General features: G+C 47.3%; 68 protein-coding genes and 2 other annotated features. All 68 genes read left to right on the forward strand.

Features of this window, described 5'->3' with window-relative positions; translation table 11 throughout:
• Positions 1-112 precede the first annotated feature (112 nt).
• On the forward strand, positions 113-589 hold the full coding sequence (locus PJK55_RS13875) for a CtsR family transcriptional regulator (RefSeq protein WP_214697106.1): 477 nt from the start codon (positions 113-115) through the stop codon (positions 587-589).
• 5 nt (positions 590-594) lie between these two features.
• Positions 595-1,029: a UvrB/UvrC motif-containing protein gene (locus PJK55_RS13880; RefSeq protein WP_271306192.1), complete on the forward strand. Its 435-nt coding sequence runs from the start codon at positions 595-597 to the stop codon at positions 1,027-1,029.
• Positions 1,029-2,072 (forward strand): protein arginine kinase, encoded by a 1,044-nt coding sequence (locus PJK55_RS13885; protein WP_271306193.1) that lies wholly within the window; start codon positions 1,029-1,031, stop codon positions 2,070-2,072. The genes PJK55_RS13880 and PJK55_RS13885 overlap by 1 nt, the downstream gene beginning before the upstream one ends.
• A gap of 24 nt (positions 2,073-2,096) precedes the next feature.
• Positions 2,097-4,532, forward strand: coding sequence for an ATP-dependent Clp protease ATP-binding subunit (locus PJK55_RS13890; protein WP_224863699.1), 2,436 nt, complete (start codon positions 2,097-2,099; stop codon positions 4,530-4,532).
• Positions 4,533-4,589: 57 nt separating this feature from the next.
• Positions 4,590-5,966, forward strand: coding sequence for a DNA repair protein RadA (radA, locus tag PJK55_RS13895; RefSeq protein ID WP_074032385.1), 1,377 nt, complete (start codon positions 4,590-4,592; stop codon positions 5,964-5,966).
• A 113-nt stretch (positions 5,967-6,079) separates the two neighbouring features.
• Positions 6,080-7,144, forward strand: coding sequence for a PIN/TRAM domain-containing protein (locus PJK55_RS13900; RefSeq protein WP_074032388.1), 1,065 nt, complete (start codon positions 6,080-6,082; stop codon positions 7,142-7,144).
• Positions 7,145-7,200: 56 nt separating this feature from the next.
• Entirely contained in the window at positions 7,201-7,881 is a 681-nt protein-coding gene (gene ispD, locus PJK55_RS13905) for a 2-C-methyl-D-erythritol 4-phosphate cytidylyltransferase (protein WP_271306198.1), read from the forward strand.
• Positions 7,878-8,351, forward strand: coding sequence for a 2-C-methyl-D-erythritol 2,4-cyclodiphosphate synthase (gene ispF / locus PJK55_RS13910; RefSeq protein ID WP_224863697.1), 474 nt, complete (start codon positions 7,878-7,880; stop codon positions 8,349-8,351). Before ispD ends, ispF begins: the two co-directional genes overlap by 4 nt.
• 45 nt (positions 8,352-8,396) lie before the next feature.
• On the forward strand, positions 8,397-9,854 hold the full coding sequence (gene gltX, locus PJK55_RS13915) for a glutamate--tRNA ligase (RefSeq protein ID WP_271306199.1): 1,458 nt from the start codon (positions 8,397-8,399) through the stop codon (positions 9,852-9,854).
• Positions 9,851-10,058, forward strand: a binding site (T-box leader). Its footprint overlaps the gene before it by 4 nt.
• 51 nt (positions 10,059-10,109) lie before the next feature.
• Positions 10,110-10,799 carry a serine O-acetyltransferase gene (gene cysE / locus PJK55_RS13920; protein WP_271306194.1) on the forward strand — a complete coding sequence of 230 codons (690 nt, stop codon included), beginning with the start codon at positions 10,110-10,112 and terminating at the stop codon, positions 10,797-10,799.
• Positions 10,768-12,165 (forward strand): cysteine--tRNA ligase, encoded by a 1,398-nt coding sequence (gene cysS / locus PJK55_RS13925; RefSeq protein WP_214786178.1) that lies wholly within the window; start codon positions 10,768-10,770, stop codon positions 12,163-12,165. Before cysE ends, cysS begins: the two co-directional genes overlap by 32 nt.
• The gene (locus PJK55_RS13930) at positions 12,162-12,566 is read left to right on the forward strand and encodes a Mini-ribonuclease 3 (RefSeq protein ID WP_074032405.1); all 405 of its coding nucleotides are present in this window, start codon (positions 12,162-12,164) and stop codon (positions 12,564-12,566) included. Before cysS ends, PJK55_RS13930 begins: the two co-directional genes overlap by 4 nt.
• Before the next feature lie 109 nt (positions 12,567-12,675).
• Positions 12,676-13,425: a 23S rRNA (guanosine(2251)-2'-O)-methyltransferase RlmB gene (gene rlmB / locus PJK55_RS13935; protein WP_074032495.1), complete on the forward strand. Its 750-nt coding sequence runs from the start codon at positions 12,676-12,678 to the stop codon at positions 13,423-13,425.
• On the forward strand, positions 13,422-13,961 hold the full coding sequence (locus PJK55_RS13940) for an NYN domain-containing protein (RefSeq protein ID WP_214761567.1): 540 nt from the start codon (positions 13,422-13,424) through the stop codon (positions 13,959-13,961). The genes rlmB and PJK55_RS13940 overlap by 4 nt, the downstream gene beginning before the upstream one ends.
• A gap of 210 nt (positions 13,962-14,171) precedes the next feature.
• Positions 14,172-14,813 (forward strand): RNA polymerase sporulation sigma factor SigH, encoded by a 642-nt coding sequence (sigH, locus tag PJK55_RS13945; RefSeq protein WP_031421852.1) that lies wholly within the window; start codon positions 14,172-14,174, stop codon positions 14,811-14,813.
• A gap of 128 nt (positions 14,814-14,941) precedes the next feature.
• Complete coding sequence (gene rpmG, locus PJK55_RS13950) at positions 14,942-15,088, forward strand: 50S ribosomal protein L33 (protein ID WP_026824819.1); 147 nt, start codon at positions 14,942-14,944, stop codon at positions 15,086-15,088.
• 34 nt (positions 15,089-15,122) lie between these two features.
• On the forward strand, positions 15,123-15,293 hold the full coding sequence (gene secE / locus PJK55_RS13955; RefSeq protein WP_074032412.1) for a preprotein translocase subunit SecE: 171 nt from the start codon (positions 15,123-15,125) through the stop codon (positions 15,291-15,293).
• A 16-nt stretch (positions 15,294-15,309) separates the two neighbouring features.
• Positions 15,310-15,861 (forward strand): transcription termination/antitermination protein NusG, encoded by a 552-nt coding sequence (gene nusG, locus PJK55_RS13960; protein WP_012727691.1) that lies wholly within the window; start codon positions 15,310-15,312, stop codon positions 15,859-15,861.
• Between the two features lie 147 nt (positions 15,862-16,008).
• Entirely contained in the window at positions 16,009-16,434 is a 426-nt protein-coding gene (gene rplK, locus PJK55_RS13965) for a 50S ribosomal protein L11 (RefSeq protein ID WP_012727690.1), read from the forward strand.
• Between the two features lie 94 nt (positions 16,435-16,528).
• Complete coding sequence (rplA, locus tag PJK55_RS13970) at positions 16,529-17,215, forward strand: 50S ribosomal protein L1 (protein WP_074032415.1); 687 nt, start codon at positions 16,529-16,531, stop codon at positions 17,213-17,215.
• 59 nt (positions 17,216-17,274) lie between these two features.
• Positions 17,275-17,428 (forward strand) — a sequence feature (ribosomal protein L10 leader region).
• A gap of 44 nt (positions 17,429-17,472) precedes the next feature.
• Positions 17,473-17,979 (forward strand): 50S ribosomal protein L10, encoded by a 507-nt coding sequence (rplJ, locus tag PJK55_RS13975; RefSeq protein ID WP_214697119.1) that lies wholly within the window; start codon positions 17,473-17,475, stop codon positions 17,977-17,979.
• Between the two features lie 60 nt (positions 17,980-18,039).
• Complete coding sequence (gene rplL, locus PJK55_RS13980) at positions 18,040-18,408, forward strand: 50S ribosomal protein L7/L12 (protein ID WP_074032420.1); 369 nt, start codon at positions 18,040-18,042, stop codon at positions 18,406-18,408.
• Between the two features lie 79 nt (positions 18,409-18,487).
• Positions 18,488-19,084: a class I SAM-dependent methyltransferase gene (locus tag PJK55_RS13985; protein ID WP_074032423.1), complete on the forward strand. Its 597-nt coding sequence runs from the start codon at positions 18,488-18,490 to the stop codon at positions 19,082-19,084.
• 193 nt (positions 19,085-19,277) lie between these two features.
• Positions 19,278-22,826, forward strand: a complete 3,549-nt coding sequence (rpoB, locus tag PJK55_RS13990; protein ID WP_214697140.1) for a DNA-directed RNA polymerase subunit beta — start codon at positions 19,278-19,280, stop codon at positions 22,824-22,826.
• A 22-nt stretch (positions 22,827-22,848) separates the two neighbouring features.
• The gene (gene rpoC / locus PJK55_RS13995; protein WP_271306195.1) at positions 22,849-26,448 is read left to right on the forward strand and encodes a DNA-directed RNA polymerase subunit beta'; all 3,600 of its coding nucleotides are present in this window, start codon (positions 22,849-22,851) and stop codon (positions 26,446-26,448) included.
• A 290-nt stretch (positions 26,449-26,738) separates the two neighbouring features.
• On the forward strand, positions 26,739-27,161 hold the full coding sequence (gene rpsL, locus PJK55_RS14000) for a 30S ribosomal protein S12 (protein WP_012727683.1): 423 nt from the start codon (positions 26,739-26,741) through the stop codon (positions 27,159-27,161).
• A 48-nt stretch (positions 27,162-27,209) separates the two neighbouring features.
• On the forward strand, positions 27,210-27,677 hold the full coding sequence (gene rpsG / locus PJK55_RS14005; protein ID WP_021066600.1) for a 30S ribosomal protein S7: 468 nt from the start codon (positions 27,210-27,212) through the stop codon (positions 27,675-27,677).
• 112 nt (positions 27,678-27,789) lie between these two features.
• Positions 27,790-29,868: an elongation factor G gene (gene fusA / locus PJK55_RS14010; protein ID WP_214697122.1), complete on the forward strand. Its 2,079-nt coding sequence runs from the start codon at positions 27,790-27,792 to the stop codon at positions 29,866-29,868.
• Between the two features lie 115 nt (positions 29,869-29,983).
• Positions 29,984-31,171, forward strand: a complete 1,188-nt coding sequence (gene tuf, locus PJK55_RS14015; protein WP_214697124.1) for an elongation factor Tu — start codon at positions 29,984-29,986, stop codon at positions 31,169-31,171.
• Positions 31,172-31,279: 108 nt separating this feature from the next.
• Positions 31,280-31,789 carry a hypothetical protein gene (locus PJK55_RS14020; RefSeq protein WP_214786176.1) on the forward strand — a complete coding sequence of 170 codons (510 nt, stop codon included), beginning with the start codon at positions 31,280-31,282 and terminating at the stop codon, positions 31,787-31,789.
• 377 nt (positions 31,790-32,166) lie between these two features.
• Positions 32,167-32,475, forward strand: coding sequence for a 30S ribosomal protein S10 (gene rpsJ / locus PJK55_RS14025; RefSeq protein WP_074032438.1), 309 nt, complete (start codon positions 32,167-32,169; stop codon positions 32,473-32,475).
• 62 nt (positions 32,476-32,537) lie between these two features.
• Positions 32,538-33,164: a 50S ribosomal protein L3 gene (gene rplC, locus PJK55_RS14030; RefSeq protein WP_026824832.1), complete on the forward strand. Its 627-nt coding sequence runs from the start codon at positions 32,538-32,540 to the stop codon at positions 33,162-33,164.
• Positions 33,165-33,192: 28 nt separating this feature from the next.
• Complete coding sequence (gene rplD / locus PJK55_RS14035; protein ID WP_012727676.1) at positions 33,193-33,816, forward strand: 50S ribosomal protein L4; 624 nt, start codon at positions 33,193-33,195, stop codon at positions 33,814-33,816.
• Positions 33,816-34,097 (forward strand): 50S ribosomal protein L23, encoded by a 282-nt coding sequence (gene rplW / locus PJK55_RS14040; protein ID WP_026824834.1) that lies wholly within the window; start codon positions 33,816-33,818, stop codon positions 34,095-34,097. The genes rplD and rplW overlap by 1 nt, the downstream gene beginning before the upstream one ends.
• A gap of 34 nt (positions 34,098-34,131) precedes the next feature.
• Positions 34,132-34,962 (forward strand): 50S ribosomal protein L2, encoded by an 831-nt coding sequence (gene rplB / locus PJK55_RS14045; protein ID WP_012727674.1) that lies wholly within the window; start codon positions 34,132-34,134, stop codon positions 34,960-34,962.
• Between the two features lie 66 nt (positions 34,963-35,028).
• Complete coding sequence (rpsS, locus tag PJK55_RS14050; RefSeq protein WP_012727673.1) at positions 35,029-35,304, forward strand: 30S ribosomal protein S19; 276 nt, start codon at positions 35,029-35,031, stop codon at positions 35,302-35,304.
• A 20-nt stretch (positions 35,305-35,324) separates the two neighbouring features.
• A complete protein-coding gene (rplV, locus tag PJK55_RS14055; RefSeq protein ID WP_012727672.1) occupies positions 35,325-35,657 on the forward strand; it encodes a 50S ribosomal protein L22 in 333 nt (110 codons plus the stop codon).
• A gap of 13 nt (positions 35,658-35,670) precedes the next feature.
• Positions 35,671-36,330, forward strand: a complete 660-nt coding sequence (gene rpsC, locus PJK55_RS14060; RefSeq protein WP_012727671.1) for a 30S ribosomal protein S3 — start codon at positions 35,671-35,673, stop codon at positions 36,328-36,330.
• A 32-nt stretch (positions 36,331-36,362) separates the two neighbouring features.
• Complete coding sequence (gene rplP / locus PJK55_RS14065; protein ID WP_012727670.1) at positions 36,363-36,800, forward strand: 50S ribosomal protein L16; 438 nt, start codon at positions 36,363-36,365, stop codon at positions 36,798-36,800.
• The gene (rpmC, locus tag PJK55_RS14070; protein ID WP_012727669.1) at positions 36,787-36,990 is read left to right on the forward strand and encodes a 50S ribosomal protein L29; all 204 of its coding nucleotides are present in this window, start codon (positions 36,787-36,789) and stop codon (positions 36,988-36,990) included. Before rplP ends, rpmC begins: the two co-directional genes overlap by 14 nt.
• A gap of 32 nt (positions 36,991-37,022) precedes the next feature.
• Positions 37,023-37,283: a 30S ribosomal protein S17 gene (gene rpsQ, locus PJK55_RS14075; protein WP_012727668.1), complete on the forward strand. Its 261-nt coding sequence runs from the start codon at positions 37,023-37,025 to the stop codon at positions 37,281-37,283.
• A 44-nt stretch (positions 37,284-37,327) separates the two neighbouring features.
• Positions 37,328-37,696, forward strand: coding sequence for a 50S ribosomal protein L14 (gene rplN / locus PJK55_RS14080; RefSeq protein ID WP_026824839.1), 369 nt, complete (start codon positions 37,328-37,330; stop codon positions 37,694-37,696).
• Between the two features lie 36 nt (positions 37,697-37,732).
• Positions 37,733-38,041 (forward strand): 50S ribosomal protein L24, encoded by a 309-nt coding sequence (gene rplX, locus PJK55_RS14085; RefSeq protein ID WP_074032448.1) that lies wholly within the window; start codon positions 37,733-37,735, stop codon positions 38,039-38,041.
• A gap of 32 nt (positions 38,042-38,073) precedes the next feature.
• Positions 38,074-38,613 carry a 50S ribosomal protein L5 gene (rplE, locus tag PJK55_RS14090; RefSeq protein WP_012727665.1) on the forward strand — a complete coding sequence of 180 codons (540 nt, stop codon included), beginning with the start codon at positions 38,074-38,076 and terminating at the stop codon, positions 38,611-38,613.
• A 20-nt stretch (positions 38,614-38,633) separates the two neighbouring features.
• Positions 38,634-38,903 carry a 30S ribosomal protein S14 gene (rpsN, locus tag PJK55_RS14095; protein ID WP_012727664.1) on the forward strand — a complete coding sequence of 90 codons (270 nt, stop codon included), beginning with the start codon at positions 38,634-38,636 and terminating at the stop codon, positions 38,901-38,903.
• A gap of 31 nt (positions 38,904-38,934) precedes the next feature.
• The gene (rpsH, locus tag PJK55_RS14100; protein ID WP_026824842.1) at positions 38,935-39,333 is read left to right on the forward strand and encodes a 30S ribosomal protein S8; all 399 of its coding nucleotides are present in this window, start codon (positions 38,935-38,937) and stop codon (positions 39,331-39,333) included.
• Positions 39,334-39,366: 33 nt separating this feature from the next.
• On the forward strand, positions 39,367-39,906 hold the full coding sequence (gene rplF, locus PJK55_RS14105) for a 50S ribosomal protein L6 (protein WP_012727662.1): 540 nt from the start codon (positions 39,367-39,369) through the stop codon (positions 39,904-39,906).
• A 34-nt stretch (positions 39,907-39,940) separates the two neighbouring features.
• Complete coding sequence (rplR, locus tag PJK55_RS14110) at positions 39,941-40,303, forward strand: 50S ribosomal protein L18 (RefSeq protein ID WP_214697128.1); 363 nt, start codon at positions 39,941-39,943, stop codon at positions 40,301-40,303.
• A gap of 20 nt (positions 40,304-40,323) precedes the next feature.
• A complete protein-coding gene (rpsE, locus tag PJK55_RS14115) occupies positions 40,324-40,824 on the forward strand; it encodes a 30S ribosomal protein S5 (RefSeq protein ID WP_012727660.1) in 501 nt (166 codons plus the stop codon).
• A 15-nt stretch (positions 40,825-40,839) separates the two neighbouring features.
• On the forward strand, positions 40,840-41,025 hold the full coding sequence (gene rpmD / locus PJK55_RS14120; RefSeq protein WP_012727659.1) for a 50S ribosomal protein L30: 186 nt from the start codon (positions 40,840-40,842) through the stop codon (positions 41,023-41,025).
• Positions 41,026-41,056: 31 nt separating this feature from the next.
• On the forward strand, positions 41,057-41,497 hold the full coding sequence (rplO, locus tag PJK55_RS14125; RefSeq protein ID WP_012727658.1) for a 50S ribosomal protein L15: 441 nt from the start codon (positions 41,057-41,059) through the stop codon (positions 41,495-41,497).
• Positions 41,497-42,786, forward strand: a complete 1,290-nt coding sequence (gene secY / locus PJK55_RS14130) for a preprotein translocase subunit SecY (RefSeq protein ID WP_214697130.1) — start codon at positions 41,497-41,499, stop codon at positions 42,784-42,786. The genes rplO and secY overlap by 1 nt, the downstream gene beginning before the upstream one ends.
• Positions 42,787-42,865: 79 nt before the next feature.
• Complete coding sequence (locus PJK55_RS14135) at positions 42,866-43,516, forward strand: adenylate kinase (RefSeq protein ID WP_012727656.1); 651 nt, start codon at positions 42,866-42,868, stop codon at positions 43,514-43,516.
• The gene (gene map / locus PJK55_RS14140) at positions 43,513-44,271 is read left to right on the forward strand and encodes a type I methionyl aminopeptidase (RefSeq protein WP_074032461.1); all 759 of its coding nucleotides are present in this window, start codon (positions 43,513-43,515) and stop codon (positions 44,269-44,271) included. Before PJK55_RS14135 ends, map begins: the two co-directional genes overlap by 4 nt.
• A 105-nt stretch (positions 44,272-44,376) precedes the next feature.
• On the forward strand, positions 44,377-44,595 hold the full coding sequence (infA, locus tag PJK55_RS14145) for a translation initiation factor IF-1 (protein ID WP_021066622.1): 219 nt from the start codon (positions 44,377-44,379) through the stop codon (positions 44,593-44,595).
• Between the two features lie 30 nt (positions 44,596-44,625).
• Positions 44,626-44,739 carry a 50S ribosomal protein L36 gene (gene rpmJ / locus PJK55_RS14150; protein ID WP_003156543.1) on the forward strand — a complete coding sequence of 38 codons (114 nt, stop codon included), beginning with the start codon at positions 44,626-44,628 and terminating at the stop codon, positions 44,737-44,739.
• A gap of 19 nt (positions 44,740-44,758) precedes the next feature.
• Positions 44,759-45,124 carry a 30S ribosomal protein S13 gene (gene rpsM / locus PJK55_RS14155; protein WP_012727653.1) on the forward strand — a complete coding sequence of 122 codons (366 nt, stop codon included), beginning with the start codon at positions 44,759-44,761 and terminating at the stop codon, positions 45,122-45,124.
• A gap of 16 nt (positions 45,125-45,140) precedes the next feature.
• Complete coding sequence (gene rpsK / locus PJK55_RS14160) at positions 45,141-45,536, forward strand: 30S ribosomal protein S11 (protein ID WP_012727652.1); 396 nt, start codon at positions 45,141-45,143, stop codon at positions 45,534-45,536.
• Between the two features lie 92 nt (positions 45,537-45,628).
• Entirely contained in the window at positions 45,629-46,573 is a 945-nt protein-coding gene (locus PJK55_RS14165; protein ID WP_012727651.1) for a DNA-directed RNA polymerase subunit alpha, read from the forward strand.
• A gap of 24 nt (positions 46,574-46,597) precedes the next feature.
• Complete coding sequence (gene rplQ, locus PJK55_RS14170) at positions 46,598-46,951, forward strand: 50S ribosomal protein L17 (protein ID WP_012727650.1); 354 nt, start codon at positions 46,598-46,600, stop codon at positions 46,949-46,951.
• A 69-nt stretch (positions 46,952-47,020) separates the two neighbouring features.
• A complete protein-coding gene (locus PJK55_RS14175) occupies positions 47,021-47,857 on the forward strand; it encodes an energy-coupling factor transporter ATPase (RefSeq protein ID WP_074032463.1) in 837 nt (278 codons plus the stop codon).
• Positions 47,833-48,711: an energy-coupling factor transporter ATPase gene (locus PJK55_RS14180; RefSeq protein WP_271306196.1), complete on the forward strand. Its 879-nt coding sequence runs from the start codon at positions 47,833-47,835 to the stop codon at positions 48,709-48,711. Before PJK55_RS14175 ends, PJK55_RS14180 begins: the two co-directional genes overlap by 25 nt.
• Positions 48,708-49,499, forward strand: a complete 792-nt coding sequence (locus PJK55_RS14185) for an energy-coupling factor transporter transmembrane component T family protein (RefSeq protein ID WP_214876983.1) — start codon at positions 48,708-48,710, stop codon at positions 49,497-49,499. Before PJK55_RS14180 ends, PJK55_RS14185 begins: the two co-directional genes overlap by 4 nt.
• Positions 49,496-50,236 (forward strand): tRNA pseudouridine(38-40) synthase TruA, encoded by a 741-nt coding sequence (gene truA / locus PJK55_RS14190; RefSeq protein WP_271306197.1) that lies wholly within the window; start codon positions 49,496-49,498, stop codon positions 50,234-50,236. Before PJK55_RS14185 ends, truA begins: the two co-directional genes overlap by 4 nt.
• Before the next feature lie 143 nt (positions 50,237-50,379).
• Positions 50,380-50,817 carry a 50S ribosomal protein L13 gene (gene rplM / locus PJK55_RS14195; RefSeq protein WP_026824852.1) on the forward strand — a complete coding sequence of 146 codons (438 nt, stop codon included), beginning with the start codon at positions 50,380-50,382 and terminating at the stop codon, positions 50,815-50,817.
• Positions 50,818-50,842: 25 nt separating this feature from the next.
• On the forward strand, positions 50,843-51,235 hold the full coding sequence (gene rpsI, locus PJK55_RS14200) for a 30S ribosomal protein S9 (protein ID WP_012727644.1): 393 nt from the start codon (positions 50,843-50,845) through the stop codon (positions 51,233-51,235).
• 134 nt (positions 51,236-51,369) lie between these two features.
• On the forward strand, positions 51,370-52,401 hold the full coding sequence (locus tag PJK55_RS14205; protein ID WP_074032486.1) for a P-loop NTPase: 1,032 nt from the start codon (positions 51,370-51,372) through the stop codon (positions 52,399-52,401).
• A gap of 11 nt (positions 52,402-52,412) precedes the next feature.
• Positions 52,413-53,057 carry a KinB-signaling pathway activation protein gene (locus PJK55_RS14210; RefSeq protein ID WP_214786164.1) on the forward strand — a complete coding sequence of 215 codons (645 nt, stop codon included), beginning with the start codon at positions 52,413-52,415 and terminating at the stop codon, positions 53,055-53,057.
• Positions 53,058-53,314: the final 257 nt, after the last annotated feature.

Genomic DNA, 53,314 nt, shown 5'->3' on the forward strand with positions numbered 1-53,314 from the left:
TTTTTTTATTGATTGGCGGTGCTCTCTATGAGAGCATCGCTTTTCGTTTGCCTTTTTTTAAATCAATGATAAAATATAGTCAAAAGTCAAAGATGGTCAGAGGGTGGTGGAGATGAGAAATATTTCGGATGTTATCGAACAGTATTTGAAGCAAGTATTGAAGGAAAGTCAGGCAAATGCAATCGAGATTAAACGCCAAGATATCGCGCAACGATTCGAATGTGTCCCATCCCAAATCAATTATGTCATCAACACACGTTTTACCGTCGAAAAAGGATATTTAGTAGAAAGTAAACGAGGTGGCGGTGGATATATTCGGATCCGACGCGTCATCTTACATGAAAAACAAGATGTGCTCTCTAGTTTGATGGATGTCATTCATGAGCATCCACGTCTGAATGAACAACTCGTTGAAAATGTGCTCGTGCGATTAGTGGAAGAACAAATGATGCACGAACAAGAAGCGCAATTGATTTACCATCTCTTATCAGATGAAGCATTAAACTTACAAGTTGATGATCGCTCTTTTATTCGACGTCAACAATTGCTGGCACTGATGAAAGTACTTCGTTATCGTAATGGGGGATAAGTCGTATGTTATGCGAACGTTGTAAACAACGACCTGCTGTCAATGAAGTCGTTGTGATGGAACAAGATGTACCCGTAAAAAAACGATTATGTCGACAATGTACGGTAGAACTGATGACAGGATATGTACCAGTCGTGAAGCGATGCCCGACTTGTCAGATGACACGCCAAGACCTATTGCGCGTACGAAAAGCAGGATGCACTACATGTTATACCGTATTTCGGGATGAATTGATTAAAATCACTCGTCAATATCAACAAGGACACGATCATCATATCGGTTCAATCCCTGACCAGTTACGCACGCCACATGAACGGATTGAAGAACGGCTCGAAAAGTTGGCAGGGGAGTTGAACCGCGCTGTCGAACAAGAAGATTATGAACGGGCAGCACGCATTCAAAAAGAAATGAAGCAATTAGAAGGGCAGGGAGATGTCTGATGGAAACTTTCCTAAAACATCCACTTGGTCCAAAAATGAAAGAACGTGCCAAGCTCGATGATTTGGTTGTTTCTACAAGAATTCGACTGGCACGTAATGTCAAAGACACGGTATTCTCTCCCGTACTTTCTAAAGAAGGAGAACGTCAGCTTTGTGATCGTCTAGAAGGGCGTCTACGTGGGTTGAAAGGATTCGAATATCTTCATATGCGTGATTATGATGAAGTGACACGACAGGCGTTGATGGAGAAACACCTCATTAGCCCAGCCGTTGCAACCAATGAAGAGAGTGCGGTCTTCTTAAGTGAAGATGAAACAATTAGTGTATTGATTAATGAGGAAGACCATTTACGCATTCAAACGCTACTTCCAGGATATCAAGTGAAAGAGGCGTTTGAATTAGCGAAACAAGTTGATGCGTTATGTGCAGAATCCCTATCGTATGCGTTTGATGAACAGTTAGGTTATTTGACGACATGTCCAAGCAATATCGGAACAGGACTTCGTGCCTCGGTCATGTTACACTTGCCGGGACTCACCTTAACGGGACGAATCAGTCCAATCTTGCGAGAACTTCGAAAACTTGGCTATACGATTCGAGGTCGTTATGGTGAAGGTAGTGATGCGGCGGGTCGCTTGTTCCAACTGTCGAATCAACGGACATTAGGGAGTCACGAGTCACAGTTACTGGCTGACTTTATGGAAGTCACAGAACAAGTGATTCAAGCAGAGCGTCATGCGCGTGAAGAACTCGTTGCGAATCGACAGGAAGAGTTGGAAGATCGATTTTATCGATCATATGGTATTTTGCGATATGCTAAATTACTATCTTCTACTGAAGCCATCGAACGATTATCTGATTTACATTTAGCGAGTGACCTAGGGATTTTGTCTGATTGGAGTCCACCAAAGTTTCATGAACTCATTGTTCGGCTACAATCAGGTTTTCTACAAAAACATTTCGGGAAAACATTATCTACGCAAGAACGGGATCGAGAACGAGCGACCCTCGTTCGTCGAACGTTAGATCAAGGCTTAGTTTGATCCAACTACAAGGAGGTTTTGTCAATGATGTTTGGACGATTTACAGAACGAGCACAGCGCGTATTAGCTTTAGCACAAGAGGAAGCAGTACGTCTTGGCCATCATAATATTGGGACAGAACATATTTTATTAGGATTGGTTCGTGAAGGAGAAGGGATTGCGGCAAAAGCGCTCTTCGCTCTCGGATTGACTTCTGAAAAAATTCAACAAGAAGTAGAATCATTGATTGGACGCGGTTCTGAGAATGGATCGACGATTCACTACACACCACGTGCGAAAAAGGTCATTGAACTCTCGATGGATGAGGCACGAAAACTAGGACATTCATATGTTGGAACGGAGCACATCCTTCTTGGATTGATTCGTGAAGGCGAAGGTGTCGCAGCACGTGTCCTCAATAACCTTGGAATCAGTTTGACGAAAGCGCGTCAACAAGTATTACAGCTTCTCGGTAACACGGAGTCTTCTTCAAATGCTTCGCAACCAGGCGCGAGCGCTGCAACCCCAACACTTGATGGATTGGCACGCGACTTGACGCAACAAGCACGTGAGTCACGTTTAGACCCGGTCATCGGCCGCGCAGGGGAGATTCAACGTGTCATTGAAGTCTTATCTCGTCGTACGAAAAACAACCCGGTTCTTATTGGAGAGCCAGGTGTCGGGAAAACGGCAGTAGTCGAAGGTCTCGCTCAACAAATCATTAACAACGAAGTACCTGAAACACTTCGCAATAAGCGAGTGATGGTACTCGACATGGGTACACTCGTAGCAGGTACGAAATATCGTGGTGAGTTCGAAGATCGATTGAAAAAAGTAATGGATGAAATTCGTCAGGCAGGAAACGTCATTCTCTTCATTGACGAGTTGCACACATTGATTGGTGCGGGTGGTGCAGAAGGTGCGATTGATGCGTCGAACATCCTCAAGCCGTCATTGGCTCGTGGTGAACTTCAATGTATCGGGGCGACTACACTTGATGAGTACCGGAAGTACATCGAAAAGGATGCAGCGCTTGAACGACGCTTCCAACCAATTCAAGTAAATGAACCGACAACAGAAGAAGCTGAACAAATCCTACTCGGGTTGCGCGATCGTTATGAAGCGCATCACCGCGTAACGATTACGGACACAGCGATTCACGAGGCGGTCGTTCTGTCTGACCGTTACATCTCGGATCGTTTCTTACCGGACAAAGCGATTGACCTCGTCGATGAGGCGGCATCAAAAGTACGACTTCGTTCGTTCACGGCACCACCGAACTTGAAAGAGTTGGAGTCACGCCTTGAATCGATTCGTAAAGAAAAAGACTCTGCTGTTCAAAGCCAAGAGTTTGAAAAAGCGGCTTCTCTCCGTGATACAGAACAAAAGTTACGCGATGAGTTAGAAGAGTTGAAAGCAGAATGGCAGAACAAGCAAGGAAACGAAAAACTTGAAGTGACGAAAGAAGATATCGCTCAAGTTGTCGCAAACTGGACAGGTGTGCCGGTCACGAAGATTGCCGAAGAAGAGACAGACCGTCTCCTCAAACTCGAATCAATTCTTCACAACCGTGTCATCGGTCAAGACGATGCGGTGAAATCGATTTCTCGCGCCATTCGTCGGGCTCGGGCTGGCTTGAAAGATCCAAAACGTCCAATCGGTTCATTCATCTTCCTTGGACCTACCGGAGTCGGGAAAACCGAACTCGCTCGCGCAGTTGCCGAAGCGATGTTTGGGGATGAGGATGCGATTATTCGAATCGACATGTCAGAGTACATGGAAAAACATGCGACGAGCCGTCTCGTTGGTTCGCCTCCTGGTTATGTTGGTTACGAAGAAGGCGGTCAATTGACAGAGAAAGTACGCCGGAAACCATATTCGGTCATCCTTCTCGATGAAATTGAAAAAGCGCACCCTGAAGTGTTCAACATCTTACTTCAAGTGCTTGACGACGGTCGCTTGACGGATTCAAAAGGTCGCACGGTCGACTTCCGAAACACGGTCATCATCATGACGTCAAACGTCGGAGCCGCAGCGCTTCAACGTAATAAATATGTTGGATTCACAGTCGAAGATGATGTGAAACGTGAATATACGGAAATGAAGGATAAAGTACTCGAGGAACTGAAAAAGGCGTTCCGACCTGAGTTCTTGAACCGGATTGACGAAATCACGGTCTTCCATTCACTTCAAAAAGAGCACATTCAAGAAATCATCAAACTTATGGCAGAGACACTCAAGAAACGTCTTGCCGAACAAGGAGTTGATTTCAGCTTGACGGATGCGGCGCTCGACAAGATTGCCGAAGTCGGCTACGATCCGGAATACGGGGCTCGCCCTCTCCGTCGTGCCCTTCAACGAGAAGTGGAAGATCGCCTCTCAGAAGCAATGCTCGGCGGCACAATCGCTAGAGGCAGTAAAGTTGCGCTCGACGTACAAGATGGAGAGTTTGTCGTTCGTAACGAAGGTGTGGTTCAGTAAATCATTCAGCTCCCTCGTTGTTTATGAGGGAGCTTTTTTTAGACAGGAAGGAAGCTTATGGCAAAAATTAAAACGAAATACGTCTGCCAATCGTGTGGATATGAGTCAGCCAAATGGATGGGACGTTGTCCAGGTTGTAATGAATGGAATACGCTCGTTGAGGAGTTTGTCGAAGAGAAGAAAGCCAAACGCGGCGCAGCGTTTGTGCATAGTTCATCTCGACAATTGAAGCCAGAACGACTCGCAAACGTCGTCTCACAAGAAGAGACACGCGTGCACACGAATAGTCGTGAATTTGACCGTGTGCTCGGTGGGGGGATCGTGCCGGGCTCACTCGTCTTAGTCGGCGGGGACCCGGGAATCGGGAAGTCGACGATTCTGTTACAGGTCAGTGCACATCTAGCTCATAGTGGTAAAAAAGTGCTCTATATCTCAGGTGAAGAATCACTCAAGCAGACAAAGTTGCGGGCGGAACGTCTCGGCTTACCGACCGAAGACTTGTTTGTGCTCGCTGAGACAGACATGTTGATGATCGAACGCGTCATTGATGAAGAACAACCCGGATTCGTCATCATCGACTCGATTCAGACGGTATATATGGATGAAATTCAATCGGCGCCAGGAAGTGTGTCACAAGTACGAGAATGTACAGCAGCGCTCATGAAGATTGCAAAAACACGAGGGATTGCTGTGTTCATCGTCGGTCACGTAACGAAACAAGGATCGATTGCAGGTCCACGTTTACTCGAGCACATGGTCGATGCGGTACTTTACTTTGAAGGGGAGCGCCATCATACGTTCCGTATTTTACGCGCGGTGAAAAACCGTTTCGGTTCAACGAACGAAATCGGGATCTTCGAGATGAAAGAGAGTGGGCTAGAAGAAGTCCTAAACCCGTCCGAAATCTTTTTAGAAGAACGAACCGCCGGTGTGTCCGGTTCGACGGTCGTCGCTTCGATGGAGGGGACAAGGACAGTGCTCGTCGAACTACAGGCGCTCATCTCGCCAACATCATTCGGTAACCCGAGACGTATGGCGACGGGAATCGACCAAAACCGGGTCGCGCTTCTGATGGCCGTCCTTGAGAAACGCTCTGGCTTATTGCTTCAGACACAAGACGCCTACTTAAAAGCGGCGGGTGGCGTCAAACTAGATGAGCCTGCGATTGACCTCGCGATTTGTGTCTCGATTGCCTCGAGTTTCCGCGACCGCCCGACTCGTCCGACGGATGTCTGCATCGGTGAAGTCGGATTGACTGGAGAAGTGCGACGCGTATCACGGATTGAACAACGTGTCGCCGAAGCCGCAAAATTAGGATTCACACGTGCCATCATTCCGAAAAACAACATGGGTGGATGGACCGCTCCGGCAGGGATTGAAGTAGTCGGCGTCGGAACGGTAGACGAAGCACTGCAGTTGGCGATCCCGTTTTAACGGGTCGCCAATGGCAGTTTTTAACGCTTTGTAACGAACGTGATTGAAAAAAGCATGTTACAATGAAAGTGTTATTTTTGAAATTTTATTTCATATAGAAGGAGGTGGAATGAGTGAAGATTGCTGTACGAATCGGATTTATTTTGATTGGGCTCGTCGTAGGTTGGTTCGGAATTATCGAGGCGACGTTATTATTAGGAGACCTCGGCATGAATGTGCCGGAATGGTTAACGATTCCATACGTAGCAAGTTTGATTGGTGGACTTATCTTCTTCATTCTTAGTTTATTCTTAACCGATGGTGTTGTTGCATTTATTCGTTTTGTCGAAGAACGGCTCGTCCGTTTACCGGTAGGGGATATTTTATTCGGTTCGATTGGCCTCATTATCGGGCTCTTGATTGCCTTTTTGATCAGTGTCTCGCTTGAAGTAACGAATATTTTCTTACTGAGTAAGATCGTTCCAATCTTTGTCACGGCGCTGTTTGGTTACTTCGGTTTCGCGGTCGGGTATCGGAAGCGTAACGAATGGATCAAACTATTTGTAAAGAGTGAGCGGGAGAAACCGGCGGCTGAACCGGTACAACGTTCGAATGATAAAATCTTAGACACGAGCGTCATTATTGACGGTCGTATCGCAGATATCGCCACGACCGGATTTGTGGAAGGCACATTGATTGTTCCGCAGTTCGTCATCGGAGAACTTCAATATATCGCGGATTCATCTGACACATTAAAACGAAACCGCGGTCGTCGTGGACTTGATATTTTAAAAGAACTGCAAGAGAACAAACGAATCCAAGTTGAAATTTACGATGGGGACTTTGAAGATGTACCAGAAGTCGATATCAAATTAATCAAGTTGGCAGAGTTGAAAAATGGGATTGTCGTCACGAACGACTACAACTTAAACAAAGTCTGTGAAGTGCGAAATGTTCCAGTCTTGAACATCAATGACTTAGCGAATGCCGTCAAACAAATCGTCATCCCTGGCGAAGAGATGGTTGTCACTGTCATTAAAGAAGGGAAAGAACAAAATCAAGGTGTTGCCTATCTCGAAGACGGGACGATGGTCGTCGTGGAAGGTGGACGTAAGTTGATCTCGAAGACGCTTCCTGTCGTCGTGACGAGTGTGCTGCAGACATCTGCAGGCCGAATGATTTTTGCTCGTCCTGAATAACGAACAAAAAAGAGACGCGTGAGCGCTCTCTTTTTTCACGAAGAGAGGTGTTTGACATAGTATCTTATACAGTTGTGATCCCGGCTGCGGGAAGAGGAAAACGAATGGGCGCGGATGCGAACAAACTCATGTTGTCGCTCCGTGACAAACCGATTATCGCGTGGACGTTACAAGCGTTCGATACCGATCCGTGGTGTGAACGGATTGTTTTGGCGATTCGTCCAGAGGAACGTGACTGGTTTGAAGCGATCACGGCACAAGTCGAAACACCGATTACATATGTAACAGGTGGGGAAGAACGACAACAGAGTGTCCATGCGGGGCTTAAGGTGGTTGCACCCGATACGATTGTGATGATTCATGACGGTGCCCGTCCTTTTGTAAAACGTGAACAGCTGCATCAAGTGGCAGAAGCGGCATTACAAGGTGGTGCCATTTTAGCAGTACCGGTCAAAGACACAGTCAAACAAGTCGAATGTCATCAAATCGAACGAACGGTTCCTCGGGAAAATCTATGGTTGGCGCAAACGCCGCAAGCTTTTCAAGCCAAGTCGATTTTGGCGGCACATGAACGGGCGGTCGAACAACAGATGATGGGAACGGACGATGCGAGTTTATTCGAATGGCTTGGTGAAACGGTACAAGTCGTTCTTGGAGACTATCATAATATTAAGATGACGACGCCAGAGGATTTACTGTTTGGTGATGCGATTTTAGCGAAGGAGGACTTACAATGAGAATTGGCCAAGGATTTGATGTACACGCATTTGCGGAAGGACGTCCATTAATTTTAGGAGGGATCGAGATTCCACATGAACGTGGGCTACTCGGTCATTCCGATGCGGATGTGTTACTCCATACGATTGCCGATGCAGCGCTTGGAGCGATTGCGGCAGGTGACATCGGGAAGCATTTCCCTGATACGGACCCGGAATTTAAAGATGCGGATTCGAAAGCATTGCTTCGCCACGTATGGCAACTTGTGAAGGATGAGGGATATGTCCTCGGAAATGTGGACGCGACCGTCATGGCACAACGTCCGAAGCTACGTCCTTATATTGATGAGATGCGAGCAGTCATTGCCGACCTACTCGAAGCGGACATCGAACAGGTGAACGTAAAAGCGACGACGACGGAGAAGCTCGGCTTCACAGGACGTGAAGAAGGAATCGCGGCGCAAGCGGTAATCTTACTCAACCGGGCTTGACAGAAATGGTATACTATTTGGGCAGAAGAGAAGAAAGGTGGAACTATTATGAGTGAAGTGCGTGTACGCTATGCGCCTAGTCCGACGGGGCATCTCCACATCGGAAATGCGCGGACTGCGTTGTTTAACTACTTATTTGCTCGTCATGCAGGCGGGAAATTGATTCTTCGAATTGAAGATACTGACCAAAAACGAAATGTATTAAATGGTGTCGAGAGTCAAATGAAGTATTTGGAGTGGCTCGGAATCGATTGGGATGAAGGTCCAGGCCGTGATGGAGACTACGGCCCATATTATCAAATGGAACGTCTTTCACTTTATGAGAAATACGTCAACGAATTGATGAGCAAAGGTCTTGCTTATAAATGCTATATGACATCAGAGGAGCTCGAAGCAGAGCGTGAAGCACAAATCGCGCGCGGCGAAGCACCGCGTTATTCTGGTGCGCACCGCAACCTGACTGTCGAAGAACGTGAAGCGTTTGAAGCAGAGGGCCGCAAGCCTTCAATTCGAATTCGCGTGCCTGAAGGCGTGACGTATAAATGGACGGATGTCGTCAAAGGTGATGTTTCATTCGAGTCGAAAGACTTTGGTGATTGGGTCATCGTGAAACAAGATGGGATTCCGACTTACAACTTCGCTGTTGTTGTCGACGACCACTTGATGAAGATCAGCCACGTCTTGCGTGGAGACGACCACATCGCAAACACACCAAAACAGATGATGGTATATGACGCGCTTGGATGGGAATATCCTGAATTCGGTCACATGACGCTCATCTATAACGATCAACATAAGAAATTGTCAAAACGTGATGAATCGATCATCCAGTTCATTGAGCAGTATGCGGATCTCGGCTACTTGCCAGCAGCACTCTTCAACTTCATTTCTCTTCTTGGCTGGTCACCGGTCGGAGAAGAAGAAATCTTCTCGAAAGAAGAGTTCATTGAAATGTTTGATGCGAACCGCTTGTCGAAGAGTCCGGCTGTATTTGACCAACAAAAACTTTCTTGGATCAACAGTGTATACATGAAGAAGGCTACGCTTGACGAAGTAGTGGCACTCAGTTTACCATTCTTACAAGAAGCAGGACGATTACCCGAGGCGGTATCTGTCGAGGAGGCAGATTGGGCAACAAACTTGATCGCATTGTATAAAGAACAAATGACGCACGGGGCGGAGATTGTCGCGTTGACGGACTTGTTCTTCAAAGATGAGATCGAGTATGACGAGGAAGCGAATGTTGTCCTTTCAGGGGAAACGGTTCCCGCTGTCCTTGCAGAGTTCAAACAACAGCTCGAAGGAATCGAAGACTTTACACCAGAAGCGATTAAAGCGGCGACGAAAGCGACGCAAAAAGCGACTGGTCAAAAAGGGAAGAACTTGTTCATGCCAATCCGTGTCGCGACGACAGGACAAACACATGGACCAGAGCTCCCGAACGCGATTTCGTTAATCGGAAAAGAGCGTGTCTTGAAACGTCTGACAACTTTATTGGCATAAAGGCATCGATGAGGAAAGTAAGCGGTATGACACTTTGCAGAGACTAGAACCTAGGCTGGGAGTTCTAGATGTGTCCCCCGAAGAAGTGCACCTCGGAGCCGTCTCGGCGATACGTAGTCGAGGCCGTGACTCGGCGTTAACGAGACTTGAGAGGGGAACACTTTTTCCCAAACAGAGTGGAACCGCGCTTATGGCGTCTCTGTGCCTTGGCACAGGGGCGTCTTTGTTTTTGTATACGAAAAGGAGATATCAATTATGGGATTTTGGAGCAGCATGCGTGAAGACTTACGGACTGTCTTAGAATTAGACCCTGCCGCTCGTTCAAAAGTAGAGGTGGCACTGACGTACCCAGGACTACACGCCATATGGGCACATCGTATCGCGCACGGATTATGGAAACGTAACGTGAAGCTGGTGGCCAAGTTATTAGCCCAGTTCAGTCGTTGGTTGACCGGGATTGAAATTCATCCGGGTGCAGTCCTCGGTGACCGTGTATTCATCGATCACGGTTTCGGTGTTGTCATCGGAGAGACGGCGATTATCGGGAACGATGTAACCATTTATCAAGGCGTCACACTCGGTGGAACGGGGAAAGAAAAAGGGAAGCGTCATCCTACAATTGGGAGTGATGTGCTCATCTCAGCAGGGGCAAAAGTGCTCGGGAACATTACGGTTGGCGATTGCGTCAAAATCGGAGCGAGTTCTGTCGTCTTGAACGATGTACCGTCTGACTCGACCGTCGTCGGTATCCCAGGACGTGTCGTCATTCGAAACGGGAAGCGTGTGAAGCAACATGACCTCGATCATCGTTTCCCAGATCCGGACCGCGAGTGTCAAGAACGCTTAGAAGCGGCAGTGGATGAACTACAACAAAAATTAGCGACGCTTGAAAAGCGGATGGAGGAGAAAACGCATGATTCAGCTGTACAACAGTCTCACGAATAAAAAAGAACCGTTTGTCCCGATTGTTCCGGGGAAAGTATCCATGTATGTGTGCGGACCGACCGTCTACAACTACATCCATGTAGGGAATGCCCGTCCGGCCATCGCCTTCGATACGGTTCGTCGTTATTTGACATATCGTGGGTATGAGGTGAAATACGTCCTAAACTTCACGGACGTAGACGACAAGATCATTCGTACCGCGAACGAACTTGGAGAAGACACAGAGACGTTGACGAATCGTTATATTGAGGCTTATTTGGCCGATACGGGAGCATTGAACGTACAACCGGCAGACGTGCACCCACGCGTTACCGATACGATGGAAGAGATTATCGAGTTCATCCGTCAGCTAGAGACGGAAGGATTCGCCTATGAAGCAGAAGGTGACGTTTATTTCCGGACGAAGAAGTTTGAGACGTACGGGAAGCTAAGTCAACAATCGATCGAAGATTTACGGGCAGGCTCGCGTGTCGATGTAGGAGAAAAGAAAGAAGACCCGCTCGACTTCGTCTTATGGAAAGCTGCTAAACCGGACGAACCTTCTTGGGATAGTCCGTGGGGCAAAGGACGACCAGGTTGGCATATCGAATGCTCGGCGATGGCGAAAAAGCATCTCGGGGCAACGATCGATATCCATGCGGGAGGTCACGATTTAAAATTCCCACACCATGAGAATGAGATTGCCCAGTCAGAGGCGTGCAACCACGCGAAGTTCGCCAACTATTGGTTGCATAACGGATTCATCAACATTGAAAATGAGAAGATGTCCAAATCGCTCGGAAACTTCCTGCTCGTCCACGAAGCACTGAAAGAAGTAGACCCAATGGTTCTTCGTTTCTTCATGTTGTCCGTCCATTATCGTCATCCGATCAACTACAGCCGTGAACTAATTGAACAAGCGGCGAACGGTTGGAGTCGAATCAAAGAAGCGTATCAAAACATCGAATATCGTTTATCGGTAACGGCTGGACTTGGTGAACCGAGCGAGTCGATGGAGCGGAAACTGGAAGCAATCAAGACGTCGTTCATCGAATCGATGGATGATGATATCAATACGGCAAATGCCATGACCGTCCTCTTTGACCTGGCACGAGAAGCGAACATTTACGCCAAGGCGGACCATGTGGCAAAAGCGACACTCGAACAAGTTCTGTCGTTATTCGACGAATTGACAGGTGTGCTCGGATTGACGCTCGCTGAAGAGAAAGAACTGCTTGATGCTGAAATCGATCAATTGATTCAAGAACGAAACGACGCACGCGCGGCACGTAACTTTGCCCGGGCTGACGAGATTCGTGATTTACTGAAAGAACAAAACATCCAACTCGAAGACACGGCCCAAGGGGTTCGGTGGAAGCGGTTATGATGCAACCGAAACAAATGAATGCCCTCGCGCTCGCCTATATGGGTGACGTGGTATATGAATTGGCCGTACGAGAAAGACTGCTCGAGCAAGGATTGACGCGACCGAACGATTTGCATCGGGGTGCCGTCCGTTATGTGAACGCGCGGGCGCAAGCGAGCGTCGTGACCTATTGGCTAGAGACGGACGTGTTGACGGAAGAAGAACAAGCCGTCGTCAGACGTGGCAAAAATGCGAAATCAGGCTCGATTCCGAAGCGGGTCGACGTCCATACGTATCGTTATTCCACAGCATTCGAGGCATTGATTGGCTATATCTACTTAACAGAAAGAAGGGATCGTCTTGAAGAACTCATCAAACAAGCGTTCGAACGACTCGAAGCCGAGTCGACCGAAACGACATGACGGAAAACGAGGTGCGGAAAAACGAACGTTTGACCGCCCACGTGGGGAACGTCCAGAGCGTTCACGCCATCAAAAGTCGGAACGACCGGACTATAAGGAAGTAGACGTGATGGAGGAAGGGATTGATTTCCTTTACGGGCGAAACCCTGTACTCGAAGCACTTCGAAGCGGTCGCGACATGAACAAAGTATTTATCATGGAAGGGCAACAAAAAGGCCCGCTCGCTCAAATCATTGCGATGGCGAATGAAGCATCCGTTCAAGTGTCATTCGTACCGAAAACAAAGCTTGAGAAGATGGCCGGCAGTGAACATCATCAGGGTGTCGTGGCAGCCGTCGCGGCCTATGAATATAAAACCATCGAGGACATGTTCGCACTCGCCGCTTCAAAAGAAGAGACACCGCTCTTTATTTTACTAGATGAACTCGAGGACCCACATAACCTCGGTTCCATTTTACGGACCGCGGATGCTGTCGGCGCACATGGAATCATCATCCCGAAACGCCGCTCGGTCGGTTTAACTCAAACGGTCGCCAAAGCTTCGACTGGGGCGATTGAACATATCCCGGTTGCGCGCGTGACGAATTTGACGCGGACACTCGAAGAATTGAAAGAAAAAGGACTATGGGTCGTCGGGACCGATGCGAAAGAGAGTCAGGACTATCGTCGATTGGATGGGAATATGCCACTTGTCGTGGTCATCGGAAGTGAAGGTAAGGGAATGAGCCGTCTCGTGCGTGAATCATGCGACTTCCTCGTTCATTTACCAATGGTTGGTCATGTCACGTCACTCAATGCATCTGTTGCAGCGGCACTCCTTCTGTATGAAGTGCATCGCTCACGTAACCCGTTAGCATGAGTATCCAAAAACGCGAGCTCCTTCTTGTCGACGGATATAACATCATCGGGGCGTGGCCACATTTGAGAAGTTTGCGCGATATGGATTTTGATCAAGCGCGCAATTTGTTAATTGAAGCGATGGCGGAATATCAGGCCGTATCTGGAAAAGAAGTCACCGTCGTCTTTGATGCCCATATGCGTTACGGTCGTGAATCGAAAGAAAAACGAAGTCGTGTCGATGTCGTCTATACGAAAGAGAACGAGACGGCGGACGAGTGGATCGAGCGGCGAGCGCACGAACTGGTGGATAACCGACTTGTCACACTATTCGTCGCGACGAATGATTTCACCGAGCAGTGGGTCATTTTCGGCCAAGGTGCCTTACGTGTCCCCGCGACCGAGTTGTTAAAAGATTGGAAGCATGCCAAAACACTGATTGAGCAACAACGTCTCTCGTTAGAGAAGGAACAATCGAATCGAAAAACGATCGATATCCCTCCGCATATTCAAGAAAGATTTGAAGAAATGCGACGTCGTAAATCAAAAGGTGATTGAAATCACGGGCGAGTTCATGAAATGGACTCGTCTTTGTTTCGATTTTGACATTTTTTTGCAAAGGAATGTTGTATACTAATTACATATATGAGTTACACAGCATATAATTGACGGAATTTTTAGAAATTTGTTTGACGCATAGGAGTAGGGAGTCCTATAATGGGACACAACCTTACATAGTTCAGGATCAATCGCCGGGGGGTAACGAGCATGAACGGATGGCCGTACGAACAGTTTGAAAAAATGTCAGACGAAGAGTTGGTCTTATTGGCGCGCAACGAAGGGGATAGCGACGCGCTTGAGTTTTTGATTGAACGATACCGGTATTTTGTACGCGCGAAAGCCCGTTCTTATTTTTTGATTGGTGCGGATCATGAGGACATCGTCCAAGAGGGCATGATCGGTCTTTATAAAGGGGTGCGTGACTATAAAGACGAGCGACTCGCCTCGTTCAAAAGTTTTGCCGAGATGTGCATCACTCGTCAGATGATCACGGCAATCAAGACGGCGACACGTCAAAAGCATATTCCGCTCAACTCATATGTGTCACTCGATAAACCGATTTTCGACGAGGAATCCGACCGGACGTTGCTCGATGTCATTTTGCCACCACATCCAACTGATCCACAAGAACTCATTGTGACACAAGAAGAACAGACGTTTATGGAAGCGAAGATGGATGAGATTTTAAGTGATCTCGAGCGGAAAGTGTTGCGTCTTTATTTAGACGGACGTTCTTATCAAGAGATTTCAGACGACCTCGACCGTCATGTTAAATCGATTGATAATGCGTTACAGCGTGTGAAGAAGAAATTCGAACGTCATGTCGACGTACGGATGCTCACGAGCTAACCGATTATTGACCGCGTGCCTCCTATGTGATACTTTAAAAGCAGCGCCTTGTCCGTAGACGCCATTTACAGGAGGCGTTTTTTTTTCGCTCTTTTTTAAGAGGGAGTAGTCGAAAGGGGCGCTTATGAATGGCAAAGAAAGTAAGTCTCGCTTGCTCAGAATGCGGGTCTCGGGAGTATTCGACGACAAAAAAAGATGGTGTGTCGACACGGCTTGAAATGAAGAAGTTTTGTCGCCGCTGTAACGCGCATACGATGCATCGAGAATCAAAGTAACGTAGATTGGCATTCAATGTAGGAGGAAGCTACCATGAACTTTTTGCGCGACGTATGGAAAGAGTTGAAAAAAACGAGTTGGCCAACTCGTAAAGAACTCACGAAATATACCGTTACCGTCATCGCGACTGTTGTCGTGATTGGCCTGTTCGTGTTCGGCGTAGATACTGGAGTCAGCTATCTCGTCAATTTATTGATTAACTAAGGAAGAGGTGAAAGCCGTGGAGAAACAATGGTTTGTTGTCCAGACGTACTCAGGTTTTGAGAATAACGTCAAAGAAAACCTAGAACGTCGAATCGGTTCGATGAACATGGAAGATAAAATTTTCCGCGTCCTCGTCCCGACTGAAACGACGCAAGAAGAAGTCACATTAAAGAGTGGCGAAAAGAAAATTAAAGAGCGTGAAGTCAAAAGTTTCCCGGGCTATGTGTTCGTAGAGATGGTCATGACTGACGATTCATGGTATGTTGTCCGCAACACGCCTAACGTCACCGGCTTCCTCGGTTCGACGGGCGGCGGTGCAAAACCGATCCCGCTCCAACCGGACGAAGTGACAAACGTCTTGTCACAAATGGGACTCATCGAGAAGAAAGATCGTTACAACTACGAGCTCGGTGACCTTGTCCGCGTGAAAGAAGGCGCGTTCGAGAACTTTGAGGGGACAATCGACGAGATTGAAGCCGACAAAGAGAAGCTCAAAGTCGTGGTCGACATGTTCGGTCGCGAAACAAAAATTGAGCTTGATTTCGAACAAGTTCAGAAAATTAACTAAACCCACTTGCTAATCCGTGAAACGGATGGTACAATCGAAAATGTTTGATGTTGTGCTATATTTCGGTACAAACTCGACCTAATAGATTGAGTGGGAGGGCGCACAACGTCCAAGAAACCACATTTTAGACTTAAGGAGGTGTGTCTCGTGGCGAAAAAAGTTTCTAAACTCGTTAAACTTCAAATCCCAGCTGGTAAAGCTAACCCAGCACCACCAGTAGGTCCAGCACTTGGTCAAGCAGGTGTTAACATCATGGGATTCTGTAAAGAGTTCAACGCTCGTACACAAGACCAAGCCGGATTGATTATTCCTGTAGTCATCACGGTATACGAAGATCGTTCGTTTACATTCATTACGAAAACTCCACCAGCTGCAGTTCTCTTGAAGAAAGCTGCTGGTATCGAGAGTGGTTCTGGTGAACCAAACCGTAAGAAAGTAGCAACGGTTAAGCGTGACAAAGTTCGCGAAATCGCTGAACTTAAAATGCCTGACCTTAACGCATCATCTGTAGAAACAGCGATGCTTATGGTTGAAGGTACTGCACGTAGTATGGGTATTGTAATCGAAGACTAATTGTTAGTCTCTGGGGTTGTCGGTGAATACTGCTCACCTTCAATCCCTTCATTATGTGGGAGGAAATTCCGCTAACCACAAGGAGGAAAAGATCATGGGTAAAAAACACCAAGAAGCAGCTAAGCTTGTTGACCGCACGAAGTCATACGACCTCGCTGAAGCTGTCGAGCTCGTTCAAAAAACAGCTACTGCTAAATTCGATGAAACAATCGAAGTTGCTGTCCGTCTCGGCGTAGATCCGAAGAAAGCAGACCAACAAATCCGTGGTGCCGTTGTACTTCCACACGGTACTGGTAAAACACAAAAAGTTCTCGTCTTCGCAAAAGGTGAGAAAGTGAAAGAAGCGGAAGCTGCTGGCGCAGACTACGTTGGCGACGCTGAGTACATCAACAAAATCCAACAAGGATGGTTCGACTTCGATGTAATCGTTGCGACACCTGACATGATGGGTGAAGTTGGTAAACTTGGTCGTGTTCTCGGACCTAAAGGCCTCATGCCTAACCCGAAAACAGGAACAGTTACTTTTGACGTAGAAAAAGCAATCGCGGATATCAAAGCTGGTAAAGTTGAATACCGTGTTGATAAAGCTGGTAACATCCACGTTCCAGTTGGTAAGAAATCATTTGAAGCATCTAAACTTACTGAGAACATCGAGACAATCCTCGAAACACTCATGAAAGTGAAGCCTGCTACTGCAAAAGGAACTTACCTTAAAAACATCGCGCTTTCATCTACAATGGGTCCTGGGATTCGTGTAGCGACTGCGGATTTCCTTAAGTAATCTTGTTGAAATAAATTGTTGACAACGTGTGACGCCGCTGTTAAAGTAATACACGTTCAACCGAATATGTTGGATTACCGTAGACAGAAGGTGGACATCGGTCCGTAAACCCTTCCGAGGTGTCTTTGCTCGAACTTGAGCCTGTTGTCACAGGTTTACTTTCAAACAATTACGCCCTCGTATGTCTTCATACGAGGGATTTCTTTTGGAGAGCAGCCTCTCGTCCGGTATAAGAATTGACTAGGAGGTGCAAACACATGGCAAACGAAAAAATCGTAGCTCAGAAATCGGCACTCGTCGATGAAATCGCTGAGAAAATGCAAGCGAGCGTTGGAACAGTTGTTGTTGACTACCGTGGACTTACAGTTGAAGAAGTGACTACACTCCGTAAATCACTCCGTGACGCTGGAATCGAGTTCAAAGTTTACAAGAACGGTCTTCTTCGCCGCGCAGCTACTCAGTCGAACTTCGAAGGTCTTGACGAAGTCTTCACTGGTCCTACAGCAATCGCCTTCTCTAACGAAGACGTTGTTGCTCCAGCGAAGATCTTGAACGACTTCTCGAAAGAGCACAAAGCGCTCGAACTCAAAGGCGGAATCATCGAAGGCAAAGTGACTTCACTCGAAGAAATCAAAGCCCTTGCAGAACTTCCATCACGCGATGGTCTTCTCTCGATGCTTCTCAGCGTACTTCAAGCTCCAATCCGTGGGCTCGCAGTCGCAACAAACGCAATCGCAGAACAAAAAGAAGAGCAATCAGCTTAATTTTTGTCGCGTAGCGTAACTCAAAAAACTTTTTCACAACATCAAAGGAGGAAAACCATAATGGCTTTCAACAAAGAGCAATTCATCGAAGACCTCAAATCAATGACGGTTCTCGAACTTAACGAACTCGTAAAAACAATCGAAGAAGAATTCGGCGTATCAGCAGCAGCTCCAGTAGCAGTTGCAGGTGCTGGCGCAGGCGCAGCAGCTGAAGAGAAAACTGAATTCGACGTAGTACTCACAAACGCTGGCGCTGGTAAAATCAACGTCATCAAAGCTGTTCGTGAAATCACAGGTCTCGGCCTTAAAGAAGCAAAAGCACTCGTTGACGGAACTCCAGCTCCAGTCAAAGAAGGCGTTTCTAAAGAAGACGCTGAGTCAATCAAAGCTAAGCTTGAAGAAGCTGGCGCATCTGTTGAAGTTAAGTAATTCAACTTCACAACCTATAGAAGCTCGCCATGGCGAGCTTCTTTTATTTCCTTGAAGAAAGGGTTAGGAGGTTCAACGCATGGGAGATCATTACTATACGAACGATCCACGTTCGGAAAGTGCCCCGGAGACATGGACGTACGAGTTGCGAGGGAAACAGTATCATTTCACTTCGGACCGCGGTGTGTTCTCGAAAGGATCAGTCGATTTTGGGTCGCGTCTTTTAATTGAGTCGTTTGAAGTGCCTGATGTCTCAGGACGTATTTTAGATGTAGGCTGTGGCTATGGTCCGATGGGGATCTCGCTTGCCGATGCCTCTGGGCGTGAAGCCTTGCTCATCGATGTGAATGAGCGTGCGCTGGCGCTCTCTGAGCAAAACGCCGCCCGTAATGGAGTGACGGTCGAAACACGACTTTCTCACGCGTATGACGCGGTGGGGGGAGAACGGTTTGCCGCCATTGTCACCAATCCGCCGATTCGTGCGGGGAAACAAGTCGTCCATACGATCTTGCGTGAAGCACATGCGCACTTGGTCGATGGAGGAGCAATCTATGTCGTCATTCAGAAAAAACAAGGAGCGCCTTCTGCTAAGAAATTATTAGAAGAGGTGTTTGGTCAAGTCGAAACGATTGCGAAAGAAAAAGGTTACTTTATTTTCCGAGCAATTCGGTCTTGACAAACGGTGAAGTCTTGTTGACTCGCCATAACGTATATGCTAACATTATAAAATGCCATTGGAATGGAATTCGCTTGAAACTGCCGTGTCTGCTGCTTTTTAGAGACGGAAAACGAGCGACATTCAATGACAATGTTCGATTACTACGCCCGAAAAATTCGCTAAAGAATTGGGGGTCTGAGAGGTGAATCAGTTGACTGGTCAACTTGTTCAGTACGGTCGTCACCGTCAGAGAAGAAGCTTTGCCCGTATCAGTGAGGTATTAGAGCTTCCGAATTTGATTGAAATTCAAACTGCTTCTTATGAGTGGTTCTTGCGTGAAGGATTGAAGGAAATGTTTACGGACATTTCACCGATTTCCGACTTCACAGGAAACCTCGTATTGGAGTTCATCGATTACTCGCTCAGTGAGCCGAAGTATTCAATCGATGAATCGAAGGAGCGCGACGTTACTTATTCTGCGCCACTTCGCGTAAAAGTACGTCTCCAAAACAAAGAGACAGGTGAGCTTAAGGAACAAGAAGTGTTCATGGGGGATTTCCCACTCATGACAGAATCGGGAACGTTTATCATTAATGGTGCAGAACGCGTCATCGTTTCCCAGCTTGTCCGTTCACCGAGCGTGTACTATAACGCTAAACTCGATAAAAACGGTAAACGTGGATTTGGCGCAACCGTCATCCCGAACCGTGGTGCCTGGCTCGAACTCGAGACAGATGCCAAAGATATCGTTTATGTTCGTATCGACCGTACCCGTAAAATCCCGGTAACGGTGTTGTTGCGTGCCCTCGGATTCGGTACGGACCAAGAGATTATCGACCTTCTCGGGGATGACGAATACCTTCGTAACACCCTTGAAAAAGATAATACAGAGTCTACAGAGAAAGCGTTGATCGAGATTTATGAGCGTCTCCGCCCTGGTGAACCACCAACGGTAGAAAATGCGAAATCACTTCTCGTGTCACGTTTCTTCGACCCGAAACGTTATGACTTAGCGAACGTCGGTCGCTACAAGATGAACAAAAAGCTTCATCTTAAGAACCGTTTGTTCGGTCAAAAATTGGCGGAAACGCTCGTGGACCCAGAAACAGGCGAAGTACTCGCTGAAGCTGGAACAGTCCTCGACCGCCGCAACTTAGATCGTATCCTCCCACACTTGGAGAGCGGCCTCGGTTATGTCGATGCGGAACCAACTGGTGGTGTCGCTGAAGGTGAGCCGTTCGGTCTTCAATCAATCAAAGTCATCTCACCAGATGACCCAGATGGAGAGCGTGTCTTGAACATCATCGGAAATGGCAATATCGACCGTAGTATCAAGCATATTACGCCGGCTGATATTATCGCTTCAATCAACTACTTCTTCAATTTACTTCACGAAGTCGGAACAACAGATGACATCGACCACTTAGGAAACCGTCGTCTTCGTTCAGTCGGAGAACTTCTCCAAAACCAATTCCGTATCGGGCTTTCTCGTATGGAACGTGTCGTAAAAGAACGTATGTCGATTCAAGATCAAAACGCGATCACACCGCAGGCGCTTATCAACATTCGCCCGGTTATCGCATCATTGAAAGAGTTCTTCGGTAGCTCGCAATTGTCACAGTTCATGGACCAGACGAACCCGCTCGCTGAGTTGACGCACAAACGTCGTCTCTCTGCACTTGGACCGGGTGGTTTGACACGTGAGCGTGCTGGTTTCGAAGTTCGAGACGTTCACTATTCGCACTACGGTCGGATGTGTCCAATCGAAACACCAGAGGGACCGAACATCGGACTCATCAACTCACTCTCGTCTTATGCGAAAGTGAACGAGTACGGTTTCATCGAAGCACCGTATCGTCGTGTTGACCCGGAAACAGGTCTTGTCACTGGCGATATCCAATATATGACGGCTGATGAGGAAGACCTCTATGTCGTCGCACAGGCGAACATGCCGCTCACAGAAGACGGTCACTTTGCAGACGAACAAGTTCTTTGCCGCTTCCGCGGACAAAACTTGTCAGTTGAGCCAAGCCGAGTCGATTACATGGACGTTTCGCCGAAACAGGTTGTTTCTGCCGCGACAGCATGTATCCCGTTCCTTGAGAACGATGACTCGAACCGTGCCCTCATGGGAGCGAACATGCAACGTCAAGCAGTACCGCTTCTCCAACCAGATTCACCGATCGTCGGTACTGGAATGGAGTACGTGTCTGCGAAAGACTCTGGGGCAGCAATCGTTGCGAAATACCCAGGTGTCGTTGAGCGTGTCACAGCGCGTGAAATCTTGATCCGCCGTACGTCTGACGTCAACGGTTCTGAGGTTTCAGGTGATTTAGACCGTTACAAACTTCAAAAATATGTCCGTTCTAACCAAGGGACATGCTACAACCAAAAACCAATCATCGCAGCTGGCGACCGTGTCGAAAAAGGAGAAATCCTTGCAGACGGTCCGTCGATGGATATGGGTGAGCTCGCGCTCGGCCGTAACGTCGTCGTTGCCTTCATGACTTGGGATGGTTACAACTATGAGGATGCGATCATCATGAGTGAGCGTCTCGTGAAAGATGACGTGTACACATCGATTCATATCGAAGAGTACGAGTCAGAGTCACGTGACACGAAACTCGGACCAGAGGAAATCACACGTGATATTCCAAACGTCGGAGATGACGCGCTTCGTAACTTGGACGATCGTGGAATTATCCGCATCGGAGCTGAAGTCAAGGATGGCGATATCCTCGTCGGTAAAGTAACGCCTAAGGGAGTTACGGAATTGACGGCGGAAGAGCGTCTCTTGCACGCAATCTTCGGTGAGAAGGCACGTGAAGTACGTGATACGTCACTTCGTGTACCAAACGGTGGAGACGGAATCATCTTGGATGTCAAAGTGTTCGACCGTGAAAACGGCGACGAGTTGTCTCCAGGCGTCAACCAGATGGTACGTGTCTACATCGTTCAAAAGCGTAAGATTCACGAAGGGGATAAGATGGCGGGACGTCACGGTAACAAAGGTGTTATCTCGCGGATCCTCCCTGAAGAAGATATGCCATACATGCCAGACGGTACGCCGGTTGACATCATGCTCAACCCGCTTGGGGTACCATCTCGTATGAACATCGGTCAGGTTCTTGAACTTCACTTAGGGATGGCGGCGAAGAAGCTCGGCATCAAAGTGGCGACACCTGTATTCGATGGAGCGCGTGAGGAAGACGTATGGGCAACGATTGAAGAGGCTGGTATGGATAAAGATGCGAAGACGCGTCTCTATGACGGTCGTACGGGTGAACCGTTCGATAACCGTGTCTCTGTCGGTGTCATGTACATGATCAAACTCGCGCACATGGTTGATGATAAACTTCACGCTCGTTCGACTGGACCATACTCACTCGTTACGCAACAACCGCTCGGTGGTAAAGCACAGTTCGGTGGTCAGCGCTTCGGGGAGATGGAAGTTTGGGCTCTTGAAGCGTACGGCGCAGCCTACACGCTCCAAGAAATCTTGACAATCAAGTCGGATGACACGGTTGGTCGTGTGAAAGCATACGAGGCCATCGTGAAAGGCGAGAGCGTTCCGAAAGCGGGCGTTCCTGAATCATTCCGCGTCTTGATCAAAGAGCTTCAAGCGCTCGGTATGGAAGTCAAGATGATGTCAGCGGATGATGAAGAAGTCGAAATGAAAGATGAAGATGACGACAACATCCCGAACGCAACATCGGCGTTAGAACAAGTCGTTCAACCGACTGTTACGGAAGAGGAATAAGGCGAAAAGGGAGGTCGGCCCCTTGGTAGATGTTAATCGATTTGAATATATGAAAATCGGCTTGGCTTCATCAGAGAAGATCCGTTCGTGGTCTTACGGTGAAGTCAAAAAGCCGGAAACGATCAACTATCGTACACTTAAACCAGAGAAGGACGGATTATTCTGTGAACGAATCTTCGGTCCTACGAAAGACTGGGAATGTTACTGCGGGAAGTACAAACGTATCCGTTATAAAGGAGTCATTTGTGACCGCTGTGGCGTTGAAGTGACGAAAGCGAAAGTGCGTCGCGAGCGAATGGGCCATATCGAGCTCGCGGCACCAGTTTCGCACATCTGGTACTTCAAAGGGATTCCAAGCCGCATGGGGCTTGTTCTCGATATGTCACCACGTGCACTTGAAGAAGTGATTTACTTCGCTTCTTACGTGGTTACAGAGCCAGGTGATACACCGCTCGAGAAGAAACAACTTCTCTCGGAAAAAGAATTCCGTCTCTATCGTGAAAAATACGGTAGTGACTTCAAAGCAGACATGGGTGCTGAAGCGATTCGTACACTCCTTCAAGATGTCAATCTTGAAAAAGAAGTAGGCGAGCTTCGTGAAGAGTTGAAAACTGTCCAAGGTCAACGTCGTACACGTGCGATCAAGCGTTTGGAAGTTCTCGATGCGTTCTTCACATCAGGGAACAATCCGGATTGGATGATCCTTGAAGTACTTCCTGTCATCCCACCAGAGCTTCGCCCAATGGTACAGCTCGACGGTGGACGCTTTGCAACATCTGACTTGAACGACTTGTATCGTCGAGTCATCAACCGTAACAACCGTCTCAAACGTTTGCTCGACCTCGGCGCGCCGAACATCATCGTGCAAAACGAGAAGCGTATGCTTCAAGAAGCGGTTGACGCCCTCATCGACAACGGTCGTCGTGGTCGTCCGGTAACAGGTCCTGGTAACCGTCCGCTCAAATCACTTTCACACATGTTGAAAGGGAAACAAGGTCGCTTCCGTCAAAACCTTCTTGGTAAACGGGTCGACTACTCAGGACGTTCGGTTATCGTCGTTGGACCGAACTTGAAGATGTATCAGTGTGGTCTTCCAAAAGAGATGGCACTTGAACTCTTCAAACCGTTCGTGATGAAAGAGCTTGTCGGTCGCGGCATCGCTTCGAACATCAAGAACGCAAAACGCAAAATCGAGAAGATGCAACCTGAAATCTGGGGCGTCCTTGAAGAAGTCATCCGTGAGCATCCGGTTCTCTTGAACCGTGCCCCGACACTTCACCGTCTTGGTATTCAAGCATTCGAACCGATTCTTGTTGAAGGTCGTGCGATTCGCCTTCACCCACTCGTATGTACGGCTTATAACGCCGACTTCGATGGTGACCAAATGGCCGTCCACGTTCCGCTTTCTGCAGAAGCACAAGCGGAAGCACGTCTTCTCATGCTCGCTGCACAGAACATCTTGAACCCGAAAGACGGAAAACCGGTTGTTACACCATCGCAGGATATGGTCCTCGGTAACTACTACATCTCACTCGAACGTGAAGATGCCGTCGGTCAAGGGAAAGTGTTCTCGAACGTCAACGAAGCGTTGATTGCTTACCAAAACGGATATGTCCACTTGCACTCGCGTGTGGCACTTCCGGCACGTACGCTCAACAACCCGACGTTCACAGACGAACAGAACGAGAAATTGCTCATTACGACTGTTGGTAAGATGATCTTCAACGAGATCTTGCCAAACACGTTCCCATACTTGAACGAGCCGACGATGGAAAACTTGCAGGAAGCAACTCCTGATAAGTACTTCATCGACAAAGGGGTGAACGTTGCGGAAGAAATCGCATCACGTCCAATTATCGACCCGTTCAAAAAAGGATTCCTTGGAAAAGTCATCGCGGAAGTGTTCCAGAAGTTTGAAACGACTGAAACAAGCCGCATGCTTGACCGCATGAAAGATCTCGGCTTCAAACACTCGACGAAAGCCGGTGTGACAGTTGGGATCGCCGACATCATCGTACTTCCGGATAAACAGGAAATCTTGGATGAGGCACAAAAACAAGTCGACCAAATCATGAAGTCGTTCCGTCGTGGTCTCATCACAGAAGATGAGCGTTACGAGCGCGTTGTACGTGCTTGGAACGAAGCGAAGGATGAAATTCAATCTCGATTGATGAAATCCCTCAACCGCTTGAACCCGATCTTCATGATGTCTGACTCTGGTGCCCGTGGTAACGCATCTAACTTTACGCAGCTTGCGGGTATGCGTGGTTTGATGGCCGCTCCATCTGGTCGCATCATCGAACTTCCAATCAAATCGTCGTTCCGTGAAGGTCTGACGGTTCAAGAGTACTTCATCTCGACTCACGGGGCTCGTAAAGGTCTTGCCGATACAGCCTTGAAGACAGCCGACTCAGGTTACTTGACGCGTCGTCTCGTTGACGTTGCGCAAGATGTCATCATTCGTGAAGAAGATTGTGGAACAGACCGCGGGATCCGTGTTTCTGCACTCCGCGAAGGTACGGAAGAAATCGAAAACTTGTACGACCGTCTCGTCGGACGTACATCGTTTGAAACAGTCACACACCCTGAAACGGGCGAAGTGTTGGTTGATAAGAACGAATTGATCACAGAAGACATCGCACGCGTCATCGTTGATGCAGGTGTCGAGCAAGTTGAAATCCGTACAGCCTTCACATGTAACACGTCACACGGCGTATGTAAGAAGTGTTACGGACGTAACTTGGCTACTGGATCAAACGTTGAAGTCGGGGAAGCCGTCGGTATCATCGCCGCACAATCAATCGGTGAACCAGGAACGCAGCTTACAATGCGTACCTTCCACACAGGTGGGGTTGCCGGAGACGATATCACACAAGGTCTTCCACGTATCCAAGAGGTATTCGAAGCCCGTAACCCGAAAGGTCAAGCGGTCATCTCGGAAATCTCTGGTACGGTCATCGACTTCACGGAATCGCGTGACAAGCGTGAACTCACGGTCGAAGGATTCAGTGAAACACGTTCTTACACGATTCCATTCGGAGCGCGTCTCCGTGTTCAAATCGGCGATACAGTAGAAGCCGGTGAAGTCTTCACGGAAGGTTCGATCGATCCGAAAGAATTGCTCGCCGTCCGTGGTGTATCTGGTGTTCAGAACTATCTTCTCCAAGAAGTTCAAAAAGTATACCGGATGCAAGGGGTAGAAATTGGTGATAAGCACGTTGAGGTTATGGTTCGCCAAATGCTTCGTCGTGTCAAAGTCATCGAGTCTGGTGACACACCACTTCTCCCAGGTTCACTTGTCGACATCAGCGTCTTCAAAGAAGCGTGTAAAGATGCGATTCGTGACGGAAAACACCCAGCGACTGCAAAACCAGTCCTTCTCGGGATCACAAAAGCATCGCTTGAGACAGATTCGTTCCTCTCAGCGGCTTCGTTCCAAGAAACGACTCGTGTCTTGACAGATGCGGCAATCAAAGGGAAACGCGACTATCTCCTCGGACTCAAAGAGAACGTCATCATCGGTAAACTCGTTCCAGCTGGTACTGGAATGGCTGTCTACCGCGATGTCGAACTTAAAGAAGATGAGGCGCCAGTTGCACTCGAAGATACAACCGTCGAGTAAAATACGTCTTGACAGCGCAGGTTGGCGGTGCTACTATGATTTAGTGCCGCCAATCGGTTGTTGTCGATGACAACGATGTCCAGCAGTCGGCAAGCTACTTGGACGTCCATCCGAACTTTCTACGGGAAGGTTTGGCTGCTACAATTGCCACTTTCAAGGTATAACTCACGTTTTTGCGAGGTCATGGAATGCCTACGCCTCGTAAAAGCGTTTCGTTATGACCTTAAATGAACCACCCGGGTCGGTGGGACTAGAAAATAGCAACATTCAGGAAGGGAGGATCTTCAAAGATGCCTACTATTAACCAGTTAGTCCGTAAAGGACGTAAATCGAAAGTCGTTAAATCTGACTCTCCAGCACTTAACAAAGGTTACAACAGTTTCATCAAGTCACAAACAAACGTGAGCTCACCACAAAAACGTGGTGTTTGTACACGTGTTGGTACAATGACTCCGAAGAAACCGAACTCGGCGCTTCGTAAGTATGCTCGTGTTCGTTTGACTAACCAAATCGAAGTGACTGCGTACATTCCAGGTATTGGCCACAACCTTCAAGAGCACAGCGTTGTTCTTATCCGTGGAGGACGTGTAAAAGACTTACCAGGGGTACGTTACCACATCGTTCGTGGTGCGCTTGACACTGCAGGTGTTGATGGACGTATGCAAGGCCGTTCTAAATACGGTACGAAGCGTCCGAAAGCTGCGAAGAAGTAATTCTCGCCAACTAAAATACAATTGAAATTTTGAAAGGAGGGTACTCGGATGCGTAAAAACCGTGCAGAACGTCGTGACGTTATCGCAGATCCGATCTACAACTCGAAATTGGTAACTCGCCTCATTAACCGTGTCATGTTAGACGGTAAAAAAGGTACAGCTCAAACTATCATTTACAACGCATTTGGCCTCATCGCTGAACGCTCAGGCAAAGAGCCTATGGAAGTGTTCGAAGAAGCAATGAACAACATCATGCCTGTACTTGAAGTTAAAGCACGCCGTGTAGGTGGAGCTAACTACCAAGTTCCTGTTGAAGTTCGTCCAGAGCGCCGTACAACACTTGGTCTTCGTTACCTCGTGAACTACGCTCGTCTCCGCAACGAAAAAACGATGGAGCAACGTATCGCGAACGAAATCATGGATGCAGCCAACAACACTGGTGCGTCTGTTAAGAAACGCGAAGACATGCATAAGATGGCAGAAGCAAACAAAGCGTTTGCTCACTATCGTTGGTAATTTAATCGTAAAGTCCACTCCGCCAAGCATGGCTTAACGGAGTGGCTTTCGGGTATAATCATATCGTGTGCGCGCACACGAAAATCAAACATGCGGAAGGAGAATACCCAGTATGGCAAGAGAATTCTCCCTAAAGAATACTCGTAACATCGGGATCATGGCTCACATCGATGCCGGTAAAACGACAACAACTGAACGTATTCTTTATTACACAGGTCGTATCCACAAAATTGGTGAAACGCACGAAGGTGCTTCACAAATGGACTGGATGGAGCAGGAGCAAGAGCGTGGAATCACGATCACTTCAGCTGCGACAACTGCACAGTGGAATGGCCACCGTGTAAACATCATCGATACACCTGGACACGTAGACTTCACAGTAGAAGTTGAACGTTCACTCCGTGTACTTGATGGTGCTGTTGCTGTACTTGACGCTCAGTCAGGTGTAGAACCACAAACTGAAACTGTATGGCGTCAAGCGACGACATATGGTGTACCACGTGTCGTATTCGTCAACAAGATGGATAAAATCGGCGCAGACTTCTTGTACTCTGTGAAGACGCTCCACGATCGTCTTCAAGCGAACGCTTACGCGATCCAACTCCCAATCGGAGCAGAGGACGATTTCAAAGGGATTATCGATCTCGTTGAAATGAAGACTTACATGTACAACAACGACCTCGGTACTGACATCGAAGTAACAGATGGCTTCCCAGCTGACATGGCTGACCAAGCTGAAGAACTTCGCGGTCAATTGATCGAAGGTGTTGCTGACTTCAACGAAGAGTTGATGATGAAGTACCTTGAAGGTGAAGAGATTTCAATCGATGAATTGAAAGCTGCAATCCGTCAAGCGACACTTAGCGTTGAATTCTACCCTGTACTCGTTGGTTCTGCCTTCAAGAACAAAGGTGTTCAGCTCATGCTTAACGCCGTTGTTGATTACCTCCCATCACCAGTTGATGTTGAGTCAATCAAAGGGATCAACCTCGATACAGAAGAAGAAATCACGCGTGAGCCTTCTGACGAAGCTCCATTCTCAGCACTTGCGTTCAAAGTTATGACTGACCCTTACGTCGGTAAATTGACGTTCTTCCGCGTGTACTCTGGTACAGCTGAAGCGGGATCATACGTGAAGAACTCGACTAAAGGGAAGCGTGAGCGTCTCGGTCGTATCCTTCAAATGCACGCAAACAGCCGTGAAGAGATTCCAATGGTATACGCTGGTGACATCGCCGCTGCTGTTGGTTTCAAAGACACGACTACTGGTGACACGCTTTGCACAGAGAAAGATAACATCGTTCTCGAGTCAATGACGTTCCCAGAACCAGTTATCTCGGTTGCAATCGAGCCTAAATCGAAAGCAGACCAAGATAAGATGGGTCAAGCTCTTGCGAAACTCGCAGAAGAAGATCCAACATTCCGCACTGAAACAAACCCTGAGACTGGTCAAACGATCATCTCTGGTATGGGTGAGCTTCACCTTGATATCCTCGTTGACCGTATGCGTCGCGAATTCAAAGTAGAAGCTAACGTTGGTGCACCACAAGTTGCTTACCGTGAAACAATCCGTGGCGCTGCGAAGATCGATTCGAAATTCGTTCGTCAGTCTGGTGGACGCGGTCAGTACGGTCACGTTGTCGTAGAATTCGAGCCGAACGAAGAAGGCGCTGGATTCGAGTTCGAGAACAAGATCGTCGGTGGTGTTGTACCACGTGAATACGTCCCAGCTGTTCAAAACGGGATTGAAGAAGCTCTCGAAAACGGTATCCTCGCTGGTTACCCAGTAGTTGACGTTAAAGCTCGCCTCGTATTCGGATCGTACCACGATGTCGACTCGAACGAGATGGCGTTTAAAGTTGCTGCTTCGATGGCGGTTAAACAACTTAAGGACCAAGCGAAAGCTGTCATCCTTGAACCAATGATGCGTGTTGAAGTTGTTATCCCTGAAGAATACATGGGTGACATCATGGGTGACGTAACGTCACGCCGTGGACGCGTAGAAGGTATGGAAGCTCGCGGTAACGCACAAGTCGTTAAAGCGATGATTCCACTTTCAGAAATGTTCGGTTACGCAACATCACTTCGTTCACGTACACAAGGACGTGGAACGTACTCGATGCACTTCGATCACTACGAAGAAGTACCGAAATCAATTGCTGAAGAAATCGTCAAAAAAGCGAACGGCTAATAACGGTTGTATCGCTAGATTGATTGTTGTAAGCTAAGGAGGACGTATGTTAAAAGTAACCTACGTCTTCCTAGTTAAATAAAAAACTAATCGTTTAATAGAGGAGGAATCTAGAATGGGTAAAGAAAAATTCGACCGTTCTAAACCGCACGTTAACGTTGGTACAATCGGCCACGTCGACCACGGTAAAACAACTTTGACTGCAGCAATCTCTGCTGTACTTTCACGTGCACAAGGTAAAACAGCTACTAAGTTTGACCAAATCGATGGTGCTCCAGAAGAGCGCGAGCGCGGTATCACAATCGCAACAGCTCACATCGAGTACGAAACTGACAAGCGTCACTACGCACACGTTGACTGCCCAGGACACGCTGACTATGTTAAAAACATGATCACTGGTGCTGCTCAAATGGACGGCGCGATCCTCGTTGTATCTGCAACAGATGGCCCAATGCCACAAACACGTGAGCACATCCTTCTTTCACGTCAAGTAGGTGTTCCTTACATCGTAGTCTTCATGAACAAAGTTGACATGGTAGACGACGAAGAGCTCCTCGAACTCGTTGAAATGGAAATCCGTGAACTTCTTTCTGAATACGACTTCCCAGGCGACGACCTCCCTGTAATCAAAGGTTCTGCACTTGGCGCACTTAACGGTGAAGCTCAGTGGGAAGAAAAAGTTATGGAACTCATGAACGCTGTTGATGAGTACATCCCAGAACCAGTTCGTGACACAGACAAAGACTTCATGATGCCTGTTGAGGACGTATTCTCAATCACTGGTCGTGGTACTGTAGCGACTGGTCGTGTTGAGCGTGGTGTTCTCCGCGTCAACGACGAGATCGAAATCGTTGGTCTTACAGAAGAAACTAAGAAAACTGTATGTACTGGTGTAGAGATGTTCCGTAAGCTTCTTGACTATGCTGAAGCTGGCGACAACATCGGTGCACTTCTCCGTGGTGTATCACGTGACGACATCGAGCGTGGACAAGTACTTGCTAAGCCAGGTTCAATCACACCACACTCAAAATTCAAAGCATCAATCTACGTTCTTTCTAAAGAAGAGGGTGGCCGTCACACGCCATTCTTCGCGAACTACCGCCCGCAGTTCTACTTCCGTACAACTGACGTAACAGGTATCGTTCACCTTCCAGAAGGTACTGAAATGGTAATGCCAGGAGACAACATCGAGTTGACGATCGAATTGATTTCTACAATCGCGATCGAAGACGGTACACGTTTCTCTATCCGTGAGGGTGGCCGTACTGTAGGTGCTGGTTCAGTAACAGAAATCATCGAGTAATCGATTGATTCAACTGAACAACTTCAAGCAGTCCGCAATATGCGGGCTGCTTTTTTGTGTTTCTGGATGAGCGTGGTAAGATGAAGCATACGAGAAAGGAGTGACGTCATGTTGAAACAATTAGAGACGATTTGTCGTTTGAATGGAATCGCATATCGTATCGGTGGTTCGCAACTATTAAAGCATCATGGCATTGTCGACGAAACGAATGACATTGATGTTTTCGTAGAGCCCGATCAGTTTGAACGGTTAGACCAGATCTTGAGTCGTGCCGGAGAGAAACAATCGACTGAACCACATGAGGCATACTTGACGACTTACTTTGGGGAGTATGTTTTCGAGGGAACCGACGTGGATGTCATGTCCAGTTTTCGCATGAAGTGTACCGACGGCATCTATACACATCCTTATATAGAAGCAGAAGGGAACTGGATGCACCTCGAAGAATGGATTGTCCTTTATACAGTCATCGGTAGAGAGGATAAATTAACGCGTCTGGCTCGCTATTTTGAGACACACGATATAAATGAAGGGATTGTTCATGCATGTTTAAGAAGAGCCCCACAATCGGTCGTAGAAGGGGTAACGGAGCGATTTGGAGAGATGATGAAACGCTAGGTCGAGTTGACATGGGACTTCGTTTGAAAAATAGTTCAATAAAAGAATGAATTTTCTCTTGCAAAAGCTCGCGAATCTTGTTACATTAGGGAACGTTGAGCAACTCATCAGACAACCAGCAACTTCAAAAATCTAATCTTGCATTCCATGACCAGATTAGATATAATGATTAAGTGTTTGTGCGAGTGGTGAGAGACTTTACAGCAGAAAATGGGTCCAATCGTTGATTTGCAATGATCGGATGCCTCTGCTGACACAAGCACGCTGCGTTGAAGCGGGAGGTTATGACACGCCAGGCAGCATTGCCATGGCCGGTGTGGAAATTTCCGCGGAGAATTGTCTATTTTTAAAATAGGCGACAAAGGAGGGAAACAAACATGGCAAATGAAAAAATTCGTATTCGTTTAAAAGCATATGACCATCGCGTTCTCGATCAATCAGCTGAGAAGATCGTTGACACTGCGAAGCGTTCAGGTGCAAAGGTATCGGGTCCAATCCCGCTCCCAACTGAAAAATCGGTTTACACGATCCTTCGTGCGGTTCACAAGTACAAAGATGCTCGTGAGCAGTTCGAAATGCGTACACACAAACGCTTGATCGACATCGTAAACCCAACACCGAAAACAGTCGATTCGCTTATGCGTCTCGAGTTACCATCAGGTGTAGACATCGAAATCAAACTTTAATTCTTCATATAGTAGATACTAGCCAGAAGAGACAATTAATTATTTAACAGGAGGTGTATCTCATGGCTAAAGGAATCTTAGGAACAAAACTTGGTATGACTCAAATCTTCAACGAAGCAGGCGAAGTTGTACCGGTAACAGTAGTTGCTGTAGAAGGTAACGTCGTTCTTCAACTTAAAACAGTTGATACAGACGGTTACGAAGCAGTTCAACTTGGTTTCGGAGACATCAAAGAATCACGTCAAAACAAACCATCAAAAGGTCACGCTGCGAAAGCAAACGCGACACCTAAGCGCTTCATCAAAGAAGTTCGTACTTCAGTAGAAGGATACGAAATCGGTCAAGAGATTAAGGCAGACATTTTCGCTGCAGGTGAATTAGTAGACGTTACAGGTACATCGAAAGGTAAAGGATTCCAAGGTGCGATCAAGCGTCACGGACAATCACGTGGACCAATGGCCCACGGTTCGCGCTACCACCGTCGTCCTGGTTCGATGGGTCCTGTCGCTCCTAACCGCGTATTCAAAGGGAAACTTCTTCCTGGTCAAATGGGTGGAGAGCGTAAAACAATTCAAAACCTTGAAATCGTTAAAGTTGATGTGGAACGCGGCCTTCTCCTCGTGAAAGGTGCTATCCCAGGCGCTCGTAAATCGAACGTCATCATCAAAACAGCGGTAAAAGGTAACTAATTAACTGCACGGAAAGGAGGAATTACGAATGCCTAAAGTAGCTTTGCTTAACCAAACAGGTTCACAAGTTGGCGAAATCGAATTGGCAGAAGCCATCTTCGGAATCGAGCCAAACGAATCAGTACTTTACGACGCAATCGTCATGCAACAAGCATCACGCCGTCAAGGTACTCACGATACGAAAGGTCGCTCGGAAGTACGCGGTGGCGGCCGTAAACCATGGAAACAAAAGGGAACTGGTCGTGCGCGCCAAGGTTCTATCCGCTCACCACAATGGGTTGGTGGTGGTACAGTCTTCGGTCCAACACCACGTTCATACTCTTACAAACTTCCTAAGAAGGTTCGTCGTTTAGCACTTCTCTCGGCTCTTTCGTCGAAAGTACAAAACAACGAAATCATCGTCCTCGAAGGCCTTGCTTTCGATGCACCAAAAACAAAAGATATGGCTGCTGTACTCAACAGCTTATCAGTAGAACGTAAGGCTCTTGTAGTCACAGCGGACTACAATGAGACTATCGCTCTCGCAGCTCGTAACATCCCAGGAGTGACTGTGATCGACGCAGCAGGCGTAAACGTTCTTGACCTCGTTGCTAACGACAAAGTCATCTTCACTAAAGATGCGGTTGCGAAGGTAGAGGAGGTGCTTGCATAATGGCTCAAGCATACGATATCATCAAACGTCCGATCATCACTGAGCGTTCAGTTAGCCTCATGGAAGCTAACAAATACGTTTTCGAAATCGACGTAAAAGCGACTAAATCGCAAGTGAAACACGCTATCGAAACAATCTTCAATGTGAAAGTTGCTTCGGTAAACACAATGAACTACAAACCGAAAGCGAAACGTGTCGGTCGTCACGCTGGTTACACAGCTCGCCGCAAAAAAGCGATCGTAACTCTTGCAGAAGGCAACACAATCGACTTCCTCGGTTAATTAACTACCTTAGAAGAAAAGGAGGGAATCCTCGATGGCAATCAAAAAGTTTAAGCCGACCACTAACGGTCGTCGTAACATGACATCTCTCGACTTTGCAGAGATCACAACGAATCGCCCTGAAAAATCGTTAACTGAAAAGCTTTCGAAAAAAGGCGGACGTAACAACCAAGGTCGCTTGACTGTTCGTCACCAAGGTGGCGGTCACAAGCGTAAATACCGTATCATCGATTTCAAACGTAACAAAGATGGCGTTGCAGGACGCGTAGCAACGATCGAATACGATCCAAACCGTTCAGCAAACATCGCACTCATCAACTATGTAGATGGTGAGAAACGTTACATCCTCGCTCCTAAGGGCATCAAAGTAGGCATGGAAATCATGTCTGGTCCTGAAGCGGATATCAAAGTGGGGAACGCTCTTCCACTCGTAAACATCCCTGTCGGTACAACAATCCACAACATCGAGCTTAAGCCTGGTAAAGGCGGTCAGCTTGTTCGTGCGGCTGGTGCATCGGCACAAATCCAAGGACGTGACGGCAAGTACGTCATCGTTCGTCTTCAATCAGGTGAATCACGCTTGTTCCTCGGCACTTGCCGCGCGACAATCGGTTCAGTTGGTAACGAAGAACACGAACTCGTAAACATCGGTAAAGCAGGACGTTCACGTTGGTTAGGCAAACGCCCAACAGTACGTGGTTCTGTCATGAACCCGGTTGATCACCCACACGGTGGTGGTGAAGGTCGTGCGCCAATCGGTCGTTCGGGCCCACTTACTCCTTGGGGTAAACCAGCTCTTGGTCTTAAGACTCGTAAGAAAAACAAATCGAGCGACATGTACATCCTTCGTCGCCGTAAGAAATAATTACTACATGATTCTCGGGCGGTTCGAAAGGGCCGTTCCCGAATCATTCCAAAGGGAGGTTCTAACATGGGTCGCAGCTTGAAAAAAGGTCCATTCGCAGATCACCACTTGCTCGCTAAAGTTGACAAACTCAACGAATCTGGTGAGAAGCAAGTCATCAAAACTTGGTCACGTCGCTCGACGATCTTCCCAGAATTCATGGGTCACACGTTCGGTGTGCACGATGGTCGTAAACACGTACCAGTATTCGTGACAGAAGACATGGTTGGTCACAAACTTGGTGAATTCGCTCCAACACGCACGTACAAAGGTCACGGATCAGACAAGAAAACGAAACGGTAATTTGAGGGGAGGTCAAATCCATGCAAGCTAAAGCATCAGCTAATATGGTCCGTCTTGCTCCTCGCAAAGCACGTCTCGTTGTAGACTTAATTCGCGGGAAACAAGTCGGCGAAGCGCTCTCTGTCCTTGCTCACACGAACAAGGCAGCATCGCCAGTCGTTGAAAAAGTATTAAAATCAGCGATTGCTAACGCAGAGCACAACTACGATATGAACATTGAGAACCTCGTTGTAACAGAAGCTTACGTAAACGAAGGTCCAACACTCAAACGCTTCCGCCCACGTGCGATGGGTCGCGCAAGCCGTATTAACAAACGCACAAGCCACATCCACATCGTGGTAACTGAGAAATAAGGAGGGATATGTAGTGGGTCAAAAGGTAAATCCGCACGGTCTTCGCGTTGGTGTTATCAAAGACTGGGATTCGCGTTGGTACGCTGAGAAAGACTACGCTGATCTCCTTCATGAAGACTTCGTTATTCGTGAATACATCGAAAACAAAATGAAGGATGCTAGTGTTTCTAAAGTTGAAATCGAACGCGCTGCAAACCGCGTGAACATTTCGCTTCACACTGCGAAGCCAGGTATGGTAATCGGTAAAGGTGGTTCTGAAATCGAATCACTCCGTAAACACATTACAAAAATCGCTGACGGAAAACGCGTTCACATCAACGTTGTTGAAGTGAAAAACGCTGACGCTGTTGCGAAGCTTGTAGCAGAAAACATTGCTCGTCAATTGGAAGGTCGCGTATCATTCCGTCGTGCAATGAAACAATCAATTCAACGTTCGATGCGCACTGGCATCAAAGGGATCAAAACAGAAGTTTCTGGTCGTCTTGGTGGCGCTGATATCGCTCGTTCAGAGAAATACTCGGAAGGAACAGTTCCACTTCACACACTCCGTGCCGATATCGACTACGGAACAGCTGAAGCTGACACAACTTACGGTAAAATCGGCGTAAAAGTTTGGTTATACCACGGTGAAGTTCTTCCAACAAAAAACAACACAGCGAAAAACGCTGAATAATAAACACTCTTTCAGGAAGGAGGCAACACACTATGTTGTTACCTAAACGCGTGAAATATCGTCGTGTACACCGTGGTAAAATGCGCGGGAATGCTAAACGCGGCACAACTGTACACTTCGGTGAGTTCGGTCTCCAAGCTCTCGAAGCGAGCTGGATTACAAACCGTCAAATCGAATCAGCACGTATTGCAATGACACGTTATATGAAACGTGGTGGTAAAGTGTGGATCAAGATCTTCCCACACAAGCCGTACACTAAAAAGCCTCTCGAAGTCCGAATGGGTTCGGGTAAAGGTGCTCCAGAAGGCTGGGTAGCTGTAGTTAAGCCTGGCAAAGTAATGTTCGAAATCGCAGGTGTATCTGAGGAAGTGGCACGTGAGGCACTTCGTCTTGCATCGCACAAACTTCCAGTAAAATGTAAGTTCGTGAAACGTGAAGAAAATGGTGGTGATACGAATGAAAGCAACTGATCTCCGTCAATCAACAACTGAAGAGCTCAACGGTAAAGTGGGCGAGTGGAAAGAAGAACTCTTTAACCTTCGCTTCCAACTTGCTACAGGTCAGCTTGAGAATCCTGCTCGTATCCGTGAAGTACGCAAGTCGATTGCGCGTGCTAAAACGATTCTTCGTGAACGCGAACTCGGCATCAACAACGGCTAATTACATCGGATTCTTGAGAGGAGGTAACACTCATGGAACGCAACAACCGTAAAGTGTTCACTGGTCGCGTCGTGTCTGACAAAATGGACAAAACGATCGTCGTCGCAGTAGAAACAAAGGTTCGTCATAAACTTTATGGCAAACGTGTAAACTACACGAAGAAATATAAAGCACACGATGAGAACAACGTCGCTAAAGTGGGCGATATCGTTCGCATCGCGGAAACACGTCCTCTTTCTAAAGACAAACGTTTCCGTCTTGTAACAGTAGTAGAAGAATCAGTAATCATCTAATAACAGTTCGGATTTATTAAACATCCGGAGGGAGGTACACTCGCATGATTCAACAAGAATCTCGCTTGAAAGTAGCAGACAACTCTGGCGCGCGTGAACTGTTGACAATTAAAGTCCTCGGTGGTTCTGGTCGTAAGACTGCAAACATCGGTGACGTTATCGTCGCTACGGTAAAACAAGCAACACCAGGTGGCGTTGTTAAAAAAGGTGACGTTGTCAGAGCAGTTGTCGTTCGTACAAAACGCGGCGCTCGTCGTAAAGATGGTTCGTACATCCGTTTCGATGAGAACGCAGCAGTCATTATCAAAGATGACAAGAGCCCACGCGGCACACGGATCTTCGGGCCAGTTGCACGTGAACTTCGTGAAAAAGAATTCATGAAGATCGTTTCGTTGGCACCGGAAGTACTTTAATTTCCAATTTCAATCCTATAAGGAGGTGCGCAAACGATGCATGTTAAAAAAGGCGATACAGTCCAGGTAATGTCTGGTAAAGATAAAGGCAAGCAAGGGGTTATCCTCAAAGCTATGCCAAGCAAAAACCGCGTAGTGGTTGAAGGCGTAAACGTGATGAAAAAACACTCAAAACCTTCACAAGCGAATCCACAAGGCGGGATCCTTGAGATCGAAGCACCAATTCACGTCTCGAACGTAATGCCACTCGACCCTAAAACTGGCAAACCAACTCGTGTTGGTTTCAAAGTAGTCGATGGTAAAAAAGTTCGTGTCGCGAAATCGGGCGAATCACTCGATAAATAAGAAGAACGTGACGAAAGGAGGTCCATTCGACTATGAACCGTTTGCAAGAGAAGTATAAAAGCGACATCGTGAAAGCGATGATGGATAAATTCAACTATGACTCGGTCATGCAAGTACCGAAAATCGAAAAGATCGTCATCAACATGGGTGTAGGTGATGCTGTTTCGAACTCGAAAGCACTTGACATGGCAGTTGAAGAATTAACAATTCTTTCAGGTCAAAAACCACTCGTAACGAAAGCGAAGAAATCAATCGCTGGTTTCAAGCTTCGTGAAGGTATGCCAATCGGTGCGAAGGTTACACTTCGTGGCGAGCGTATGTACGATTTCCTCGACAAATTGGTAACTGTTTCACTTCCACGTGTACGTGACTTCCGCGGTGTATCGAAGAAAGCATTCGACGGACGCGGTAACTACACGCTTGGCGTGAAAGAGCAACTTATTTTCCCTGAGATCGATTACGATAAAGTATCTAAAGTACGCGGTATGGACATCGTTGTTGTTACAACAGCAAACACAGACGAAGAAGCACGTGAATTGCTCACACTTCTCGGTATGCCATTCCAAAAATAATCTAGAGGGAGGTCGACAACATGGCTAAAAAGTCAATGGTGAATCGCGAACTTAAACGCGAGAAACTCGTTGCCCAGTACGCTGAAAAGCGTGCGAAGTTGAAAGCTGAAGGCGATTATATCGGACTCAGCAAATTGCCACGTAACTCGTCACCTGTACGCTTGCACAACCGTTGCAGCATCACAGGTCGTCCGCATGGTTACATGGGTAAATTCGGGATCAGCCGTATCAAGTTCCGTGATCTTGCATACAAAGGTCAAATCCCTGGTGTTAAAAAAGCAAGCTGGTAATCCACTAACAGTGTGAAAGGAGGTACATCGCATGGTAATGACAGACCCTATTGCAGATATGCTTACACGTATCCGTAACGCTAACATGGTTCGCCATGAAAAAATGGAGCTTCCAGCTTCGAACATTAAACGTGAGATCGCTGAAATCCTTAAGCGTGAAGGTTTCATTCGCGATGTTGAATATATCGAGGACGCTAAACAAGGTACACTTCGTCTTTTCCTTAAATATGGAGCAAGCAACGAACGTGTAATCACTGGTCTCAAACGTATTTCGAAACCAGGTCTTCGCGTATACGCAAAAGCTGATGAAGTGCCTAAAGTACTCGGAGGACTCGGGATCGCAGTTCTTTCGACATCTAAAGGTCTTATGACTGATAAAGAAGCTCGCCAACAACAAGTCGGCGGCGAAGTGCTCGCCTACATCTGGTAAGTCACTTTTCTAACAAGAACGGAGGTGTAATCAATGTCACGTATTGGTAAAAAACCAGTTACGATTCCTGCTGGCGTTACTGTAACAGTTGCTAATGACAACACGGTCACAGTAAAAGGTGCTAAAGGTGAACTTTCGCTTTCAGCTAACCCGGCATTGGAAATCAAAGTTGAAGAGAACGAATTGACGGTTGTTCGTCCAGACGAATCGAAAGAAAGCCGCACAATTCACGGTACGACACGTGCCCTTATTGCCAACATGGTACAAGGTGTGTCGAACGGATTCCAAAAAACACTTGAGATCTCGGGGGTTGGTTACCGTGCTACGAAGCAAGGTAACAAACTCGTCCTCAACCTCGGCTACTCGCACCCAATCGAGTACGTTGCTGAGGAAGGTATCGAAATCGAAGTTCCTTCAAACACGCAAATCATCGTAAAAGGGATTAACAAAGAGCGCGTCGGTCACGTTGCTGCTCAAATCCGCTCGTACCGTGCTCCAGAACCTTACAAAGGTAAAGGTGTTCGTTACTCTGATGAACGTATTCGCCGTAAAGAAGGTAAGACTGGTAAGTAATTCGTCACGAAATGAACGGAAAGGAGTGGCATAAATGATCACAAAGGCAGATAAAAATGCAGTTCGTAAAAAACGTCATGCTCGCGTACGTCGTACGATCTCGGGGACAGCAGCTCGTCCACGTTTGAACGTATTCCGTTCGAGCAAGCACATTTACGTTCAACTTATCGATGACGCGTCACAAACAACGCTTGTGTCTGCATCTTCGAAAGATAAAGCTCTCGATCTTACAAATGGCGGTAACGTTGAAGCAGCGACAGCTGTTGGTAAACTTGCTGCAGAACGTGCACTCGAGAAAGGTATCGACACAGTTGTGTTCGACCGTGGTGGATACCTCTATCATGGCCGCGTCAAAGCTGTTGCAGAAGCAGCTCGTGAAGCAGGTCTTAAATTCTAATAAAAAGGAGGGGACACTCGATGCGCCAGTTAGACGTTAACATGGAACAACTTGAAGAACGCGTTGTTACCGTAAACCGCGTCGCGAAAGTCGTAAAAGGTGGCCGCCGCTTCCGTTTTGCTGCTCTCGTAGTCGTAGGTGACAAAAATGGTCACGTCGGTTTCGGTACAGGTAAGGCACAAGAGGTGCCAGAAGCGATTCGCAAGGCTATTGAAGCCGCTAAGAAAAACATGGTACAAGTACCTATGGTTGGTACAACAATTCCACACGAAATCACAGGAGTATTCGGAGCAGGTCGTGTATTCATGAAACCAGCTTCTGAAGGTACTGGGGTTATCGCTGGTGGTCCAGTTCGTGCGGTGCTCGAACTTGCAGGTGTAGGTGACATCCTTTCGAAATCGTTAGGTTCAAACACACCGATCAACATCGTCCGTGCGACGGTACAGGGCTTGACTGAGCTCAAAAAAGCAGAGGAAGTTGCTAAACTACGTGGTAAAAGCGTAGAAGAACTTCTTAACTAAGGGAGGGAACTAGACATGGCGAAACTCGCAATCACCCTCACACGCAGCACAATTGGTCGTCCGGAAGGTCAGCGTGTTACTGTACGTACACTCGGTCTTCGCAAAATGCATCAAACGGTCGTTGTCCCAGACAACGTCGCGATGCGCGGTATGATCAATAAAGTGTCGCACCTTGTGACTGTAAAAGAAATCAACGAATAATAAAGATTTTAATAAATAAGGAGGTGCCACTATGAAACTCCATGAATTGAAGCCAACTCCAGGTTCACGTCACGAACGTAACCGTGTCGGTCGCGGTATGGCGACTGGTAACGGTAAAACTTCTGGCCGTGGACACAAAGGTCAAAAAGCTCGTTCGGGCGGTGGCGTTCGTCCAGGATTCGAAGGTGGACAAAACCCACTTTACCGTCGTCTTCCAAAACGCGGTTTCAACAACCCAACTCGTAAAGAGTACGCGGTTGTTTCCCTAGACACGCTTAACCGTTTCGAAGCAGGTACTGAAGTTACTCCAGAACTCTTAATCGAGACTGGTGTAGTCAGCTCTGCTAAAGACGGAATCAAGGTCCTTGCTAACGGCAAGCTTGAAACTAAATTGACTGTAAAAGCCAACAAGTTCTCGGGTGCAGCGAAAGAAGCAATCGAAGCAGCTGGCGGTACAGTTGAGGTGATCTGATGTTTCAGACGATCTCCAATATGTGGCGCGTGAAAGATATTCGACAGCGTATTCTCTTCACACTCGCAATCATCATCATTTTCCGCATCGGGGCTCATATCCCGGTGCCGATGGTGAATACGGATGTGTTGCGTTTTGACTCAGGAGGTCTTCTTGACTTCTTGAACTTGTTTGGAGGAAATGCTTTACAGAACTTCTCCTTGTTCGCAATGGGGATCATGCCGTATATCACGGCATCGATCGTTGTGCAACTTTTACAAATGGACGTCGTTCCAAAGTTTGCCGAATGGGCAAAACAAGGAGAGGCGGGCCGTAAAAAGTTAGCGACGGTCACGCGCTATGGGACGATCATCTTAGGCTTTGTCCAAGCGACTTCATTGTCGTTTGGATTTAACCGCCTCTACCCAGGTCTCGTCAATGAAACATGGGGAACGGCAACTTACTTTGTGATCGCGATTGTACTCACTGCGGGTACAGCGTTCTTGATGTTCCTTGGTGAGATGACAACGGAGAAAGGTGTTGGGAATGGTATTTCCATCATTATCTTCGCTGGTATCGTCGCTGGGTTCCCAAGAATCTTTACGCAGATTTATGAAACAAAACTCCAAAACGCTGGAGATGCATTGTTCATTAACATCGTTTACTTGGTTGTATTGGCCCTTGTCATTTTGGCTGTGACGGTTGGGATCATTTATGTTCAACAAGCGGCACGCAAAATTCCAATCCAATATGCAAAGCGCACGGCAAACCGTACCCCAGTGGGCGGTCAGTCGACGCACTTGCCGATCAAGCTAAACGCTGCAGGTGTTATTCCGGTAATCTTCGCGATTTCCTTCATGGTAACACCACCAACTGTTGCAAGCTTCATTGCTTCTCCAGAGACAACGCAAAAATTACAAACGTACTTTGACACGACGGCGCCAATCGGAATGTCGATTTACGTTGCATTAATCATTGCGTTCTCTTACTTCTATACATTTGTTCAGGTCAACCCAGAGCAGATGGCAGAAAACCTGCAGAAGCAAGGTGGTTATATTCCTGGGATTCGTCCTGGGGCGCAAACAGAACAGTACATCACGAAGTTGCTGTATCGATTGACTTTCTTCGGAGCGATTTTCTTATCGCTCGTGGCGATCATGCCGACAATCTTCATTAAGCTTGCCGGTCTTCCAACTTCCGTTCAAATCGGAGGAACGAGCTTATTGATCGTCATCGGGGTAGCCCTCGAAACGATGAAACAAATCGAGAGTCAACTTGTAAAACGACACTATAAAGGCTTTATCCGTTAAAGCGGAAGGAAGGGTTGACCCTTCCTTCCTGTCGTGTTTACAAGCCCTTCGTGAAAATCAAAACTGGAGGCTAACCGAGATGAATCTAGTACTCATGGGCTTACCGGGTGCTGGGAAAGGGACTCAAGCTGCTAAAATCGTAGAAGAGTACCAAATCCCTCACATTTCGACAGGCGACATGTTTCGTGCGGCAATCAAAGGCGGAACGCCACTCGGTAAAGAAGCCAAGTCATTCATGGATAAAGGCGAACTCGTACCGGATGAGGTAACAATCGGAATCGTACGTGAACGTCTTAGCCAAGATGACACTGAAAAAGGTTTCTTACTTGATGGATTCCCGCGTACTGTTGCTCAAGCAGAGGCACTCGAAAGTTTGCTTAAAGATTTGGGGAAACAGATTGACCACGTCGTCAACATCGATGTGGATGCGGAAATTCTCGTTCCACGTTTGACAGGTCGTTGGATCTGCCCAACATGTGGTGCGACATATCACGTGATCTTTAACCCACCAAAAGTGGAAGGCATCTGTGATGTGGATGGGTCGGCTCTCATGCAACGTGAAGACGATAAAGAGGAAACGGTTCGCCGTCGCCTTGACGTCAACATCGAGCAATCGAAACCACTCATTGACTTTTACGCTGAAAAAGGGTATCTTCGTACATTGGATGGAGATCGTCCAATCGATGTCGTATATGCCGATGTCAAAGCATTACTCGGTGATACTGAATGATCATCACGAAGACGCCTCGTGAAATTGCGATTATGCGTGAGGCTGGGCAAATTGTTGCTCGAACGCACCAGGTGCTCAAACAGCACATAAAACCAGGAATCACGACGCTTGAGCTCGACCAGATTGCGGAAGATTACATTCGCAGCCAAGGTGCGACGCCATCGTTTAAAGGCTATAACGGTTTTACCGGTAGTGTTTGCGCTTCGGTGAATGAAGAGCTTGTTCATGGCATTCCAGGAAAACGGGTATTGAAAGATGGAGATATTATCTCAATCGACATCGGTGCCTACTATAATGGATACCATGGAGATTCCGCTTGGACTTATCCAGTGGGAACAATCTCAGAAGAGACACAGCGGCTACTTGACGTAACCGAAGAAAGTCTGTATAAAGGATTGGAGCACGCCAAGGCTGGAGGGCGATTGACAGATATTTCTCATGCGATTCAAGCATATGTTGAATCACACGATTTCTCTGTCGTCCGCGAATACGTCGGTCATGGTGTTGGACAAAATTTGCATGAAGAACCGCAAATTCCACACTATGGTCCACCGGGGAAAGGGCCGCGCCTGAAGACTGGGATGACGTTAGCTATTGAACCAATGGTTAATGCTGGTCAACGCTATGTTCGAACACTGGCTGATAACTGGACAGTTGTCACAGTGGACGGTAGCATGTGCGCCCACTTTGAGCACACCATCGCCATCACAGACGATGGATACGAGATTTTAACGAAACTCGATTCCGGTGAATGAGGCTCTATTGTTTCATACTGATCCATTCTGGATCCTTCTCTCACAGTAGATGGCAATAGATCGTCTGTGCTCCTAAAGATTTTCATATAGAAAGGGGAATAAATGATGGCGAAACAAGATGTCATTGAAGTGGAAGGCACTGTTGTCGAACCACTTCCGAACGCAATGTTTAAAGTGGAGTTAGAAAACGGCCACACGGTGCTCGCGCACGTCTCAGGGAAAATTCGGATGCACTACATTCGGATCCTTCCAGGTGACCGCGTAACTGTTGAGTTGTCTCCATACGACTTGACTCGCGGGCGGATTACGTACCGTTATAAGTAACTCCGATTTTTCCAGGAGGAGGGTATACTCATGAAAGTAAGACCGTCGGTAAAACCGATTTGCGAAAAATGTAAAGTTATTCGCCGTAAGGGTAAAGTAATGGTAATTTGCGAAAACCCGAAACACAAACAAAAACAAGGTTAATTTCAGAGGAGGTGCACACATGGCACGTATTGCTGGTGTAGATATTCCACGCGAAAAACGTATCGTTATTTCGCTCACATACATCTATGGTATTGGTAAAACAAAAGCACAAGAAATTTTGAAGGCTGCTAACGTTTCTGAAGAGACACGCACACGCGACCTTACTGAAGATGAACTCAACCGTATCCGTGAAGCAATTGACGGAATCAAAGTTGAAGGTGACCTTCGTCGTGAAGTTTCACTTAACATCAAACGTTTGATCGAGATCGGCGCATACCGCGGTATCCGTCATCGCCGTAGTCTCCCTGTTCGCGGTCAAAACACGAAGAACAACTCGCGTACTCGTAAAGGCCCACGCCGTACAGTAGCGAACAAGAAGAAGTAAAGGAGGGAATTGAACAATGGCGAAACGTAAGCAAAACGTACGTTCTAAACGTAAAGTTAAAAAACATGTTGAAGTCGGTGTGGTACACATCCGTTCTACATTCAACAACACAATCATTACAATCACTGACACGCAAGGTAACGCGATCTCATGGGCTACTTCTGGTAACCTTGGATTTAAAGGATCACGTAAATCGACTCCGTTCGCAGCACAAATGGCTGCTGAAACTGCAGCGAAAGTTGCAATGGACAACGGTATGCGTACAGTAGAAGTTAACGTTAAAGGTCCTGGTGCTGGACGTGAAGCGGCTATCCGTGCGCTCCAAGCTACTGGTCTCGAAGTTACTGCAATCCGTGACGTAACTCCAGTTCCGCACAACGGTTGCCGCCCTCCGAAACGTCGCCGCGTATAATCGCTTGAACGTGTGAGGGGCTTACCTAGCACGACAGCTTATACTTTAGCAGTTCAAACTGCACGGCAGGATATACTCAAGGAGGGGTTCAGATGATCGAGATTGAAAAACCAAAGATCGAAACGGTCGAAATCAGCGAGGACGCTACGTTTGGTAAATTCGTAGTAGAACCGCTTGAACGTGGATATGGCACTACTCTCGGTAACTCACTACGTCGAATTCTATTGTCATCGCTCCCAGGTGCAGCGGTAACAGCGGTTCAAATCGATGGCGTGCTTCACGAGTTCTCTACGATTGACGGTGTCGTCGAAGACGTTACTCAAATCGTACTAAACCTCAAGAAGTTAGCACTCAAAGTGTACTCGGAAGAAGAGAAAACGCTTGAGATTAACGTTTCAAGTGCCGGTGCTGTCACTGCGGCAGACATTACCCATGATAGCGACGTTGAAATCTTGAATCCTGAGCTCCACATCGCGACTCTCGCTGACAATGCGACGCTTCGCATGCGTTTGACTGCTCGCCGTGGTCGTGGTTACGTCCAGGCAGAAGATAACAAACGTGATGATATGCCGATTGGGGTCATTCCAATCGATTCGATCTATACACCGATTCAACGCGTGAACTACGAAGTAGATAAAACACGTGTCGGTCAAGACGCTAGCTTTGATAAGCTTTTATTAGACGTGTGGACAGATGGTTCAATTCGTCCGGAAGAAGCTGTATCATTAGGAGCTAAAATTTTGACTGAACACTTGAACATCTTCGTTGGTTTGACAGATGAGGCTCTCAACGCAGAAATCATGGTCGAGAAAGAAGAAGACCAAAAAGAAAAAGTACTCGAAATGACGATTGAAGAACTCGATCTCTCAGTTCGTTCGTACAACTGCTTGAAGCGCGCTGGCATCAACACTGTTCAAGAACTCGCAAACAAATCAGAGGAAGAGATGATGAAAGTTCGTAACCTCGGACGTAAATCACTCGAAGAAGTTCAACACAAGTTGGACGAACTCGGTTTGGGCTTGCGTAAAGAAGACTAAGTTCAACCGAAGGAGGGAAATGTAATGGCTTATTCGAAACTTGGCCGTACAAGCTCGCAACGCAAGGCGCTTTTGCGTGATCTTGCAACTGACCTAATCATCAACGAGCGCATTCAAACAACTGAACAAAAAGCGAAAGAACTTCGCCCAGTCGTTGAAAAATTGATCACTCTTGGGAAACGTGGCGATCTTCATGCCCGTCGTCAAGTAGCTTCATTCGTTCGTAAGGAGAACGCTGGAGAAAAAGACGCAATCCAAAAATTGTTCGAAGACGTGGCTCCACGCTACGCTGAACGTCAAGGTGGATACACGCGCATCATGAAAGTCGGCCCACGCCGCGGTGATGGTGCAGAAGTTGTAATCATCGAACTCGTCTAATTCATTAGGCAGTCAACAGGGCATGCGGTGACGTATTGCCCTGTTTCCACATCAGAAAGGAGTCGACCTATGGAATCGCAAATTATGGTACGGGACGTCGTATTTCATTACCCTGGACAATCTGAGCCGGCACTTAACGGCCTGTCGCTCGATGTATATAAAGGGGAATGGCTTGCGATTGTCGGCCATAATGGTTCTGGTAAGTCGACACTGACGAAGTTGTGGAACGGACTTCTTATTCCTGAACAGGGGGAAGTCCGCGTAGAGACACTCGATCCATCGAACGCCGCAGACGTGTGGGATGTTCGAACGCGGATCGGGGTCGTCTTTCAAAATCCCGACAATCAATTTGTCGGGGCGACCGTGCGCGATGATGTGGCATTTTCTCTCGAAAACATGGGACTTCCACGTCAAGAAATGGTTCGTCGAATTGATGACAGTCTAGCGCGCGTTGGATTATCGGAACTAGCGGACCGTGAACCGCATCAGTTATCCGGTGGACAAAAGCAGCGCGTTGCGATAGCTGCGGCTCTCGCAATGCGCCCGCGTGTCCTCGTGCTCGATGAAGCGACCTCGATGCTCGACCCAATTGGGCGACAAGAGGTATTACAAACGGTAAGACAACTCGTCTCAGAAGGGATGACCGTTGTCGCCATTACACACGAGCTCGACGAAGTGTTGTTTGCCGACCGTATCATTGCATTATCGAAAGGTAAGATTGCGATGACCGGTACACCTGAAGACGTGTTTCAACATCCCGATCAGCTTCGTGACATTCAATTGGATGTTCCGTTCATTGTCCGGATGCAACTCGAACTGAAGGCACGTGGCATTCCACTCGATCGTCTGATGCTACAACATTCGGAGTTGGTGAACCATCTATGCCGATACGCATTGAAGAAGTAACATATCAATATCAAATGAATACTCCGTTTGAACGAACCGCGCTGCGCGATGTGAATGTAACCATTCCGTCGGGAGCGCTTGTTGCGTTTCTTGGGCATACGGGCTCTGGGAAATCAACACTCGTTCAACATATGAACGGCTTATTACGACCGACTGATGGACGTGTCGTGGTCGATGACATCACGGTCACACCGATTCGAACACGTCGGGATAAAAAACAAAATCTCTTGCCGCTTCGGCGTCGCGTTGGGCTCGTCTTTCAATATCCTGAGCACCAATTGTTTGAAGAGACGGTCGAACGCGACGTCATGTTCGGTCCGCGCAACTTTGGCGCGACAGATGCCGAAGCAAAAGAGCGTGCCCATGAGGCACTTCGTCTCGTCGGTTTGGATGAATCACTATGGGACCGTTCCCCATTCGACCTTTCCGGGGGACAAATGCGTCGCGTCGCGATTGCGGGCGTCTTAGCGAGCCGCCCCGACGTCCTCATCGTCGACGAACCGACAGCTGGTCTCGATCCAATCGGCAGACGAGATATGCTGGCATTATTTAAACGATTACGAGAAGAGCTGAATCTAACGCTGATTCTCGTTTCTCACGATATGGATGACGTGCTCACTTACGCCGAACGCGTCGTCGTGATGGAGCGTGGACAGGTAGCGTTCGATGGCGATCCGTTTGAGTTGTTTCAGGATGAAGCTCTCGTACGTCGTCTCCAGCTTGATATCCCGCACGTTCTCCGATTCGCCCGTGATCTAGCACCGGTTTTTGGGGAAACGGTCACTCCACTCGTACGAACGGAGGCCGAATTAGCGGATTGGATCGCAGAGCACTTGAGAGGGGGAGCCATATGATTATTGGTCAATATATACCGGGTCATTCCTGGCTCCATTCACTCGATGCCCGTGCGAAGACTCTCTTTATTTTAGGATTTATCCCGGTCGTGTTTTTAGCGGATAACTTATGGACGAACTTATTTCTATTAGCGTTCACGTTATTTGCGGTGAAACTATCACAACTATCGTGGCGTTATTTATGGAATGGGTTACGGATGATTCTCTTCTTGATCGTCTTCACGTTGATCTTGCAGTTATTATTTAATCGTGACGGGACACTCCTTTTTGAATTTGGCCCGATTGCCATTTACTCAGAAGGGATTCGGATGGGACTGATTGTCTCGCTCCGGTTCTTCTATCTCGTCATGTTAACGACACTCGTCACATTGACGACGACACCGATGGAATTGACCGATTCGATTGAAGCGGGTCTGCGACCGTTTGAGCGGATTCGTGTACCGGCACATGAGATTGCCTTGATGTTATCGATCTCGCTTCGCTTCTTACCAACTCTTGCAGACGAGACAGACCGAATCATGAAAGCCCAGCAAGCACGAGGGGTTGATTTGATGAGTGGTCCATGGAAGTCTCGTTTAAAAGGAGTCATCCCTTTATTGATTCCATTGTTCATCTCGGCGTTTAAGCGCGCTGAGGACCTCGCTACGGCGATGGAGGCACGTGGGTATCGTGGGGGTGAAGGACGGACAAGGTTGCGTGAGATGGAGTGGCAGACGCGTGATACAGCAGTATTGCTGATCTTTGTCGCGTTAACACTCATATTGTTTGGATTGAGAGGGATTGGATGAGACGGATTAAACTGACAGTTGCCTATGACGGGACACACTACGTGGGATATCAAGTACAGCCAAATGGGAATACGATTCAAGCGGAGATTGAGGCAGTTCTCACACGAATGCATCGTCACCCCGTCAAAATTGTCGCCTCAGGTCGTACAGACGCTCGTGTCCATGCCTTAGGACAAGTGATTCATTTTGACACTTCATTACAGATGCCGGCGGAGCGGTTTGTTAAAGCGTTGAATGCGATGTTGCCGGACGACATCCTTGTCAAACATGCAGAAGAAGCGGACACTGGGTTCCACGCTCGATATGGGGCGAAGCGAAAAGAGTATCGCTATCATATCCGTAAGACCGAGGATCCATTCAGAAGGCACTATGCTGCCACGGTGACGTATGACCTTAGCCTTGATCGAATGCGTGAGGCGATGGAGCAGCTAGTCGGCACCCACGACTTTACATCGTTCTCTGTGACAAAGGCGGAAGTCGAGGACCGTGTTCGTACCATCTTTGAAGCAGAAGTGCTCGAAATGGGGGATGAGATCGTATTTCGTTTCGTCGGTTCTGGTTTCTTATATAATCAAGTACGTATCATGGTAGGGACGGTCATTGAGGTAGGGAGAGGCAAATATAAGCCGGCTGACATCACCAAAATGCTGGAAGCGAAAGATCGCCGTATGGCGGGGATTACCGCGCCCCCACACGGTTTGTATTTATGGAATGTGAATTATGAAAAAGTAGATTGACATTCCCTCTATAAAATCGTATTATATTCATTGGCATTTCATTTTCACATTTAGAGATGAACCACAATCTTAGCCCCGTAAACTAGGATTATGATAAAGCATCAAAAAAATTAAGTGAACAGACATTTTAGGAGGTATTCCACATGCGCACAACATTCATGGCTAAAGCATCTGAAGTAGAACGCAAATGGCTCCTTATCGACGCAGAAGGCAAAACACTCGGTCGTTTGACTAGTGAAGTAGCATCACTTCTTCGTGGTAAGCACAAGCCGACTTTCACACCACACGTTGATTGCGGAGACCACGTCATCATCATCAACGCTGAGAAAATCAAATTGACTGGTAACAAATTGAATGACAAGATCTACTACCGTCATTCAGGTCATCCAGGCGGCTTGAAATCACAAACTGCAAAAGAGCTTCTCGCAAAACGTCCAGAGCGTATGCTTGAACTCGCGATCAAAGGGATGCTTCCAAAAGGATCACTCGGTCGTCAACAATTCAACAAACTCCACGTTTACGCTGGAACTGAACACAAGCATGAAGCACAAAAACCAGAAGTTTACGAACTTCGCGGTTAATCGAGACACAGGGAGGAACTAAACGATGGCAGATGTACGTTACTACGGAACAGGCCGCCGCAAACACTCGGTGGCTCGCGTTCACCTCGTTGCAGGTGACGGTAAAGTTGTTGTAAATGGCCGCGATATCTCAGAATACTTCGGTCATGAGACTTTAATCATGATGGCTAAATCACCACTCGTATTGACTGAAACAGAAGGTAAATACGATGTAATCGTTAACGTTAACGGTGGTGGATACACTGGACAAGCTGGAGCGATTCGCCACGGCGTATCACGTGCGCTTCTTCAAGCGGACCCAGAATTCCGTCCAAGCCTCAAAGAAAAAGGCTTCTTAACTCGTGACGCTCGTATGAAAGAACGTAAAAAATACGGTCTTAAAGCAGCACGTCGCGCACCACAATTCTCGAAGCGTTAATCTTCGCGAAGTGGTTCGAACTCTCCATCCTTTCGGGTGGAGAGTTTTTTGTTTGAATTAGTCGATTCCAAAGCCGTCAAGAAAACGCTTTTTTTGATATACTGATATCGAAACAGTTATAAGGGGGAAGCGATATGCTTACAGTAGAGCAAGTACGCGAGGAATTGGCGGGGCTCGTTGATCCAACAATCAACCGAACGCTTGGAGATACAGCGGGAGTCAAAGACATCCGCATTAAAGAAGACTACGTCAGTGTGAAAGTGGCACTCGGACAAACAGGGAGCGGGGAACAGCTTCAGTTACAACAAGAGATCGTCACATTGCTCAAGGGGAAAGGCTTTAAGACGGTCGGACTTCGCTTTGAAGCATTGAACGATGAAAGTTTGAAGGAGGCAACGAAGCCGGCAATCCTTCGTGAGAATTCAGGAACGACATTTATCGCCATTGCTTCAGGTAAAGGTGGCGTAGGGAAGTCGACAGTATCCGTCAACTTAGCGGTTGCGCTTGCACGTGCTGGGAAGAAAGTTGGATTGATCGACGCGGACATTTACGGTTTCAGCGTTCCAGATATGCTCGGAATCGAAGAACGTCCAGTCGTTCGTGGAGAAAAAATCATTCCAGTTGAGCGATTTGGTGTAAAAGTCATCTCGATGGGCTTCTTCGTTGAAGATAATGCACCTGTTATCTGGCGCGGCCCGATGCTCGGGAAGATGCTCAACAACTTCTTTAATGATGTGGAGTGGGGCGACCTTGACTATCTATTGCTCGACTTACCACCAGGAACAGGAGATGTCGCGCTCGATATCCACTCTATGCTCCCATCATGTCAAGAGTTGATTGTGACGACACCTCATGCTACAGCAGCCTTCGTTGCTGCCCGTGCAGGAGCAATGGCGATTAAAACGAACCATAAAGTGTTAGGCATCATTGAGAACATGGCTTACTTCGAAAGTAAGGTCACAGGCGAGAAAGAATATGTATTTGGGTATGGTGGTGGAGAAAAACTCTCAGAAGCACTGAAGAGTAAACTCCTCGCTCAAATCCCACTCGGTCAACCGTATGATAACGAAGAAGACTTTGCACCATCTGTGTATCGTGATGGGCATCCGTTTGAGCATACGTATGATGAGTTGGCGCAAGCAGTCATTCAACAAATAGAAGGGTGAATCGGTGAGAGATGAAAGTACAAGGTTTTTTACGTTTGTTTTGGACAACGCTCGTTTTTGGGACGTTGTTTGGGTTCCTGATGAATTTATTGGCGAACCCGGGTTATTTGGTCAGTCAGTCCTGGGAGGCAATTGTCACGGCGCTTAGTTACTCGAGTACATGGACCGGGATCAGCATGATGGGCTTCTTCGCCTATTTAATCATCCACCGAGTCGGTCTCGACTTGTTTAGAGGACCACGTCTATGGAATCGTGTTCAAGTATTGCTGATTGCTTTTGCAATCTTTGATGCCGTTTATTTACGAATGCTCGCATTTGGGAACGATCATATGTGGCGTTATATCGGTGAGATGGCTGTGCTATTAATTGTCGCTTGGGTAGTTGCTGCAAGTAAGGCGAAACAAACGAATATGAGTGCTTTCATTCCGACACTCTTCTTGATGACGGTGATTACGTTAATCGAATGGATTCCAGCGCTTCAAACAACTGATGAAATCCCATTACTTTGGCCAGCACTCGCGACACTCGTGTTTGCGAACGCCTATCAAGTATTGATGCTTCATCGTTTCCAACAGACTGGACAAGTTGCAGAGCCGACTTCACCAGAAACAGCAAAGAAGAAAACAAAAAAGCAGATGTCTTCTAAGTCATCCTAACGATCGAGCGGTCGTGGATTACTCCTTGCCAGGGGTTGATCCACGACTGTTTTTTTCTTTTAGTGATGTTAATAGAAAAAAATAAAGTTTTTTTAGAAAAACAGTTGACGGTTTTTTAGGATGCTGATATATTAATAAACGTCGCTGATGTTGTTCACGAAACGATAATCAGAAAGCGAAAAAAATAATAAAAAGTAGTTGACTTTCACAAGTCAAATCGCTATTATTAAAAAGTCGCTAACACGACAACAATTGGT

It is taken from the genome of Exiguobacterium sp. MMG028 (assembly GCF_027947425.1).
Lineage (GTDB): Bacteria > Bacillota > Bacilli > Exiguobacteriales > Exiguobacteriaceae > Exiguobacterium > Exiguobacterium aestuarii_A.

Excerpts from the sequence above, each read along its gene's own strand:
- PJK55_RS13875 (WP_214697106.1), top strand. The coding sequence starts at position 113 with ATGAGAAATATTTCGGATGTTATCGAACAGTATTTGAAGCAAGTATTG.
- PJK55_RS13880 (WP_271306192.1), top strand. The coding sequence starts at position 595 with ATGTTATGCGAACGTTGTAAACAACGACCTGCTGTCAATGAAGTCGTT.
- PJK55_RS13885 (WP_271306193.1), top strand. The coding sequence starts at position 1,029 with ATGGAAACTTTCCTAAAACATCCACTTGGTCCAAAAATGAAAGAACGT.
- PJK55_RS13890 (WP_224863699.1), top strand. The coding sequence starts at position 2,097 with ATGATGTTTGGACGATTTACAGAACGAGCACAGCGCGTATTAGCTTTA.
- radA (WP_074032385.1), top strand. The coding sequence starts at position 4,590 with ATGGCAAAAATTAAAACGAAATACGTCTGCCAATCGTGTGGATATGAG.
- ispF (WP_224863697.1), top strand. The coding sequence starts at position 7,878 with ATGAGAATTGGCCAAGGATTTGATGTACACGCATTTGCGGAAGGACGT.
- cysE (WP_271306194.1), top strand. The coding sequence starts at position 10,110 with ATGGGATTTTGGAGCAGCATGCGTGAAGACTTACGGACTGTCTTAGAA.
- cysS (WP_214786178.1), top strand. The coding sequence starts at position 10,768 with ATGATTCAGCTGTACAACAGTCTCACGAATAAAAAAGAACCGTTTGTC.
- PJK55_RS13930 (WP_074032405.1), top strand. The coding sequence starts at position 12,162 with ATGATGCAACCGAAACAAATGAATGCCCTCGCGCTCGCCTATATGGGT.
- rlmB (WP_074032495.1), top strand. The coding sequence starts at position 12,676 with ATGGAGGAAGGGATTGATTTCCTTTACGGGCGAAACCCTGTACTCGAA.
- PJK55_RS13940 (WP_214761567.1), top strand. The coding sequence starts at position 13,422 with ATGAGTATCCAAAAACGCGAGCTCCTTCTTGTCGACGGATATAACATC.
- sigH (WP_031421852.1), top strand. The coding sequence starts at position 14,172 with ATGAACGGATGGCCGTACGAACAGTTTGAAAAAATGTCAGACGAAGAG.
- rpmG (WP_026824819.1), top strand. The coding sequence starts at position 14,942 with ATGGCAAAGAAAGTAAGTCTCGCTTGCTCAGAATGCGGGTCTCGGGAG.
- secE (WP_074032412.1), top strand. The coding sequence starts at position 15,123 with ATGAACTTTTTGCGCGACGTATGGAAAGAGTTGAAAAAAACGAGTTGG.
- rplA (WP_074032415.1), top strand. The coding sequence starts at position 16,529 with ATGGGTAAAAAACACCAAGAAGCAGCTAAGCTTGTTGACCGCACGAAG.
- rplJ (WP_214697119.1), top strand. The coding sequence starts at position 17,473 with ATGGCAAACGAAAAAATCGTAGCTCAGAAATCGGCACTCGTCGATGAA.
- rplL (WP_074032420.1), top strand. The coding sequence starts at position 18,040 with ATGGCTTTCAACAAAGAGCAATTCATCGAAGACCTCAAATCAATGACG.
- PJK55_RS13985 (WP_074032423.1), top strand. The coding sequence starts at position 18,488 with ATGGGAGATCATTACTATACGAACGATCCACGTTCGGAAAGTGCCCCG.
- rpsL (WP_012727683.1), top strand. The coding sequence starts at position 26,739 with ATGCCTACTATTAACCAGTTAGTCCGTAAAGGACGTAAATCGAAAGTC.
- rpsG (WP_021066600.1), top strand. The coding sequence starts at position 27,210 with ATGCGTAAAAACCGTGCAGAACGTCGTGACGTTATCGCAGATCCGATC.
- fusA (WP_214697122.1), top strand. The coding sequence starts at position 27,790 with ATGGCAAGAGAATTCTCCCTAAAGAATACTCGTAACATCGGGATCATG.
- tuf (WP_214697124.1), top strand. The coding sequence starts at position 29,984 with ATGGGTAAAGAAAAATTCGACCGTTCTAAACCGCACGTTAACGTTGGT.
- PJK55_RS14020 (WP_214786176.1), top strand. The coding sequence starts at position 31,280 with ATGTTGAAACAATTAGAGACGATTTGTCGTTTGAATGGAATCGCATAT.
- rpsJ (WP_074032438.1), top strand. The coding sequence starts at position 32,167 with ATGGCAAATGAAAAAATTCGTATTCGTTTAAAAGCATATGACCATCGC.
- rplC (WP_026824832.1), top strand. The coding sequence starts at position 32,538 with ATGGCTAAAGGAATCTTAGGAACAAAACTTGGTATGACTCAAATCTTC.
- rplD (WP_012727676.1), top strand. The coding sequence starts at position 33,193 with ATGCCTAAAGTAGCTTTGCTTAACCAAACAGGTTCACAAGTTGGCGAA.
- rplW (WP_026824834.1), top strand. The coding sequence starts at position 33,816 with ATGGCTCAAGCATACGATATCATCAAACGTCCGATCATCACTGAGCGT.
- rplB (WP_012727674.1), top strand. The coding sequence starts at position 34,132 with ATGGCAATCAAAAAGTTTAAGCCGACCACTAACGGTCGTCGTAACATG.
- rpsS (WP_012727673.1), top strand. The coding sequence starts at position 35,029 with ATGGGTCGCAGCTTGAAAAAAGGTCCATTCGCAGATCACCACTTGCTC.
- rplV (WP_012727672.1), top strand. The coding sequence starts at position 35,325 with ATGCAAGCTAAAGCATCAGCTAATATGGTCCGTCTTGCTCCTCGCAAA.
- rplP (WP_012727670.1), top strand. The coding sequence starts at position 36,363 with ATGTTGTTACCTAAACGCGTGAAATATCGTCGTGTACACCGTGGTAAA.
- rpmC (WP_012727669.1), top strand. The coding sequence starts at position 36,787 with ATGAAAGCAACTGATCTCCGTCAATCAACAACTGAAGAGCTCAACGGT.
- rpsQ (WP_012727668.1), top strand. The coding sequence starts at position 37,023 with ATGGAACGCAACAACCGTAAAGTGTTCACTGGTCGCGTCGTGTCTGAC.
- rplN (WP_026824839.1), top strand. The coding sequence starts at position 37,328 with ATGATTCAACAAGAATCTCGCTTGAAAGTAGCAGACAACTCTGGCGCG.
- rplX (WP_074032448.1), top strand. The coding sequence starts at position 37,733 with ATGCATGTTAAAAAAGGCGATACAGTCCAGGTAATGTCTGGTAAAGAT.
- rplE (WP_012727665.1), top strand. The coding sequence starts at position 38,074 with ATGAACCGTTTGCAAGAGAAGTATAAAAGCGACATCGTGAAAGCGATG.
- rpsN (WP_012727664.1), top strand. The coding sequence starts at position 38,634 with ATGGCTAAAAAGTCAATGGTGAATCGCGAACTTAAACGCGAGAAACTC.
- rpsH (WP_026824842.1), top strand. The coding sequence starts at position 38,935 with ATGGTAATGACAGACCCTATTGCAGATATGCTTACACGTATCCGTAAC.
- rplF (WP_012727662.1), top strand. The coding sequence starts at position 39,367 with ATGTCACGTATTGGTAAAAAACCAGTTACGATTCCTGCTGGCGTTACT.
- rplR (WP_214697128.1), top strand. The coding sequence starts at position 39,941 with ATGATCACAAAGGCAGATAAAAATGCAGTTCGTAAAAAACGTCATGCT.
- rpsE (WP_012727660.1), top strand. The coding sequence starts at position 40,324 with ATGCGCCAGTTAGACGTTAACATGGAACAACTTGAAGAACGCGTTGTT.
- rpmD (WP_012727659.1), top strand. The coding sequence starts at position 40,840 with ATGGCGAAACTCGCAATCACCCTCACACGCAGCACAATTGGTCGTCCG.
- rplO (WP_012727658.1), top strand. The coding sequence starts at position 41,057 with ATGAAACTCCATGAATTGAAGCCAACTCCAGGTTCACGTCACGAACGT.
- secY (WP_214697130.1), top strand. The coding sequence starts at position 41,497 with ATGTTTCAGACGATCTCCAATATGTGGCGCGTGAAAGATATTCGACAG.
- PJK55_RS14135 (WP_012727656.1), top strand. The coding sequence starts at position 42,866 with ATGAATCTAGTACTCATGGGCTTACCGGGTGCTGGGAAAGGGACTCAA.
- map (WP_074032461.1), top strand. The coding sequence starts at position 43,513 with ATGATCATCACGAAGACGCCTCGTGAAATTGCGATTATGCGTGAGGCT.
- infA (WP_021066622.1), top strand. The coding sequence starts at position 44,377 with ATGGCGAAACAAGATGTCATTGAAGTGGAAGGCACTGTTGTCGAACCA.
- rpmJ (WP_003156543.1), top strand. The coding sequence starts at position 44,626 with ATGAAAGTAAGACCGTCGGTAAAACCGATTTGCGAAAAATGTAAAGTT.
- rpsM (WP_012727653.1), top strand. The coding sequence starts at position 44,759 with ATGGCACGTATTGCTGGTGTAGATATTCCACGCGAAAAACGTATCGTT.
- rpsK (WP_012727652.1), top strand. The coding sequence starts at position 45,141 with ATGGCGAAACGTAAGCAAAACGTACGTTCTAAACGTAAAGTTAAAAAA.
- PJK55_RS14165 (WP_012727651.1), top strand. The coding sequence starts at position 45,629 with ATGATCGAGATTGAAAAACCAAAGATCGAAACGGTCGAAATCAGCGAG.
- rplQ (WP_012727650.1), top strand. The coding sequence starts at position 46,598 with ATGGCTTATTCGAAACTTGGCCGTACAAGCTCGCAACGCAAGGCGCTT.
- PJK55_RS14175 (WP_074032463.1), top strand. The coding sequence starts at position 47,021 with ATGGAATCGCAAATTATGGTACGGGACGTCGTATTTCATTACCCTGGA.
- PJK55_RS14180 (WP_271306196.1), top strand. The coding sequence starts at position 47,833 with ATGCCGATACGCATTGAAGAAGTAACATATCAATATCAAATGAATACT.
- PJK55_RS14185 (WP_214876983.1), top strand. The coding sequence starts at position 48,708 with ATGATTATTGGTCAATATATACCGGGTCATTCCTGGCTCCATTCACTC.
- truA (WP_271306197.1), top strand. The coding sequence starts at position 49,496 with ATGAGACGGATTAAACTGACAGTTGCCTATGACGGGACACACTACGTG.
- rplM (WP_026824852.1), top strand. The coding sequence starts at position 50,380 with ATGCGCACAACATTCATGGCTAAAGCATCTGAAGTAGAACGCAAATGG.
- rpsI (WP_012727644.1), top strand. The coding sequence starts at position 50,843 with ATGGCAGATGTACGTTACTACGGAACAGGCCGCCGCAAACACTCGGTG.
- PJK55_RS14205 (WP_074032486.1), top strand. The coding sequence starts at position 51,370 with ATGCTTACAGTAGAGCAAGTACGCGAGGAATTGGCGGGGCTCGTTGAT.
- PJK55_RS14210 (WP_214786164.1), top strand. The coding sequence starts at position 52,413 with ATGAAAGTACAAGGTTTTTTACGTTTGTTTTGGACAACGCTCGTTTTT.